Raw genomic sequence first — 57,671 nt, forward strand, 5'->3', positions numbered from 1 at the left:
CAACCGCGTGTACACCAACGCCTGGACCAAGCTGGATGTGGGCAAGGCCCGTTACGGCTTGATGTGCAAGGAAGACGGCATGGTCTTCGACGACGGCGTCACCGCCTGCGTCGGCGAGAACCACTTCATCATGACCACCACCACCGGCGGCGCCGCCCGCGTCCTGCAGTGGCTGGAGCTGTACCACCAGACCGAATGGCCTGACCTGAAGGTGTACTTCACCTCGGTCACCGACCACTGGGCCACCATGACCCTGTCCGGTCCGAACAGCCGCAAGCTGCTCAGCGAGCTGACCGACATCGACATGGACAAGGAAGCCTTCCCGTTCATGACCTGGAAGGAAGGCAACGTCGGCGGTGTACCGGCTCGGGTGTTCCGCATCTCCTTCACCGGTGAGCTGTCGTACGAAATCAACGTGCAGGCCAACTACGCCATGGGCGTGCTGGAACAGATCATCGAGGCAGGCAAGAAATACAACCTGACCCCGTACGGCACCGAGACCATGCACGTACTGCGCGCCGAGAAGGGCTTCATCATCGTCGGTCAGGACACCGACGGCTCGATGACCCCGGACGACCTGAACATGAGCTGGTGCGTGGGCCGCAACAAGCCGTACTCGTGGATCGGCCTGCGTGGCATGAACCGTGAAGACTGCGTGCGCGAGAACCGCAAGCAACTGGTCGGCCTCAAGCCGGTGGACCCGAATGTCTGGCTGCCCGAAGGCGCCCAGTTGGTGTTCGATCCCAAGCAGCCCATCCCGATGGACATGGTCGGCCACGTCACCTCCAGCTACAAAGCCAACTCCCTGGGCTATTCGTTCGCCATGGGTGTGGTCAAGGGCGGCCTCAAGCGCATGGGCGAGCGTGTCTACTCGCCGCAGGCCGATGGCAGCGTGATCGAGGCGGAGATTGTGTCTTCGGTGTTCTTCGATCCGAAGGGTGAGCGGCAGAACGTCTAAGGACTTTGGAAGACCGCACCGGACCCTGTGGGAGCGGGCTTGCCCCGCGATGCGAGGGTGGCCTCCCGGCCCCATCGCCCACAGGTTCGGTGTCGTTCCTGGCACAAGAATTCAAGGCAGGTAAGAAATGAGCGCTATCAACGTCTTCCAGCAAAATCCCGGCAGCGAGGCCAAGGCCCAGTCGCCGCTGCACCATGCCGATCTGGCCAGCCTGGTCGGCAAAGGCCGCAACAACGCAGGCGTGACCCTGCGCGAACGCAAGTTTCTCGGTCACCTGACCCTGCGTGGCGATGGTCACGACGCCGAATTCGCCGCCGGTGTGCACAAGGCCTTGGGCCTGGAACTGCCGGTGGCCCTGACCGTCGTCGCCAACGACGAGATGTCGCTGCAATGGGTCGGCCCGGACGAATGGTTGCTGATCGTCCCCGGCGGTCAGGAACTGGCCGTCGAGCAGAAACTGCGCGCGGCCCTCGAAGGCCAGCACATCCAGGTGGTCAACGTCAGCGGCGGGCAGAGCCTGCTGGAACTGCGCGGCCCGAACGTGCGCGACGTGCTGATGAAGTCCACCAGCTACGACGTACACCCCAACAATTTCCCGGTGGGCAAGGCGGTCGGCACGGTGTTCGCCAAGTCGCAACTGGTGATTCGCCGCACGGCTGAAGACACCTGGGAGCTGGTGATTCGCCGCAGCTTCTCCGATTACTGGTGGCTGTGGCTGCAGGACGCCTCGGCCGAGTACGGTCTGGCCATCGAGGCCTAAGGAGCGCAGCACATGAGTCGGGCACCGGATACCTGGATTCTCACCGCCGATTGCCCGAGCAAGCTGGGCACGGTGGATGTGGTGACGCGCCATCTGTTCGAGCAGAGCTGCTATGTCACCGAGCACCATTCCTTCGATGACCGGCTGTCGGGGCGCTTTTTCATCCGCGTCGAGTTCCGCGCGCCGGAGGGCTTCGATGAAGAGGCCTTCCGTGCCGGGCTCGGCGAGCGCAGCGCCAGCTTCGGCATGGCCTTCGAGCTGATCGCGCCGAATCATCGGCCCAAGGTGGTGATCATGGTGTCCAAGGCCGACCACTGCCTGAACGACCTGCTCTACCGTCAGCGCATCGGTCAGCTGGGCATGGAGGTGGTCGCGGTGATTTCCAATCATCCCGACCTGGAACCGCTGGCGCACTGGCACAAGATCCCCTACTACCATTTCGCCCTCGACCCGAAAGACAAGCCGGGTCAGGAGCGCAAGGTGATCAAGGTGATCGAGGAAACGGGCGCGGAGCTGGTGATCCTCGCCCGCTACATGCAAGTGCTGTCGCCGGAGTTGTGCCGTCGTCTCGACGGCTGGGCGATCAACATCCATCACTCGCTGTTGCCTGGATTCAAGGGTGCCAAGCCCTATCACCAGGCTTACAACAAAGGTGTGAAGATGGTCGGCGCCACGGCGCACTACATCAACAACGACCTGGACGAAGGCCCGATCATCGCCCAGGGCGTCGAGGTGGTGGACCACAGCCACTACCCCGAGGACTTGATCGCCAAGGGGCGTGACATCGAATGCCTGACCCTGGCGCGGGCGGTGGGGTATCACATCGAGCGGCGGGTGTTCCTCAACGCCAATCGCACTGTCGTGCTCTGATCGGTCTCATCGCGGGACAAGTCGCCGCGCTCACAGGAATGCCACGGGTTTCGAATCCGCTGAACGCCCTGTGGGGGCGGGCTTGCACCGCGATGGGCTGCACCGCTTTCGACCTGCCGTAAACAGGCATCCCTTTGTCGCATCCAGTCAGTGCAGCGACACCCATCAGGCCCACAATTCCCCCATTCCAGTAACGCATGCCGCCCATGGATGGCGGCGCTTCAACCACCGCTGCATAAGTACAAATCAAGCGAGGTAAGAGCATGTCTGGTAACCGTGGAGTGGTGTATCTCGGCGCAGGCAAGGTCGAGGTGCAGAAGATCGACTACCCCAAAATGCAGGACCCACGCGGCAAGAAGATCGAGCACGGCGTGATCCTCAAGGTGGTTTCCACCAACATCTGCGGCTCCGACCAGCACATGGTCCGTGGTCGCACCACCGCTCAGGTCGGCCTGGTCCTGGGTCACGAAATCACCGGTGAAATCGTCGAGAAAGGCCGCGACGTCGAGCGCATGCAGATCGGCGACCTGGTCTCGGTGCCGTTCAACGTAGCCTGCGGTCGCTGCCGTTCCTGCAAGGAAATGCACACGGGCGTGTGCCTGACCGTCAACCCGGCTCGCGCTGGCGGCGCCTACGGCTATGTCGACATGGGCGACTGGACCGGTGGCCAGGCCGAGTACGTGCTGGTGCCCTATGCCGACTTCAACCTGCTCAAACTGCCTGAGCGCGACAAGGCCATGGAGAAGATCCGTGACCTGACCTGCCTGTCCGACATCCTGCCCACCGGCTACCACGGCGCCGTCACCGCAGGCGTCGGCCCGGGCAGCACCGTCTATGTGGCCGGTGCCGGTCCGGTCGGTCTGGCAGCGGCCGCCTCGGCACGCCTGTTGGGTGCGGCCTGCGTGATCGTGGGTGACCTCAACCCGGCGCGTCTGGCCCATGCCAAGGCCCAGGGCTTCGAGGTGGTCGACCTGTCCAAGGACACCCCGCTGCACGAGCAGATCGTCGACATCCTCGGCGAGCCGGAAGTGGATTGCGCGGTCGATGCGGTGGGCTTCGAGGCCCGCGGCCACGGCCACGAGGGCGCCAAGCACGAGGCCCCGGCCACCGTGCTCAACTCGCTGATGCAAGTCACTCGCGTGGCCGGCAGCATCGGTATTCCGGGCCTGTACGTGACGGAAGACCCAGGTGCCGTGGACGCTGCGGCGAAGATCGGTGCGCTGAGCATCCGCTTCGGCCTGGGCTGGGCCAAGTCGCACAGCTTCCACACCGGCCAGACGCCGACCATGAAGTACAACCGCCAACTGATGCAGGCGATCATGTGGGACCGGATCAACATCGCCGAAGTGGTGGGTGTGCAGGTCATCAGCCTGGATCAGGCGCCGGAAGGCTACGGCGAGTTCGATGCCGGCGTACCGAAGAAATTCGTCATCGATCCGCACAAGACCTTTAGCGCTGCCTGACACTACAGGGGCCGCTCTGCGGCCCCACCGCCTTGCACAACCGCCGCAGCCCTGGGCGGTTGTGCACCCCGTTGGTCAACACCATTCATCCAAACTGATATTTTTATCAGTGTGCCTCTGTTCGTTTGTCTTCTAGTTTGGAAGTGCATGTCACTGAAGCCGTCTTGAGTACTTCAAGCGGCACAGCTCTTCCATCGACAACGAGGCTTGGCACATGAAAACTTCAATGGCTGTTAGCGCGGGCGTTCTGTTTCTGCTCATGAGCACTGCTCACGCGGCACCGTCCCCTACAAAACCGGCTGACGATGACAGTGGATGGGTGCCTACCCAGGTGCAGAAAACCATTCCGGTGGTGGCCTCGGCGCACGTCACGCTGTTGGCATCGGGATCTCTAAGCTAAGAGGTCTGTAGACTCAGGCCCCCTTTCCAAGGGGGCCGTCCCGTCAATGGTATCGCTGGAGATGCGCAGCAGTTCGAGCATGAAACATGCCCGCGCTTGTGGATCCCAGGTGCACTCAATTTTCCGCGCGGTACGTCCACTCACCGTGGCCACTGTGTCCTGCAACAGCCCCGCTCCCACCTGATATTTCTACCAGTTACGGTCGAGCAATCGACTTGCTAGCGTTCTTGCGCGGATAGACAAGTATCTCCCGCTCGTAAATGGCTGACGACTTGTGAATGTCGACCCTATTGCCAGCGCCTGGCAAGGACGGACCTATGTGGATGAAACGCTCGGTGGCACTCGGGATACTTGCGTTGGTGGCGGCTTGTGCACGAACGCCCGAGGTCGCGGTCGATGCAGGTATGGAAGCCCGCGGGGGCCAAACGCCGACAATGAGTTCGGTAAGTTCGGCACCGCTGGATGTCTCCGCCACGGGCGTGCAGGCGGCCGAACAGTTGACCCGCTGGTACGAACAGACGCGCCGGGATTGCGGGGGAGCCACAGCGCCAGCTTACTTGTGTTCAGGTGTCATGATGCGCGGTACGCAAAGCGGGCAAAGTTGGTTGCCTTGGGATCCGAGCCCGCCCTCGGTCGCCAGTGGAGGCGTATCCTTTGCGTGGATAAGGACAGACATGAGCTTCTCGACATTGCCGTTGGATTACAACAATGGGTACATATTCTATCCGGCGCAGGAAACACCAGCAGGCAAGAACTCAACGATCCAGGTGCTGTGCTCCTTTCCCTTCGACGCCTGGACAGACAGTCGTAATCAGCAAAGCTGCGGGATATCGCCCGAGTATCCGACCCAGAGCCGGGCGTGCAATGAACAGGGCATCGATACCGCCGCGAAGTGGATAACCCATTTCAACAGCGCGCCGAATAAATACAAGGCGCAGTGTGGTTGGAATCTGCGACAGGGGCAGCCCGCTACCGCAGATCGTTTTTTCCAGACAATAAGTGCGAAGCAACTGCTGAGCGGGTTTCACCGCACGGCCAACAACGAACTGCGTTTGGCGACGTGGGCCACGGGCAGCGGCGCACAACTGCCCATTCAATCATTCTTCTATATTGCCGGTAGCCAGGGCCTGGTCAGTGCACAGGATGACCAACGGCGCTATTTTCAAAGCTATCAGCAAATAGTTCCCGTTATTCAACTCACGTTGCCGGCGAGTGCGGGCGCAAAGGCGGCTTTTGTTTATCGTGAGAGCGATCAAGCCGTAGGTGGCGGTGAATCGTCGAGATTTATCGATTTTGAGAACGTTGCATTTCAGGAAGGAAGGACGGAAATTTCGCTTCCACAAGCGCGATTTTATTTTTCCGCCAACGGCGGTAACAGTAAGTTGGCAATACGTAGCGCCGGCACACCCTCAAATGGCATTACGGGGCGCTTCCTGCACATGACAAAAAATACGGCTAATTTCAGTGCGGAGCTGATCATCATGCCTGTTACCCCTGCTAGTCGTATAGTTTTGGATGTGGACAATCCTTCTGTGTATCGCCCCTATAATCACTCATCGGTACTGTACACGGATGGAACGGGGCATGGGATCAACTTCCCATTCCCTGGGTTTGATTTCAGTGCACCTGCTGGAAAGAAAATAAAATACATCGAATTCCAAGACTTTGAGCGACGTATCGATAACATCCGTTTCTACGACTGATTGTCCGGCTTGCCGAAAAACCAGTCTGCTTGGCTTTTCGGCAACTTCTTCATGTTGCCGGTGTTCGTTCGCCTCACGTCAATTCTGCGCGTATTGCTTGGATTCGGGTGTCCTTGTCGTGTCACAGTGGGTTCACCCACGCCTGAACTTTCTGCCAGAACTCTGAAGGTGTGTTTGCTGGCACGAATATGATTTACCAAATCGGCGTACTTGTTTCTGTCTTTTCCGGGGTTCTGTGAAGAACCTTTAAAAGGGGGGGCGTCCCGTCAATGGTATCGCTGGAGATGCGCAGCAGTTCGAGCATGAAACATGCCCGCGCTTGTGGATCCCTGGTGCACTCAATTTTCCGCGCGGTACGTCCACTCACCGTGGGTACCCTATCCTGCAACAGCCCCGCTCCCACCTGATATTTCTACCAGTTACGGTCGAGCAATCGACTTGCTAGCGTTCTTGCGCGGATAGACAAGTATCTCCCGCTCGTAAATGGCTGACGACTTGTGAATGTCGACCCTATTGCCAGCGCCTGGCAAGGACGGACCTATGTGGATGAAACGCTCGGTGGCACTCGGGATACTTGCGTTGGTGGCGGCTTGTGCACGAACGCCCGAGGTCGCGGTCGATGCAGGTATGGAAGCCCGCGGGGGCCAAACGCCGACAATGAGTTCGGTAAGTTCGGCACCGCTGGATGTCTCCGCCACGGGCGTGCAGGCGGCCGAACAGTTGACCCGCTGGTACGAACAGACGCGCCGGGATTGCGGGGGAGCCACAGCGCCAGCTTACTTGTGTTCAGGTGTCATGATGCGCGGTACGCAAAGCGGGCAAAGTTGGTTGCCTTGGGATCCGAGCCCGCCCTCGGTCGCCAGTGGAGGCGTATCCTTTGCGTGGATAAGGACAGACATGAGCTTCTCGACATTGCCGTTGGATTACAACAATGGGTACATATTCTATCCGGCGCAGGAAACACCAGCAGGCAAGAACTCAACGATCCAGGTGCTGTGCTCCTTTCCCTTCGACGCCTGGACAGACAGTCGTAATCAGCAAGGCTGCGGGATATCGCCCGAGTATCCGACCCAGAGCCGGGCGTGCAATGAACAGGGCATCGATACCGCCGCGAAGTGGATAACCCATTTCAACAGCGCGCCGAATAAATACAAGGCGCAGTGTGGTTGGAATCTGCGACAGGGGCAGCCCGCTACCGCAGATCGTTTTTTCCAGACAATAAGTGCGAAGCAACTGCTGAGCGGGTTCCACCGCACGGCCAACAACGAACTGCGTTTGGCGACGTGGGCCACGGGCAGCGGCGCACAACTGCCCATTCAATCATTCTTCTATATTGCCGGTAGCCAGGGCCTGGTTGGGGCTCAGGATGATCAGCGTCGGTATTATCAACATTACAACCAAGTGGTGCCTGTCATTCAATTGACCATGGCGGCTAATGCCAACGGCAAGGCCAACTTCGTCTATCGCCAAGCCGATCAGGTGATCGGGGATGAGGGACGTCCTGGCACGCTGATAGACTTCGAGTCCGTTGCAATGCAGGACGGCCTGGCTGAGCTTCGCCTTCCCCAGGCGCGGATTTGGGTTCATCCGATCGAGTGGACACGTGAAGTCAGCATGGCTGTGCGTGATGAGAAACGGCCCGGCAATGGTATTAGTGGACATTATCTATACGTGCGGAAAAATACCGGGAAAAATTTGATTCAAGTGATTATCGAACCGCCTCAATCAGTCAGTCGTGTCGTGATAGATATGGACAGCCCCGAGGGACAACCGATCAATACAGGTGTCGTGTACTACACCGATGGGACTTATAATCACTTCTACCCCCGATTCCCGGGTTTCGACTTGACAGCGCCCGCAGGAAAAAGGATCAAGTCGATCGCATTCGACGACTATGAACGACGGATAGATAACATCCGGTTCTACGATTGAACGTCGCTACGGCACAACCGAGCCAGTCTCGGTTATGCTCGGCGAGGGTAGACCCCTCGGCCTATCTTCCGCCCATTGGCAAGGCGTGGACGCTTTCATGAAACACGTCGCAGGCCTCGGAACAACCTCCTTATCGCCCAGTCAAATGCCGCGTTTCCCAGGCCATCCCGGCCGATGAGGTCCGCGCAATGAAAGCCATCACTCTGGCAACCCTGATGACCCTGGCCGCAAGCCCGGTGTTCGCCTTCAATCTCAATGACGCCGCCGATGTGGTCTCCGCGCTGCAAGGGCCGAATCAGAAGACCGAGGCGCCGGCGCCTCAAGCCAACTTGCTCAATACCTTGGGTCGCGATCTGAAGATCACCCCCGAACAGGCCGTCGGCGGCGCGGGTGCCATGCTGGGCCTGGCACGCAACAACCTGAGCAAAGCCGATTACGGCCAGTTGACCCAGGCCGTGCCGGGCCTTGACCAGTTGACTGGGGCCAATGCCTTGGGTGGATTGCAGGGACTGGACGCATTGCTTGGCAAGGGCAGTGGGCATCAGTCGGCGCTGAGCAGCGCGCTGGGCAATGTGGAAAACCGCAACGACCTGGACAGCGCGTTCAAGGCGCTGGGCATGGATACCGGGATGATCGGCCAGTTCGCGCCGCTGATCCTGCAGTACCTGGGTCAACAGGGCGTGGCTGGGTCGCTGCTGCAGAACCTGAGTAGCCTGTGGACGACACCTGCGCGCACGGTGCCGTCTGTCTGAGGGCGGTGCGATTCAGCGCAGTTCGGCGCGCAGTTGCTCGATGCGCTGGTCCTTGTCTTCCCACAGCTGGTTCACCCACGCCTGAACCTTCTGCCGGAACACTGGATCGCTCTCGTAGTCGCCTTCGCACAGTGCCGGGTCCAGCTCGCGCACGCGGATATCGATGATCACCCGCTCGATGCTGCCATTGAGCAGCGCCCAGAACCCCGGTGCCTTGTTCCCCGGATAGACGATGGTCACATCGAGCAGGGCATCGAGCTGCTGGCCCAGGGCCGCCAGCACGAAGGCCACGCCGCCGGCCTTGGGCTTGAGCAGGTGGCGATAGGGCGACTGCTGCTCAGCGCGCTTGGCCTCGGTGAAGCGGGTGCCTTCGAGGTAGTTGACCACGGTCACTGGCTGGCGCTTGAACAGCTCGCAGGCCGCCTTGGTGATTTCCAGGTCCTTGCCTTTGAGCTCGGGGTGCTTCTCCAGGAAGGCCTTGCTGTAGCGCTTCATGAACGGATAGTCCAACCCCCACCAGGCCAGCCCCAGCAGCGGCACCCAGATCAGTTCTTTCTTGAGGAAGAACTTGAAGAACGGCACCCGCCGGTTGAGGCTTTCGATCAGCGCCGGGATATCGACCCAGCTCTGGTGGTTGCTGATGCACAGGTAGGAGGTGTGCGGGTGCAGTTCGTCGACGCCGCGAATGTCCCATTGGGTGGGAATGCACAGGGCGAAGATGGCCTTGTCGATTTCCGACCAGGTCTCGGCGATCCACATCACCGCCATCGAGGCGTAATCGCGTCCACGTCCGGGCAGCACCAGCTTGAGCAGGGCAAAGACCAGCAAAGGGCAGATCAACACCACGGTGTTGAGCAGCAGCAGGGCGGTGGTGAGAATGCCGGTCAGCAGGCGACGCATAGATAAACTCTTGTTGTGTGAAATTTCTGGTTGGCAATGATAAGCAGGCCAACGCCTTACGCCAAACGCCCGTTGCTCGACGGCACGGACAAATGTTTCACATTATGTGGGGTAGGTTAGAGGCAGCGGCAAGTTGCGAGCGGCAAGCGGCAAGACAAAGCCGTCGCACCCTGTCCAGCTTGCAGCTTGCAGCTTGCAGCTTGCAGCTTGCAGCTGAAGCCCCCTCCGTTCGACCTCAAGGAAATGTGTTCTGTGAAATCCATGCTTGCTCTCCTTTCACTGCTCGCGCTGCCGGTCATGGCGGCCGAGCCGACCCTGTATGGCCGCTACGAGTACATCAAGCTCCCCGAGATCGGTCAGACCCTCAAGGCCAAGATGGACACCGGTGCATACACCGCCTCGCTGTCGGCCAAGGACATCGAGACCTTCACCCGTGATGGCGAGGACTGGGTGCGTTTCCGCCTCGCCACCAAGGATGCCGATGGCAAGGTCTACGAGCACAAGGTGGCGCGCATCAGCAAGATCAAGGCCCGTGTCGGCGATGACGAGGACGAGGACGAACCCTCCGAAGCCGCACGCCGCCCGGTGGTGGACCTGGAGCTGTGCCTGGGCGACGTCAAGCGCACGGTCGAGGTCAACCTCACCGACCGCAGCAACTTCAACTATCCGCTGCTGATCGGCGCCAAGGCCCTGCGCGAGTTCAAGGCCGCCGTGAACCCCGCCCGCCGCTACACCGCCGATAAGCCGGGCTGCTGATGCAGCAGTTGCAAGCTGCAAGCTGCAAGCGGCAAGCTGCAAGAAAAAGCGGATCGGTATAGGTTCGCACGCAGCGCTTTTTCTTGAAGCTTGAGGCTGCTGACGCAGCAGCTTTGAGCTGCAAGCTTCAAGCTGCAAGAAAGAGCGGATCGGTATAGGCTCGTGCGCAGCGCTTTTTCTTGCAGCTTGCAGCTTGCAGCTTGCAGCTTGCCGCTTGTGGCTTGCAACCCGAGGCTTTCCCGTGCCGCACATCCTCATCGTCGAAGACGAATCCGCCATTGCCGATACGCTCGTTTACGCCCTGCAGGCCGACGGGCACAGCACCACCTGGGTGAGCCTGGGTGGGCAGGCGCTGGAGCAGATGCGCCTGCGGCCGGCCGATCTGGTGATCCTCGACATCGGGCTGCCGGACATCAGCGGCTTCGAGACCTGTCGGCAACTGCGGCGCTTCAGCGAAGTGCCGGTGATGTTTCTCAGTGCTCGCGACGGCGAGATCGACCGCGTGGTGGGCCTGGAAATCGGCGCCGACGACTACGTGGTCAAGCCGTTCAGCCCGCGTGAGGTCAGTGCGCGGGTGCGGGCGATCCTCAAACGCATGGCCCCGCGCGTGGAGGCGAGCGCAGCGGTGGCTGCGTTCGAGGTCGATACCCTGGCCATGCGCATTCTTTACCAAGGCCAGGCGTTGACGCTCACGCGCCATGAGTTCCGCCTCCTGCAATGCCTGCTCGAGCAGCCACGGCGGGTGTTCAGCCGCGAGCAATTGCTCGACGGCCTGGGCGTGCCGTCCGATGTCGGCTATGAGCGCACCGTCGACAGCCACATCAAGAGCCTGCGCGCCAAGCTGCGTCAGGTGGCGCCCGAGGCAGAGCCGATCCAGACCCATCGCGGGCTGGGCTACAGCTACAGCCCGGACCACACCTGATGCGCCTGGGTATTCGCATCTTTCTGGTGTATTTCCTGTTCGTCGGGCTGTCGGGCTACTTTCTGCTCAACACCGTACGCGAGCAGATTCGCCCGGTGGTGCGCCAGTCCTCCGAGGAAACCCTGGTGGACACCGCCAACCTGCTGGCCGAGATCGTCCATGACGACGTCAAGGCTGGCACGCTTGGACAAAGTCACCTGCCGCAGGTGATGAAGTCCTACGGGCAGCGCCGCCCTGGCGCCGAGATCTGGGGCTTGGCGAAGAATCAGGTCAGCCACCGCATCTATGTCACTGACGCCCAAGGCATCGTCTTGCTCGATTCCAGCGGTCAGGCGCTGGGCCAGGACTACTCGCGCTGGAACGACGTCTACCTGACCTTGCGCGGCCAGTATGGCGCCCGCTCGACCCGCAGCGACCCAAACGACGAAAGCACTTCGGTGATGCATGTGGCGGCGCCGATCCTCGACGCCGGGCGCATCATCGGCGTGGTGACCGTGGCCAAGCCCAACAGCTCGCTGCAACCCTACATCGACCGTTCCGAGCGGCGCTTGCTGACGCTCGGCCTGGGCTTGATCGTGCTGGGCCTGCTGGTGGGCGCGGCGTTGTCCTGGTGGCTGGCGCGCTCGCTGCGCCGACTCACCCGCTATGCCCAGGCCGTCAGCGAGGGCCAGCGCGCGGCGCTGCCGCACTACAAAGGGGGCGAGTTGCTGCAGTTGGCCACGGCGGTCGAGCGCATGCGCACGCAACTGGAGGGCAAGGCGTATGTCGAGCGCTACGTGCATACCCTGACCCACGAGTTGAAGAGCCCGCTGGCGGCGATTCGCGGCGCATCGGAGCTGCTACAGGCGCCGATGGCCGACGAGCAGCGCGCCCGCTTCGCCGGCAATATCGAGCGCGAGAGCGAGCGTTTGCAGCAGATGATCGAACGCCTGCTGAATCTGGCGCGGGTCGAGCAGATGCAGACGCTGGAGGATGAGCAGCAGGTCTCGGTGGCGCTGCTGATCGAAGACATGCTGCACAGCTATGCGCCACGTATCGAGAGCGCCGCTGTGCAGGTCGCCCAGCAGGTGCCGCACGACCTGCGCTTGCTGGGCGACCCCTTCCTGTTGCGTCAGAGCCTGGCCAACCTGCTGGATAACGCCCTGGACTTCACGCCGCCGGGCGGTGCGCTGGTGTTCGCCTTGGAGCGTGCAGGCGAGCGCGTGGCCCTGAGTCTGTTCAATCAGGGCGAGCCCATTCCGGATTACGCCCTGGAGCGGGTCAGCGAGCGCTTCTATTCATTGCCGCGGCCGGGCACCGGGCGCAAGAGTACCGGCCTGGGGCTGAACTTCGTCGCCGAGGTGATGCACCTGCATGGCGGCACGCTGGCCGTCGACAACGTCGAAGGCGGTGTGCGGGTTCGCCTGTGGCTGCCGATGCGACGCATCAGCTGACACCCCAACTCCACACACTCTCCACAGAACCTCCCCATTGGCTCCACGTGCCGGGCGCAACCTGCGTCCATCACCCTCGGAGTCCAACCCCCATGAACAAGACCCTCGGTTTCAAGCTCGGCCTGATCGGCGTGCTGATGCTGTTGTTGCTCATTCCCCTGCTGATGATCGGCAACCTGATCGACGAGCGCCAGAACCTGCGCGACAGCGTGTTGCAGGACATCGCCCAGCGCTCGAGCTTCGACCAGCAGATCAGCGGCCCGCTGCTGGTGGTGCCCTATCGCAAGTTGCAGCGGCGCTGGATCGAGAAGGACGGCAAGCGCGTCGAGGAAACCAGCTCCATCGCCGGTCACCTGTATTTCCTGCCGGAAACCTTCGACGTGCAGAGCCAGGTGGATACCGAGCTGCGCGCTCGCGGGATCTATCAGGCGCGGCTGTTTCATGCCAAGAGCCAGATCGGCGGGCGCTTCAAGCTGCCCGCGCGCTGGGGGATCGAGAAAGACTTCGACGACTACCGTTTCGACACCCCGTTCGTGGCGGTGGGCGTCAGCGATATCCGCGGTATCGAGCATGCCACCGAGTTCAGCTTCGACGGCCAGCGCCTGCCGTTCGAGGCCGGGACCGGTCTGGACTGGATGAGCGGCGGCCTGCATGTCGCCCTGCCGCAGCTCGACGGTGAGCAGGCCCGCGCGTTCGACTATGGTTTCGACCTCGGCCTGCAGGGCACCGGGCAACTGCAGGTGCTGCCCGTGGGCCGCAGCAGCCGGGTGCAGATGCACGCCAACTGGCCGCACCCCAGCTTCATCGGCAGCTACCTGCCGGCCAGCCGCGACATCGACGCCAACGGCTTCACCGCGCACTGGCAGACCTCGATTTTCGCCACCAACCTGGAAGACGCCTTGCGCCAGTGTGCCGAGTCCGACAAATGCGCAGCGTTCAGCGAGCGCACCTTCGGCGTGAGCTTCGTCGACCCGGTGGACCAGTACCTCAAGAGCGAGCGGGCGATCAAGTACGCGCTGCTGTTCATCGCCCTGACCTTTGCCGGCTTCTTCCTGTTCGAGGTACTGAAGAACCTCAGCGTGCACCCGGTGCAATACGTGCTGGTGGGGGTGGCGCTGGCGCTGTTCTACCTGCTGCTGCTGTCGTTGTCGGAGCACCTGGGCTTTGCCTTGGCGTATGCGCTGTCGGCGGCGGCCTGCGTGCTGTTGATCGGTTTCTACCTGAGCCATGTGCTGCACAGCCTCGGCCGCGGGATCGGCTTCGCGGCCGGGCTGGCGGCGCTGTACGGACTGCTCTATGGCCTGCTCAGCGCTGAGGACTATGCGCTGCTGATGGGCTCGCTGCTGTGCTTCGGTCTGCTGGGCGTGTTCATGGTGCTGACCCGCCGGCTGGACTGGTCGCGGGTGGGGAGGGGCGCATGAGGGAGGACAAGGAGATCGGGCGCTGGTTGGCGCTGCAGGTGGGGTTGTTGTTTGCGCTCAGACCCAGGCCACTGCGGCTGAAACGCCCCTGATGGTGTTCACTCAAGCGATGTATGGCTGGGATTGGGGCTGCTGTGCAGCCCATCGCGACACAAGGCCGCTCCTACAGGGTCCGGACAGCCTCATGTTTCAGGGATTACGCGCACGTTGTGGGAGCGGCCTTGTGCCGCGAAAGGGCCGCTAAGCGGCCCCATCTTACTCCTGCTGTCAGGCCACCGGCACGGTAGCGAGCATCGAGGGTCGCTGGCTCACCTCGGCATACCAGGCCGCCAGCCCTGGCTGTTGCTCGCGCCAGCCGAACGCAGGCTGGCGCAGGTCCAGATAACCCAGTGCACAGGCCACGCCGATGGCGACGATGTCGAAGCCCGAGGCGATTTCCGCCAGGTGCTGCTGTTCCAGGTTCGCCAGGCTGCGACGGATCTTCTGCGATTGTGCCTGCAACCAGCCGTCCCAGCGTTTGTCTTCGGGACGCAGGACGCTTTCGTAGCGGCTCGACACCGCCGCGTCGAGGATCGCATCGGCCTGTGACGCCAGGGTCAGGCGCCGCCAGCGTGCCGAGCCCTCGCGCGGAATCAGTGGCTGGCCGACGTGCTGGGTGTCGAGGTATTCGCAGATCACCCGGCTGTCGTGCAGCACCGTGCCGTCGGCCAGGCGCAGGGCCGGGATCTTGCCGATCGGGTTGTCCTGGTCGAGTTGCGCATCGCCATTGACCGGGCTGATGTTGACCGCCTGCAAGGTCACGCGCGACAACTGCCCGGTTTCGTGCAGCACCAGCATGACCTTGCGCACGAACGGCGACAGCGGCGAATGAAACAGCACCATGCCCACGGTTCAGTTGCCTTGCAGGCTGGGTGGCAGGCAGACGCCCGTGCCGCCGATGCCGCAGTACCCTTCCGGATTCTTGGCCAGGTACTGCTGGTGATAGGCCTCGGCGAAGTAGACCGTCGGCGCCTGCTCGATCTCGGTGGTGATCTGGCCGAAACCGGCCTTGTCCAGCTCGGCCTGGAACGCTTCACGGCTGGCCTTGGCCTGCTCCAGTTGTTCGGGCGAGGTGCAGAAGATCGCCGAGCGGTACTGGGTGCCGACGTCGTTGCCCTGGCGCATGCCCTGGGTTGGGTTATGCAACTCCCAGAACATCGCCAGCAGTTCGCGGTAGCTGACCTTGTCCTTGTCGAACACCACCAGCACCACTTCGGTGTGGCCGGTCAGGCCCGAGCATACTTCTTCGTAGGTGGGGTTGGGGGTGAAACCGCCGGCATAGCCGACCACCGTGCTGACCACGCCGTCGCGCTGCCAGAAGCGCCGTTCCGCGCCCCAGAAACAGCCCAGGCCGAAGATCGCGAAGTCGACGTCCTGGAAGAACGGGCCGAGCAGCGGCGTGCCTTCGAACACGTAGTGGAACTCAGGCAGCGCCATCGGCGTTTCACGGCCGGGCAGGGCCTGTTCGGCGGTGGGCAGGACGTTTTTGTTCACCAGGATTTCCGAGCGCAGGACCATGGAAGGCTCCTCTGTTTGGCAGTGGGACAGTGCGGTGGGCTGATCGCCGACAATTGCGCGATCAACTGCGAATAGACCTATAGTGCCCGAGCTTTGAGCGGCTGTCAGGCCACCGGACCGCGTGGGTAGCGCTTGAGCTTGTCGACCAGCTCGCGGCCGGGGATCGGCCGGTCGAACAGGTAGCCCTGGCCGACATCGCACCGGTGGCGACGCAGGAAGGCCAGTTGCTCGGACGTCTCGATGCCTTCGGCGACCACCTTGAGCTTGAGATTGTGGGCCATGGCCACCACCGCCGAGGTGATCTCCATGTCGTCCTGGTTGGCCGGAATCTCGCTGATGAAGCTGCGATCGATCTTGATGATGTCGATGGGAAACTTCTTCAGGTAGCTCAGCGACGAGTAACCGGTGCCGAAGTCATCCATGGCCAGGGTCAGCCCCAACTGCTTGAGTTCGTCCAACTGGCGCCGCGTATCCTCGGTGGCCTCCAGCAGCAGCCCTTCGGTCAACTCCAGCTCCAGCAGATGCGAGGGCAGGGCTTCTTCCTTGAGGATGGTGCCAATCGAGCTGACCAGCTCGGGATCGGAGAACTGCTTGGGCGACAGGTTGATCGCCACGTGCAGGTTGCCCAACCCGGCCTCGCGCAGCTCCTGGCTCATGCGGCAGGACTGGCGCACCACCCACTTGCCGATGGGGATGATCAGCCCGGTTTCCTCGGCCACGCTGATGAACTGGTCCGGGCGGATCATGCCGCGTTCCGGGTGGTTCCAGCGCAGCAACGCTTCGAGCCCCAGTAGACGCCCGCTGCGCAGGCACAGCTTGGGCTGGTAGAACACCTCCAGCTCGTTCTGGGTCAGCGCGCGGCGCAGGTTGTTCTCCACGAACAGCTTGTAGCTGGCCTCGGCGTTCAGCACTTCGGTGAAGATCTGCACCTGATGCTTGCCGTTGGCCTTGGCCTTGTGCAGCGCCAGGCCGGCGTTCTTCATCAGGGTCTGCGGGTCGGCGCCGTGCAGCGGTGCGCAGGCCAGGCCCACGGAGGCGGTGACGTTGATCAACTGGTTGTCGACGAACATCGGTTTGTCGAGGGTGCGCAGCAGTTGCAGGGCCACGGCCTGACCGTCTTCCAGGCTGGTGTCGTCCAGCAGCACGGCGAACTCGTTGCTGGCGAAGCGCGCCAGGCTGCCACCACTGTTCAAACTGTTGCGCAGGCGTCGGGCGAGGCTGATCAGCAGCTTGTCGCCGGTCTGATGGCCGAGGCTGTCGTTGATGCGCTTGAAGTTGTCGATGTCCACCAGCAGCAGGCAGATGGGAATGCTGCCCTCGCGGGCGAAGCGTTCGTCGAGGCTGCGGATGAACGCTGGGCGGTTACCGAGGCTGGTGAGGTTGTCGGTATAGGCCAGCCGCTCGATGCGCTGCTGGGCGAGCTTGCTCTGGGTGACGTCCTCGTAGATGCCGATGTAGTGGGTCAGCTCGCGATTGTCGCCGTACACCCTGGAAATCGACAGTTGTCCCCAGTAGGGCTCCAGGCTCTTGCGCCGGCTCTTGAACTCACCCTGCCAACTGTTGCTGGCAGCCAGGCTGGAGGGTGGGTCGAAGATCAGGTGGCTGAGGTTCTCCAGCGCCGGCAGTTCGGCCAAGTGATGGCCTTGGACTTCCTCGGTGCTGTACTGGGTGATGGCGGTGAAGCTGGGGTTGACGTACTCCACCACGCCGTCGCGGTTGACCAGCAGGAAGGCACTGGCGCTCTGTTCCACCGCGCGCTGGAACAGGTGCAAGGCACTGGTGGCGGTGCGCCGGTTGTGGTTGGTGATGACCTGGGCAAACTGGTCGGCCAGCTCGCCGGCGAAGGCGATCTCGTCGGATTGCCAGGCGCGCGGCTGGCCGGTCTGCTCCAGGCACAGCACGCCGACCACCTGACCGTCGACACGGATGCTGGCATCGAGCATGGCGTTGTCGAGGGTGTTCGACAGGCCTTGCACCAGATCGCGGGTGCGCGGGTCGTGACTGGCATTGTGCGCGTCGATGGCGCGGCTGGCGTGCAGCGCCTCGAGGTAGTCGGGGTAATGGCTGGCGTCGATCGGCTGCGGCAGGCGGTGGGCCTGTTCGCCCTGATACCAGGCGGTGATTGGTTCCAGGCGCTGTTCGTTGAGGTACCAGATGCTCGCGCAGTCGAGTCGATAGATCTCGCAGGCACTGCGGGTGATCAGCTCGGCGGCTTCGAGCAGCGAGTTGCTGGCACTGTAGCGCTGGCGCGCCAGGCGCAGGATCAGGTCCTGCTGGGCGCGGACCCGCTCCAGGTGTTCGAGCTGTTCCTGCTGGGCGCGCTGGTTGAGCTGCAGGGCCAATTGCAGGTGGCTGTTACGCGACTCCAGGGCGTTGGCATCCTGGGTCGAGAGGTCTTCGACCTGATCGTCGAGCACCGTCAGGTAGCCGCGCAGCAATTGACGGTTGTGCTGGGCATAGGCTTCGCCGGCTTCGAGCACGCGCAGTGGACCGCGAGCGCCGTGCAAGGTGTAGCGCACCCGGTAGTGCTTGCGCCGGGCCAGTTGGCGCTGGATCTCGTCGTGCAACTGATAACGCGCCTCGGGTTCCATGAGGCTGGCGTAGGGCGAGCCGACCAGCGCGCAGAGCTCGGCGGCGGGCAGGCCAAACTGGCGGTCGCAGGCCGGATCCAGGTACAGCATCGCCCAGCTCGCTTCGTTCAGCCGCTCGTAACGCAGCATGCCGAGCCGCGAAGGCACGGGTAACTGCGTCACGACCTCGGCCGCCACACAGCTGGCGACATCGGGTTGGCTATTCATCGAGAACTCGCTTGAACAAGGCGGTTGGCGCGGACTGCCGCAGAGGTGCGACGACGCGTTGAGCAAGGGTGCATCATGTCCCCTGAGCTGGCAAGCGGCCATAACACGGGCTTTGTCGGGTTATCGGCGGGGGCGCAGGAATCTGAAGCACGGGGCCGCATGGACAGCCTGCAAAAAAAGCCCCGCCAGAACATGGCGGGGTTGAGGTACGAGCGTGGCAGCTCGAAATCGATGCCCGCCTCCCCAGCGAGGGGAGGCGGTTGCTGCGTTACAGCAGCAGGGTGCGGATGTCCGCCAGCAGGTCGCTCAGGCGCTTGGTGAAGCGCGCGGCGGCGGCACCGTTGATCACCCGGTGATCGTAGGACAGCGACAGCGGCAGCATCAGCTTGGGCTGGAAGGCCTTGCCGTCCCAGACCGGCTGGATGGTGGCCTTGGACACGCCGAGGATCGCCACTTCCGGTGCGTTGACGATCGGCGTGAAGCCGGTGCCGCCAATGTGACCGAGGCTGGAGATGGTGAAGCAGGCGCCCTGCATGTCGTCGGACGACAGCTTCTTGTTGCGCGCCTTCTCGGCCAGTGCGGCCGCTTCGCCAGCCAGTTGCAGCAGGCTCTTCTGGTCGACGTTCTTGATCACCGGGACCAGCAGGCCGTCCGGGGTGTCCACGGCGAAGCCGACGTTGACGTACTTCTTGCGGATGATGGCCTTGCCGCTCGGCGCCAGCGAACTGTTGAAGTCCGGCAGCTCCTTGAGCAAGTGGGCGCACGCCTTGAGCAGCAGCGGCAGCACGGTCAGCTTGACGCCGGCCTTTTCCGCCACGGCCTTCTGCGCAACGCGGAAGGCTTCCAGCTCGGTGATGTCGGCCGAATCGAACTGGGTCACGTGGGGCACGTTCAGCCAGCTGCGGTGCAGGTTGGCGGCGCCGACCTGCATCAGACGGGTCAGGGCGACTTCTTCGACTTCGCCGAACTTGCTGAAGTCCACGACCGGGATCGGCGGGATGCCAGCACCGCCGGTCGCGCCGCCTGCGGCAGGCGCTTCCTTGGCTTTCTGCATCATCGCCTTGACGTAGACCTGCACGTCTTCCTTGAGGATGCGGCCGTGCGGGCCGGTCGGGCTGACGGCGCCCAGATCGACACCGAATTCACGGGCCAACTGACGCACGGCCGGGCCGGCGTGGACCTTGGCGTTGCTGGCAGCGGCAGGTGCGCTGGCAGCCGGCGCAGGTGCCGCCGCTTGGGCAGCGGCCGGCGCGGGCGCTGCGGCTGGGGCGGCTTCGGTCTTGGCGGCAGCGGGTGCTTCGGCCGGGGCCGCAGCGGCTGCCGGCGCAGCACCGGCCACTTCCAGCTTGAGGATCAGGTCACCGGTGCCGACTTCGTCGTCCAGCTTGGCAATCACTTCCTTGACCACGCCAGCGGCGGGGGAAGGGATTTCCATGGACGCTTTGTCCGACTCCAGGGTGATCAGCGACTGGTCGGCTTCGACGGTGTCGCCCGCCTTGACCAGCACTTCGATGATCTTGGCCTTGCCCGACGAGCCGATGTCCGGCACGTGGATGTCCTGCACGCTGGCTGCCGCAGGGGCAGCCGCTGGCGCTGGAGCGGCCTGTTCGGCCGGCTTCTCGGCAGCTGCGGGGGCGGCTGCGGGTTTTTCCTCGGCGGCGGCCGCCTCAGGCGCCGCAGCGGCGCCCTCGGCTTCCAGCACCAGCAGTTCGTCGCCTTCTTTCAGACGGTCGCCCAGCTTGACCTTCAGTTCCTTGACCACGCCAGCCTTGGGAGCTGGAATTTCCATGGAGGCCTTGTCCGACTCCAGGGTCAGCAGGCTCTGGTCGGCCTCGATGCGGTCGCCGACCTTGACGAACAGCTCGATGATTTCACCTTCACCGCTGCCGATGTCAGGTACGCGAATGAGTTCGCTCACTTAAAAATACTCCTCAGCAGTCCAGTGGGTTGCGCTTGTCCGGATCGATGCCGAACTTGACGATGGCGTCAGCCACAACCTTGGGTTCGATCTCGCCGCGGTCAGCCAGGGCTTCCAGGGCAGCCAGCACCACGAAGTGGCGGTCGACTTCGAAGAAGTGACGCAGCTTCTTGCGGCTGTCGCTGCGACCGTAACCGTCGGTACCCAGGACCTTGAACTCTTTGCTCGGCACCCACTGGCGGATCTGCTCGGCGAACAGCTTCATGTAGTCGGTGGAGGCGATGACCGGCCCTTTGCGACCGCTCAGGCACTGCTCGACGTAGGTCTGCTGTGGCTTCTGGCCAGGCTTGAGGCGGTTGGCGCGTTCCACGGCCAGGCCGTCGCGACGCAGTTCGTTGAAGCTGGTGACGCTCCACACGTCGGCACCGACGTTGAACTCTTCACGCAGGATCTTCGCTGCCTCGCGCACTTCGCGCAGGATGGTGCCCGAGCCCATCAGCTGCACATGGTGTGCGGCGTCGCGGGTGTCTTCTTCGAGCAGGTACATGCCCTTGATGATGCCTTCCTCGGCACCGGCCGGAATGGCAGGCTGCTGGTAGGATTCGTTCATCACGGTGATGTAGTAGAAGATGTCCTGTTGCTCTTCGGTCATCTTCTTCATGCCGTCCTGGATGATCACCGCCAGCTCGTAGCCGTAGGTCGGATCGTAGGTGCGGCAGTTCGGGATGGTGCCCGCCATCATGTGGCTGTGACCGTCTTCGTGCTGCAGGCCTTCACCGTTGAGGGTGGTACGGCCGGCGGTACCGCCGATCAGGAAGCCACGGGTGCGGCTGTCGCCAGCGGCCCAGGCCAGGTCGCCGATACGCTGGAAGCCGAACATCGAGTAGAAGATGTAGAACGGCAGCATCGGCTGGTTGTGGCAGCTGTACGAGGTACCGGCCGCAATGAACGACGACATGGCGCCGGCTTCGTTGATGCCTTCCTCGAGGATCTGGCCCTTCTTGTCCTCGCGGTAGAACATCACCTGGTCTTTATCGACAGGCTCGTAGAGCTGACCGACCGAGGAGTAGATGCCCAGCTGACGGAACATGCCTTCCATACCGAAGGTACGGGCTTCGTCCGGGATGATCGGCACGATGCGCTGGCCGATTTCCTTGTCCTTGACCAGCTGCGCCAGAATACGCACGAAGGCCATGGTGGTGGAGATTTCGCGGTCGCCCGAGCCGTCCAGGATCGCTTTGAGCGTTTCCAGTGGCGGGGTCGGCACGCTGAAGCTCTTGGCGCGACGCTGCGGCACGAAGCCACCCAGGGCGGCGCGACGCTCGGCCAGGTACTTGGCTTCGGCGGAGCCTTCCTCAGGCTTGAAGAACGGCAGGTTCTCGAGCTCGGCGTCCTTGACCGGGATGTCGAAGCGGTCGCGGAATTTGCGCAGGCTGTCGACGTCGACCTTCTTGGTGTTGTGCGCGGTGTTCTTGGCTTCGCCAGCACCGGTGCCATAACCCTTGATGGTCTTGGCCAGGATGACGGTCGGCTGTTCCTTGTGGTTCACCGCCTGGTGGTAGGCCGCATACACCTTGTACGGGTCGTGGCCGCCACGGTTGAGCTTCCAGATCTCGTCGTCGGACAGGTCTTCGACCATGGCCTTGAGCTCTGGGGTGTTGAAGAAGTGCTCGCGCACGTAGGCGCCGTCTTTGGCCTTGTAGTTCTGGTATTCGCCGTCGATGACTTCGTCCATGCGGCGCTGCAGGGCACCGTTGGTGTCCTTGGCCAGCAGTGGGTCCCAGAAGCGACCCCAGACCACCTTGTTGACGTTCCAACCACCGCCACGGAACACGCCTTCGAGTTCCTGGATGATCTTGCCGTTGCCGCGCACAGGGCCGTCGAGGCGCTGCAGGTTGCAGTTGATGACGAAGATCAGGTTGTCCAGCTTCTCGCGGCCGGCCAGGGAGATCGCGCCCAGGGATTCCGGCTCGTCGCACTCGCCGTCGCCCATGAAGCACCAGACTTTCTGCTTGCCGGCCGGGATGAAGCCACGGGCCTCCAGGTACTTCATGAAGCGTGCCTGGTAGATGGCCTGGATCGGACCCAGACCCATGGATACGGTCGGGAACTGCCAGAAGTCAGGCATCAGCCAGGGGTGCGGGTAGGAGGACAGGCCATTGCCGTCCACTTCCTGGCGGAAGTTGTTCATCTGGTCTTCGTTGATGCGACCTTCGAGGAAGGCGCGGGCGTAGATGCCGGGGGAGGCATGGCCCTGGAAGAAGATCAGGTCGCCGCCGTGTTCTTCGGTCGGGGCCTGGAAGAAGTAGTTGAAGCCGATGTCGTACAGGGTGGCGCTGGAGGCGAAGCTCGAGATGTGTCCGCCCAGGTCCGAATCCTTCAGGTTGGTACGCATGACCATGGCCAGAGCGTTCCAACGCACCATCGAGCGAATGCGGCGTTCCATGAACAGGTCGCCAGGCATGCGTGCTTCGTGGGTGACAGGGATGGTGTTGCGGTATGGCGTGGTGATGGCATAGGGCAGCTGCGAACCACTGCGGGTGGCCAGCTCGCCCATACGGGTCATCAGGTAATGAGCGCGGTCTTCGCCTTCTTTGTCGAGGACCGACTCCAGGGCATCCAGCCATTCCTGGGTTTCGATAGGATCGAGGTCTTGCATGGCTTGCTCCAGGGCGGAAAGGCAACCAGAATCGGAAGCCTGAGTTTGCGACTGGCCTTTTGGGCAGACGTCGTGAATTCTTGGATTTGCCGGAGCGTCTTCCGGCGCCGTGTAGTTTTACTACAAATGCTTCGGCATTTCATGCTTTTGAGCAGACATGGGAGTAGTAACACTACAGGAATGCGGCATGTGGCCGCCTTCCGGGTTGTGGAGAAAATCGTTCCTCGTGGTTGGATTTGCACGCTAGTGCGAGGTTTGCTGATGAATCGTACCAATGATTCGTATTTTTCAGCTATTTACCACTTTTGTATGACAGTCCAACCTTGGCGCTTCTCCCCCTCCACCGCGACTACCCCTCCTTTCACGCCGATCAAGGATAGACCATGCGCCTGCCTTTGCCGTCCGATCTGCCCGCCGCCTTGCAACCGCTGGTCGCCCGTAACCGCCAATTCCTGCGCGAGGCCCTGGCGGCACACGCCGACCTCGACCCTGCCGTCTTGAGCGATGCCCACTGGGCTCAGTTCGACCAGGTCGCTGCCGCCAGCGAGTTCGTGCTCGAGCAGGTGCAGCGCGAGCCGGGCATGCTGCTGGAGCTGGTCGCACGCGGTGAGCTGGCGCAGGGCTATGCCCCCGGACAATTACGCAGCCATATAAAGGCAGCGGCCGACGCGGCGCAGAGCGAAGACGAGCTGGCGCGCAACCTGCGCCGTGCGCGCAACCGCCAGCAGGTGCGGATCATCTGGCGCGACCTCAGCCGTCAGGCCGACCTCGGCGAGACCTGCCGCGACCTCTCGGACCTGGCCGACGCCTCGATCGACGAAGCCTACCAGTGGCTGTACCCGCGTCACTGCCAGCAGTTCGGCACGCCCATCGGCAGCCGCAGCGGCCAGCCCCAGCACATGGTGGTGCTGGGCATGGGCAAGCTGGGCGCGGTGGAGCTGAACCTGTCCTCGGACATCGACCTGATCTTCGCTTTCCCGGAAGGCGGCGAGACCGAGGGCGTCAAGCGGGCACTGGACAACCAGGCGTTCTTCACCCGCCTGGGCCAGCGGCTGATCAAGGCGCTGGACCCGGTCACCGTCGACGGCTTCGTGTTCCGTGTCGACATGCGCTTGCGCCCCTACGGCTCGGCCGGCGCCTTGGTGCTGTCGTTCAATGCCCTGGAGCAGTACTACCAGGACCAGGGGCGGGACTGGGAGCGCTACGCGATGATCAAGGCGCGGGTGGTGGCGGGCGATCAGCAGGCCGGCGCGCAGTTGCAGGATATGCTGCGGCCCTTCGTCTACCGCCGCTACCTGGACTTCTCCGCCATCGAGGCGCTGCGCACCATGAAGCAGCTGATCCAGCAGGAGGTGCGGCGCAAGGGCATGGCCGACAACATCAAGCTCGGCGCAGGCGGCATCCGCGAGGTGGAGTTCATCGCCCAGGCGTTCCAGTTGATTCACGGCGGGCGTGACCTGAGCCTGCAGCAGCGCCCGTTGCTGAACGTTCTCGCCACCTTGGAAGGCCAGGGCTACCTGCCGCCGGCGGTGGTCAGCGAGCTGCGCGATGGCTACCGCTTCCTGCGCTATACCGAGCACGCCATCCAGGCCATCGCCGACCGGCAGACACAGATGCTGCCGGACGCCGAGCTGGACCGCGCGCGCATCGCCTATATGCTCGGCTTCGCCGACTGGGACGCCTTCCACGCGCAATTGATGCATTGGCGCGGTCGCGTCGACTGGCACTTCCGCCAGGTAATCGCCGACCCCGACGACGAGGAGGGTGAAGGCGAGCTGGTGGTCGGGGGCGAGTGGTCGCCGTTGTGGGAGCAGGCCCAGGACGAGGAGGCTGCCAGTCGGCAGCTCGAGGAGGCCGGTTTCAAGCAGGCCGGCGAAGCGTTGCGGCGGCTTTCGGTGCTGCGCACCAGTCCATCGTTGCGCTCGATGCAGCGCCTCGGTCGCGAGCGTCTGGATGCCTTCATCCCGCGCTTGCTGGCGCAGACCGTCGAGCACCAGGATCCGGACCTGGTGCTCGAGCGCGTGCTGCCGCTGGTCGAAGCGGTGGCGCGGCGTTCGGCCTACCTGGTGCTGCTCAGTGAGAACCCAGGGGCACTGCGCCGCCTGCTGACGCTGTGCGCGGCCAGTCCCTGGATCGCCGAGCAGATCGCCCGTTTCCCGCTGTTGCTCGACGAATTGCTCAACGAAGGGCGGCTGTTCAGTCCGCCGCTGGCGCCGGAGTTGGCCTCGGAGTTGCGTGAGCGTCTGACCCGCATTCCCGAGGACGACCTGGAGCAGCAGATGGAGGCGCTGCGGCATTTCAAGCTGGCCCACAGCCTGCGCGTAGCGGCCTCGGAAATCAGCGGCAACCTGCCGCTGATGAAGGTCAGCGACTACCTGACCTGGCTCGCCGAAGCCATTCTCGACCAAGTGCTGGCCCTGGCCTGGCGTCATACCGTGGCCCGCCACGGTCAACCCAAGCGCAGCGACGGCAGCCTGTGCGCGCCGAGCTTCATCATCGTCGGCTACGGCAAGGTCGGCGGTATCGAACTGGGGCACGGCTCGGACCTTGACCTGGTGTTCATCCACGACGGCGACGCCAATGCCGAGACCGACGGCGCCAAGCCCATCGACGGCGCGCAGTTCTTCACCCGCCTGGGCCAGCGCATCATTCACCTGCTGACCACCCAGACCAACTCCGGCCAGCTCTACGACGTCGACATGCGCCTGCGCCCCTCCGGCGCGTCGGGGCTGCTGGTCAGCTCGCTGGGGGCCTTCGAGCGCTACCAGCAGCAGGAAGCCTGGACCTGGGAGCACCAGGCCCTGGTGCGCGCCCGGGTGCTGGTGGGCTGCCCGCAGGTGGGCGCCGCCTTCGAACGCGTGCGCGCGGCGGTGCTGGGCAAGCCCCGCGAGCTGGACACGCTGCGCGCGCAGGTGAGCGAGATGCGCGCCAAGATGCGCGCCAGCCTGGGCAGCAAGGCGACGGTCGCCGGCACCGCCGACAACGCCTTCGAGCCGGGCCAGCCGTTCGATATCAAGCAGGATGCCGGTGGTATCGTGGACATCGAATTTATGGTGCAATACGCCGCTTTGGCCTGGTCCCACGAGCACCCGGCCCTGCTGCGCTGGACCGATAACATCCGCATTCTGGAAGAGCTCGAGCAGGCCGGGTTGATGTCCGCCGCAGACGCCGTGCTGCTGCGCGAGGTGTACAAGACCTTCCGCTCGGCCTCGCACCGCCAGGCCCTGCAGAAGCAGGCCGGGGTGATCGATGCCGGACAGTTCGTCGATGAGCGTCGCCAGGTGCGGCGGATCTGGAGCGAGCTGGGCCTGTAGCCGGGGCGCCCTGTCAGGCGCGAAGGTCCATGGCGCAGCACCGGTGATACACTGTCCGCCAAATAGCCTGAATATAAAGAGGGGAGGCCAGGTTGAAACGCAGCCTGCAGCCTCCCCGACTGTTTCTGGATAAAGCATGAGAATACTGATCATCGGACCCAGCTGGGTCGGCGACATGGTGATGGCACAGACCCTGTTCCAGTGCCTGCGCCAACGTCATCCCGAATGCGTGATCGACGTGCTGGCCCCCGAGTGGAGCCGGCCGATCCTCGAACGCATGCCTGAGGTGCGCCAGGCCTTGAGCTTCCCGCTCGGCCACGGTGCGCTCGAGCTGGCCACGCGGCGACGTATCGGCAAATCGCTGGCCGGCCAGTATGACCAGGCCATCCTGCTGCCCAATTCGCTGAAGTCGGCGCTGGTGCCGTGGTTCGCCGGCATCCCCAAGCGCACCGGCTGGCGTGGCGAGATGCGCTACCTGCTGCTCAACGACGTGCGCAAGCTCGACAAGGCGCGCTACCCGTTGATGATCGAGCGCTTCATGGCCCTGGCCTTCGAGCCGGGCGCCGAATTGCCGCAACCTTATCCACGCCCGAGCCTGCGCATCGAAGCCGCCAGCCGAGAGGCTGCGCTGGCCAAGTTCGGCCTGCAGCTCGACCGTCCAGTGCTGGCACTGTGTCCGGGCGCCGAATTCGGCGAGGCCAAGCGCTGGCCTGTGGAGCACTATGCCGCCGTGGCCGAGGCGATGATTCGCCAGGGCTGGCAAGTGTGGTTGTTCGGCTCGAAGAACGATCACCCGGTCGGCGAGCAGATCCGCGAGCGCCTGATCCCAGGGCTGCGCGAAGAGTCGTGCAACCTGGCCGGCGACACCTCGCTGGCCGAGGCCATCGACCTGATGTCCTGCGCCGATGCCGTGGTGTCCAACGACTCCGGCCTGATGCACGTCGCCGCCGCCCTGAATCGCCCGCTGGTGGCGGTCTACGGCTCCACCTCGCCGGGCTTCACGCCGCCGCTGGCCGATCAGGTCGAAGTGGTGCGCACCGGCATCGAATGCAGCCCTTGTTTCGACCGTACCTGCCGCTTCGGGCACTACAACTGCCTGCGCCTGCTCGAGCCGCAGAAGGTCATCGCCGCCCTGCACGGTCTGGCCGCGCCGGGCCTGATCGATACCCGTGTCGAGGTCGACTAAGTGCGGGTACTGATCATCAAGACCTCGTCGCTGGGCGACGTGATCCACACCTTGCCAGCCCTCACCGATGCGGCCCACGCCGTTCCCGGCATCCGCTTCGATTGGGTGGTGGAGGAGGGCTTCGCCGAGATTCCCAGCTGGCACCCGGCGGTGGATCAGGTTATCCCGGTGGCCATTCGGCGCTGGCGCAAGAACCTCTGGCAGACCTTCAAGAGCGGCGAATGGAAGGCTTTCAAGCAGCGCGTGCGCGAGCGCCGTTACGACCTGGTGATCGACGCCCAGGGGCTGGTCAAGTCGGCCTGGCTGACGCGTCTGATCAAGGCGCCGGTTGCCGGGCTCGACCGCTATTCGGCGCGCGAAGGCCTGGCCAGCCGGTTCTACGACCGGCGTCTGTCGGTGGCCGTGGGTCAGCATGCGGTGGAGCGTGTGCGCCAACTGTTCGCCCTGGCCCTGGCCTACGACCTGCCCGAGGGGCTCGGCCAGTACGGCCTGGACCTCAAACGCCTGCACCTGCCGCCCACCGCCCCCTATGTGGTGTTTCTGCATGGCACCACCTGGGCCACCAAACACTGGCCTGAGGCCTACTGGCGCGAGCTGGCCGAGCGCATGGGTCGGCGTCGCATGAAGGTGGTACTGCCCTGGGGCAATGCCGCCGAGCAGGCGCGCGCCGAGCGCATCGCCCAGGGCTTGGAACACTGCCAGGTATTGCCCAAGTTGAACCTGGCAGGCGTGGCCCGCATTCTGGCGGCGGCCAAGGCCTGCGTCGCGGTGGACACCGGCCTTGGCCACCTGGCCGCCGCGCTGGATGTGCCGACCATCTCCCTGTTCGGCCCGACCAACCCTGGCCTGACCGGCGCCTACGGACGCGCGCAGATCCACCAGGCCAGCGACTTCCCCTGCGCCCCCTGCCTGCAGAAGAAGTGCACCTACAAACCGAGCGCCGAGGACCTGCGCCGGTTCGATCTCAAACGCGAGTGGCCGTTGTGCTTCACTCGCCTGAATCCCGAGCATGTGGCGGGCCGCTTGAGCGCGCTGCTGCTGGCTGAGGATGTTCGTTGATGCAACTGGCGTTCGTGCTTTACAAATATTTCCCCTTCGGTGGCCTGCAGCGCGACTTCATGCGCATCGCCCTGGAGTGCCAGCAGCGTGGCCACCAGATCCGTGTCTACACGCTGATCTGGGAAGGTGATGTGCCACCGGGCTTCGACGTGCGGGTGGCGCCGGTCAAGGCGCTGTCCAATCACCGGCGCAACGAGAAGCTCAGTGCCTGGATGGCCGAGGATCTGGCCCGAGAGCCGGTCGACCGGCTGATCGGTTTCAACAAGATGCCGGGGCTGGATGTGTACTACGCCGCCGACGGCTGCTTCGAAGACAAGGCCCAGACCCTGCGCGGCGGCCTGTACCGGCGCTGGGGCCGCTACCGGCACTTCGCCGAGTACGAGCGCGCGGTGTTCGATGCACACGCCAGCACCGAAATCCTGATGATTTCCGAAGTGCAGCAGCCGCTGTTCATCAAGCACTACGGGACGCCCCTCGAGCGTTTCCATCTGCTGCCACCAGGTATTTCCCAGGACCGCCGGGCGCCGGCCAACGCGGCAGACATCCGCGCGGCGTTTCGCCAGGAATTCGGCCTGGGCGAGGGCGACCTGCTGCTGGTGCAGATCGGTTCGGGCTTCAAGACCAAGGGCGTGGACCGCAGCCTCAAGGCCCTGGCCGCGCTGCCGGCGAACCTGCGCAAGCGCGCTCGGCTGATGGTCATCGGCCAGGACGACCCCAAGGTGTTCCAGTTGCAGAGCGCCACCCTCGGCCTGGGCGATCAGGTGCAGTTCCTCAAGGGGCGCAGCGACATTCCGCGCTTCCTGCTTGGTGCCGACCTGCTGATCCATCCGGCCTACAACGAGAACACTGGCACGGTGCTGCTCGAAGCGCTGGTGGCTGGCCTGCCGGTGTTGGTCTCGCAGGTGTGCGGTTATGCCCATTACATCGCCGAGGCCGACAGCGGCCTGGTGCTCGAGGAGCCGTTCGAGCAGTCGCAGCTCGACGCCTACCTGCAGCGCATGCTCGACGACCCGCAGGCGCGTGCCGACTGGGCGCGCAATGGCCTGGCCTTTGCCGCCACGGCCGACCTGTACAGCATGCCTCAGCACGCCGCCGACGTGATTCTCCAGGAGCACGCATGAAACTGATGCTGGCCGAACCGTTCAAGCGCCTGTGGGCCGGGCGCGATCCCTTCGAGGCCGTCGAGGCCTTGCAGGGCGAGGTGTACCGCGAACTGGAAGGTCGTCGGACGCTGCGCACCGAGGTGGCCGGCGCCGGCTACTTCGTGAAGATTCACCGCGGCATCGGCTGGGGCGAGATCTTCAAGAACCTGTTCAGCGCCAAGCTGCCGGTGCTGGGTGCCGGCCAGGAATGGCGAGCCATCGAACGCCTGCATCAAGCCGGAGTGCCGACCATGACCGCGGTGGCCTACGGCGAGCGCGGCGTCAATCCTGCGACCCAGCACTCGTTCATCGTCACCGAGGAACTGGCGCCCACCGTCAGCCTGGAAGATTTCAGCCTCGATTGGCGCCTTCAGCCGCCACCACCGGCACTCAAGCATGCCCTCATCGCCGAAGTGGCGAAGATGACCGGCACCATGCACCGCGCCGGGGTCAACCACCGCGACTGCTACATCTGCCACTTCCTGCTGCACACCGACCGCCCGGTGACGGCGCAAGACCTCAAACTGTCGGTCATCGACCTGCATCGGGCGCAGACCCGCGCCACAATCACCCGCCGCTGGCGCAACAAGGACCTGGCCGCCCTGTACTTTTCGGCACTGGACATCGGCCTGACGCGTCGCGACAAACTGCGCTTTCTCAAAGGCTATTTCCAGCGACCGCTGCGCCAGGTGCTGGCCGAGGAAGCCGCGTTGCTCGCCTGGCTGGAGCGCAAGGCGCGCAAACTCTACGAACGCAAGCAACGCTATGGAGATGCGCTCTGATGGCGAGTTGGACACTGGCGCCGGACTACGCGTGGCTGGCCGCCGACTTCGGCAGCCTCGAGGCGGTGTTCGCCCTGGAAGGCGAACGCCTGACCCGCGACCCGCTCAGCGAGGTCATCCGCATCGAGCGCGAGGGCGTCAACTATTACGTCAAGCGCTACACCGGGGCCGGCAAGCACATGCGCCGCTTCTTCGGACGGCCTCGTATCAAGGCCGAATGGCAGAACCTCAAACAGTTCGCCAAGTGGGGCATTCCCACCGCTGAAGTGGTGGCCTGGGGGCTGGAGCGCAACGGCCTGTCATTCGGTCGTGGAGCGATGATTACCCGCGAGCTACCGCGCACCGAGGACCTGTCGGCACTGGCCGATCGCAATGATCCGCGCCTGGCCGATCGTGCCTGGGTCGATCACGTCAGTCGCCAACTGGCCCGTCACACCCGGGTGATGCATGACCATCACTTCGCTCACAACGACCTGAAGTGGCGCAATCTGCTGGTGGACGACCAGGCGACGGTGTTCTTCATCGACTGCCCGACCGGTGACTTCTGGCGCGGGTTCATGCTGCGTCATCGACTGATCAAGGACCTGGCCTGCCTGGATAAGGTGGCCAAATATCACCTGTCCGCGACCCAGCGTCTGCGTTTCTACCTGCAGTACCGCGGGCACACCCGACTCAACGCGCGCGACAAGCGGCGTGTCCGTCAGGTGGTGAGCTTCTTCGAGGGAAGGGAATGACCGATTACCTGGCCAACGCCGAGGCGGCGCTGCTGCAACGCCATGGCCTCGACGATTTCGAGGCGCTGTGGGCGCTACAACTGGAGGCCGTCGACGAGCCCAACACCGGGCGCGGCGGCTGGAGCAGCGTGTTCCGCCTGGAGCTCGAGGGCAAGGGCTATTACCTCAAGCGCCAGAGTGACTACCTCACCCATACCCTGCACCGACCGTTGGGCGAGCCCACCTTCGCACGCGAATTTCGCAATATCCAGCGCTATCAGGCGCTCGGCATTCCAGCGTTGCAGGCCGTGTTCTACGGTGAGCGCAAGCAAGGTGGCCAGCATCGGGCGATCCTGATGACCCGAGCGCTGGACGACTGGCGCGACCTGGACAGCCTGCTGCTGCAATGGCCACAGCTCGATCCCGCGCAACGCCAGGGCATTCTCGGTGCCTGTGGCGAACTGGCGCGCACCCTGCACGGCGCCCGTCAGGTGCATGGCTGTTTCTACCCCAAGCACATTTTCCTGCGCGAGCGCCGGGAAGGTTGGCAGGCGCAATTGATCGACCTGGAAAAGACCCGGCCGCTGCTGCTCGGTCGCCGTGACCGGCTCAAGGACCTGGAACCGCTGCTGCGTCGTGCGCCGGTATGGAGCGAGGCGGACTTGCGCCATCTGCTCGCCGTCTACCTGGCGCAGCCGGCCGCCAGCCCGTCGGTGGCCGGCTGGTTGCAGCGTCTGAGCAAACGCCGTCGTGAAAAAGAGGCCCGTTGATGCGCCTGTCCGAATTGAAGAACGCCGGGCGCAGCCCGAGCCTACCCTTGAACGTGGTCCTCGAGGATGCCGCTGGCAGTGCTGAACTGCAGCTGTTCAGCCTGCTGCGCGTGCTGCCCGGCCAGCGTTACGTTGGCGCCGGTCTGTGGCGCGGCACGCCGGTGCTGGCCAAGTTGCTGGTGGGCGGCAACGCCGCGCGACACTTCCAACGCGAACTGAACGGCGTGCGCCTACTGGCCGCCCAGGGCCTGGTCACACCGCGCCTGCTGGCTGATGGCCTGAAAGACGGCGAAGGCGGCTGGCTGCTGTTCGAGTTCCTGGAGCACGCCGAAAGCCTGGGCGCTGCCTGGGCCAAGGTCGAGCACCTGCCGATGCTTGCCGATGAGCAACATGCAGTGCTCGGCGAAGCGCTGACGGCGGTGGCGCAGATGCACGCCAAAGGCCTGTGGCAGGAAGACCTGCACCTGGACAACCTGCTGCGCCACGACGGTCGCCTGTACCTGATCGACGGCGCCGGGATCAAGGCCGAGACGCCGGGTCAGCAGTTGTCGCGTCAGCGCGTGCTGGAAAACCTCGGGGTGTTCTTCGCCCAGTTGCCCAAGCGCTTGCAGCCGTTCATCGAAGAAGCCCTGGTGCATTACCTGCTGGCCAACGCCGAGCATGCGCTGCCGCTGGAGTCACTGCAAAAGCAGATCGACAAAGTGCGCACCTGGCGCCTGAAGGATTACCTGGACAAGGCCGGGCGCGACTGCAGCCTGTTCAGCGTGCAGCGCAGCCTGTCAGGGCTACAGGCGATTCGCCGCGAGCAAGTCGCAGCCCTTGCCCCGGCGCTGGCGCAAGCCGATGCGCTGATCGACCAGGGTCACTTGTACAAGACCGGCGGCGCAGCCAGCGTCGCGCGCGTGGACGTCGGCGGCCGTACCCTGGTGCTCAAGCGCTACAACATCAAGAACACCGCCCACTGGTTCAAGCGTTTCTGGCGCCCGAGCCGGGCCTGGCATTCCTGGATCGAAGGCAATCGCCTGACCTTCCTCGACATCCCCACGCCGCGCCCGCTGGCGGTGCTCGAACGCCGCGTGATGGGGCTGCGCAGCTCGGCCTATCTGATAACCGAATACGCCGATGGCCCTGACTTGAGCGCCTGTTTCGCGCCCTTCGTCGAGAGCGGCGAGGCGCCCGAAGAACAGGTGCAGGCGCTGATCGAGCTGATGCAGCGGCTGATCGCCGAGCGCATCAGCCATGGCGATTTCAAAGGTCACAACCTGTTCTGGCAGGACGGCCAGTGGTCGCTGATCGACCTGGACGCCATGACCCAGCACGCCACCCAGCTCAGTTTCGCCCCGGCCTACGCCCGCGACCGCGCGCGGCTGCTGCGCAACTGGCCGACCCGCAGCGCGCTGTATCAGCGGCTGGATCAGCGTCTGCCCAGGCTTACCGAGTAGGCGGGCGGCAGCGCCAGCCAGTCGCTGCTGCGCCCGGCCTGGCGCACGCGAATGCGCCATTGCTGGTCTTGCCAGCGCAGGATCGTCCAGGGCTTCACCGCAGCACCCGACTCGCTGCGCATCAGCAGATGATAGTGGTTGCTCAGCAGGTGCGCCCTTAACGGCAAGGCATGCCCGCCGGCCAGCAGGTAAAGCCTGTCACCTGCGCGATACAGGCCGGCGGCCGACGCTTCGCGGATACCGCTGGGCGTTTCGGCGAGGCGACAGCCATCGAGCAGTACCTGCAGATCCGGCAAGCCGTCGTACCACAGTACCGGCGAGTCCACGACCCATTCACCATCCTCGCGGCGCTTGATGGGCACCTTGGTGTAGGCGTCGGGCTGACGGGGGTCGAGTACCCGCCAGCGGTAACCGTCGAAGGCGACCTGGTAGGTGCGGCCGGCCGAGTCCTTGACGAAATAGAAGGTCAACCCCGGATAGGGTGAGGCCTGTTCGTAGATCCCTTCCTTGTGGACCCCATCGACCCGATAACGCAGCTTGCTGGCGTCGACTTTCAGGGCCAGCGCGGGCGGCAGCGTCAGCGGTGGCGTCGGCGGCATGCCGCGGATCGCACGGCGAACCACGGTCGAGCCGCCGATGCTGTTGATGGCGTCGTTGACATGGGTGAAGGCTTCGACGAAGTGCTTCAGCGCGCCGACACGGTCGTCCTGGCGGTAGGCTTTGGCCATGTCGAACACCGAGAGTGCCGCGCGTGCGAACGACAGCGGGGTGAGGGCGCGGTTGGGCAGCACCAGGCTGACCAGGTCGAGCGTGACCCACAGCACATGCAAGCTGAACTCGCCCAACAGTTCCAGTTTGGTGTGAGTACTGGCATCCACCAATGCCAGGGCTGCATGCACTTCGGCCCGATAACGCGCCTGCTGGAAATCACCGACGATCTCCGGCGTGCTCACTCGCGGGCCGAGTCGCCCATTGAGTATTCCGCGTTCAAGTGCCGCAGGGTCGGTCAACGGGAGTCGCTCCTTCAGGTAATCGCGCAACGCCGGCTTTTCACGCAGCGTGCGCAGCAAATGCCGGGCATTGCGGTATTCGCGCCAGGCGCGGCGATCTGGGGCGTCGGGGGTGTACACCACGAAGCGTTGCTGGCCGGTGATCTCGGGTGTGATCAAAAGCACGCCCATCACCGTGTGCTTGTCGATCATCCACTGGCGCACTTTCATTCGGTGGCCCAGCGCGCTGCGTTGAGCGCTGACGGGGTGGTCGATGACGGCGCGACTCCAGGTGTAACCGCGCTCGAACGGGTCCTCCAGGTAGTGACCGGCATAGCGCGCCTTGGCCGCCTCGGCGTTCATGCGTGCCTTGCCGATGGCGACGAAGCGCTCTTGCCGCCAGTGGCCGGTCGGCGATTCCAGCAGGTGCAGACGCAGGTACTGGCTGTAGCTTTCGCCCACGTTCAACTCGCGCACCAGTTGCTTGACCTGCCCGGCAGTGATCTCGGGGATGGGGCTGCCGTCCTTGCGGTGAACGCGTGCCGTCAACCAATAGTCCACGTCGAGCCAGGCGACATTGAGCGCGGCCAGTTCGTCGAGGCGGTAGGTGCGTGGCACCAGTTCGATGGTATCGCCCACCTGCGGCCGGCTGGCGACGGGGATGTAGCCGCTGGTCAGGCCTGGGTGCATGACCGGGCCGCGTTGTCGCGCCAAGGTCACGCTCACATGAATCTCCAACGGATCGACATCGAATTGGTACTGATGGCGCAATCGGGCGCGCAGTTGCTGGCATGTCCAGGTGTTCAGGGCGTTCTGATCGAGGAATTGTTCGTGGCTGAGGATGCCGGGTGCCGCTGCACGGTCGATGGCGATCACCAGCTCCTGCATGGTCTGCATGATGTGGGTCAGGGCCTGGGGCGAGGCGTTCTTCAGCCAGGCGGGTGAGTTGCGCTCCAGCAGCAGGCCGTAGCGTGTCTGCAGTGCCGACTGGCTGCCGGCCCAGGGCAGCAGGTCGACGGCCTGTTGCAGTCGGCTCGCCAACTGCGCGTGGTCCAGCGGATCGCGCTGGGCGAGCGCTTCCCACACCTGGGTCAAGCGTGTGCGTTGCCCGTCGATCAGGACCTGTGCCTGGGCCAGTACCAGATCCTCGCTGAACCATTCGTAGCGCAGACGCTCGGCATTGAGTGTCAGATCGCGGTCGCGGTCGCTGGCCATATGCCGCAGCAGTGGCTGGCTCTGCTGCGGATCGTCCAGCCGCTCGCACAGCTCGGCATGCAGTTCTGCCAGGTCATCGAACGCCTCGATGCCATGGGACAGGCTGCACAGCAGTGCGTACTCGCTGGGTTGTTGCGGATCGGGCATGCGGCCCTCGGGGCCTCCCTCGACGATGACGAAAGCACCGGGCAGGTAGCTGCGCCAACTGGGCGTGCCAATGTCCAGCACGGGCCGGTACACCTGCGGGCGCGCCGCGCGGCCCAGGTGCTGACGCTGCCAGGGCAACGGCAGGCGTATGCAGGTTTCCATCAGTTCGGCGTGGTTCGAGCCCAAGGTGTGATCGCCGACGCGCAGGGTGATCTGCGCCTGCAACTGTTCACGTAGCACGGCCGTCATCCGCGCCTGGCGGGTCTGGCCGGTGACGTCCGTGTCGAGCCAGTACTGGGCCAAGTCCGCAAAGTAACGTTGGCGCGCACTCAGCCAGGGCAGTTGAGCGTCGGGGCTGGGTGGCGAGGCGAGCAGGTCGCTCAGTTGCTGATCGAAGGCGATGAACTGCTGAAGACTCATGAGCGGCGCTCCGTGGTGGGGGAGCGTGCGAGCCTGGCGCGCCTTGCTGCGGCGCGCGCGTTAGTCGATTACCTCACTTGGCGCACAACCCGCGCACAGCCAGGAAGACCGGTGCGCCCAGGCCCACCCAGGCGAGCGCGTCCCAGGCCCCGTCGCCCAGCAGCGCGGCGAACAGCCCGGCGCCGCCGAGCACGGCGATGACCAGCGGCCAGGCGAAAATGCGTCGCGTGCTTTGCGATCTGTGACTCATGCTGGCACCTCCCGCCGTTTGCGCTGCTTGCCCCACCACAGGTACAGGCCACTGAGCAGCACGACGATGGTCAGCAGGTCCAGCGCCGCCCAGAGGACCTGCATCGGTCGTCCGCCGTAGTCGCCGAAGTGCAGCGGTTGCGACAGGCCCATGGCGTCCATGTACCAGGGACGCTCGCCGACGGCTGTCACTTGCAGCGTGCGGGCATCGATCAGCACTGGGGTGAACAGGTGCGAGGTGAGGGGCGTGGCGCCGTTCATGAACACCGCGTAGTGGTGCTCGCTGGAGAAGCGTGTGCCGGGAAAGGCGATGAAGTCCGGGCGCATGCCCGGCGCGGCTTGCTGGGCGATGCTCAGTAGCTGCGTGGCCGGGGCGCGTTCGGTCAACGGCGCGGCCTCGCGATAGGGCGCGACCATCGCGGCCAGGCTGTCGTTGCGCCAGGCGGCGATGACCAGGTCGGACAGGGCGCTGATCACGCCGGTCACGCCCACCACCAGCGCCCAGGTCAGGGTGACGATGCCAATGAGGTTGTGCAAATCGATCCAGCGCACCCGCGACGACTTGTCGGTGCGCACCGAGGCAAAGCGCAGGCGGCGCATGAACGGCGCATAGAGCACGGTGCCGGAAACGAGGGCGACGATGAACAGCAGGCCCATGAAGGCCAACAGCAGCTTGCCGGGCAGGCCGGCGAACATATCCACATGCAGGCGCAGCAGCACCATCATCAGACCGCCATTGGCCGCCGGCATGGCCACCGCCTCGCCCGTGCGCGCGTCGAGCATGAAGGTGTGCGATGAGTTGGGATCGCTGCCCGCCGTGGCGGCAGTGATCGCCACCACGCCGTCGGGGGTGTCCTCATCGAAACCGAAGTACTGCATGACCTCGCCGGGTCGATGCTGCTCGGCCTTGAGCACCAGTTGTTGCAGGTCCAGGTGAGGCGTGCCGGACGGCAGCTCGCGCAGCACGGGCGCGTCACCGAGCAGGTGTTCGAGCTCGTGGTGGAAGATCAGCGGCAGGCCGGTCAGGGCCAGCAGCAGCAGGAACAGCGTGCAGACCAGGCTGCTCCAGGTATGGATCGCCGACCAGCGGCGCAGGGTTTGGCTTTTCATCTCAGGTCCCGCAGGGGTCTTGGGCCGCGCCCTCGCGCAGCGGGTTTGCGAGGGCGCAGTCGGTCAGAACTGGTACTTGGCGCTGACCACCACGCTGCGTGGGTCACCGTAGTAGCAGTAGTAGCTGTCGCAGGTGGACAAATAGTTCTTGTCCAGCAGGTTGGTGGCGTTGACCGCCACCGAGGCGCCCTTGAGGCTGTTGTCCAGGCGGCCGAGGTCGTAGTGCACGGCGGCATCGAACACGGTGTAGGCCTTGGCCTTGCCCAGGTAGGTGTTGGCCTGGTCGCCGTAGGTGTTGCCGGTGTAGCGCGCCCCGGCGCCGACGCCGAAGCCGTCGAGCACACCGCTGTGCCAGGTGTAGTCGGTCCACAACGAGGCTTGCTGATTGGGCATCAGTTGCAGGCGGTTGCCTTTGTAGAGGCCGTTCTGCACCTCGGATTTGGCCAGGGTGTAGGCGGCGATCACCTTGAGGTTCTCGGTCACCTCGGAGGTGGCTTCCAGTTCCAGGCCGCGGACTTTTACTTCGCCGGTCTGGCTGGTGTAGGTGATGCCGCCGATGTTGTTGGTGACTGCGACGTTTTTCTGGGTCAGGTCATACACGGCTGCGCTGAGCAACGTGTTGGAGCCTGGTGGCTGATACTTGATGCCCAGTTCCCATTGCTGACCTTCGGTGGGCTTGAGCGACTCGGTGGCCGATGCACTGGCATTGATGGCCGGCTGGAACGACTCGGCGTAGGACAGATACGGAACCAATCCCGAGTCGAAGACATAACTGATCGCCGCATTACCGCTGAACTGCTTGTCTCGTCGGGTACTGGTGGCATCGCCCCGGTTAAAGAACTTGGTGCCGGTATGGACCCAGTCCTCCCTTGCGCCAAGGGTCAGACGCCAGTTGTCCAAGGCCATCTGGTCCTGAACGTACAAACCGGTCTGGCGCGACTTCTGGTCGTAGTCATAGAACGCCGTTGAACGATCCGGACGGGTGATCGGTAAGCCGTAGATCGGTCGGAGCACGTTGCTGTCCGGTACGTTGAAGCCGAAGATCGACAAGTAATTGGTGTTGACGCGCTGATGGTCCAGGCCGAGCAGCAACGTATGGGTGATGTCTCCGGTCGCGAAGTCGCCCTGAAGGTTGTTGTCCACCGCGAATTGGCTGATGTCCTCATCGGTATTGGTGGACATGCGGCTGACGGTGCCGTCGTCCTTCACCGGACCACCGGGCTGGTAGTAGCTGCCAGGTGTGATGGTCTGGAAGGCGAGGTCCGACTTGGTGTAACGCAGGTTCTGACGGAACTGCCAGACATCGTTGATGCGATGCTCGAAGGCATAGCCCAATGCGTAGTAGGTGCGGTCGTAAAACTCGTAGTCCGGATCGCCGAGATTCTTGTGACGGGAGATCTTGCCGAAAGGCATGTCGATCTTGGTGCCCTGAATGGGCCGGAATTGACTGGTCGCGCCGGTATCGTCCCGCGTGAACTGGCTCAACAAGGTCAGCGAGGTATCTTCGTCGATATGCCAGGTCAGGCTCGGGGCGATGTTGTAGCGTTTGTCGTCGATATGGTCGATGGCCGTGCCGCCATCGCGCACCACGCCGCTGACGCCGTAGAGCAGGCGGCCGTCGTCGTCGATCTTGCCGGTGCTGGCGAAGTTGATCTGGCGATGGTTGTCGCTGCCGTACTGCACTTCGATTTCGTGCAGGCTTTCGGCTTGCGGGCGACGACTGACGATGTCCAGCAGCCCGCCTGGCGGGGTCTGGCCGTACACCGACGACGCCGGACCGCGTAGCAGGGCCAGGCGGTCAAGGTTCCAGGTTTCCGGTTTCGGGTTGGCATACACCCCGCGCGGCAGCGGCAGGCCGTCGAGGAACTGGGTCGGCTCGAAGCCGCGCACGCGCATCCAGTCGTAGCGGGTGTCGCTGCCGAAGCTGGAGGAGACGATGCCGGGCATGTACTTCACCGCGTCATCCAGACTGTGAACGCCGCGGTCGCTCATCTGTTGCCGGGTGGCCACCGAGATCGAGCGGGGGGCTTCCACCAGCGCGGTGTCGGTTTTGCTGCCGGCTGCGGTGCGCTTGGCCAGGTAACCGTCGACCGGGCCCCACGCGCTCTCGCTGTCGCCGCTGGCATTCACGGTGGTTTCCGCTAGCGCCACGCTGCCCTGCGGCACACTCACCAGGCTGTAGCTGCCGGCGCTGCCCAGTTGCAGTTGCAGGCCGGTACCGCGCAGGGCGGCCTGCAAGGCCCCGACACCGTTGAAGCTGCCTTTGACCGGCGCCGAGGTGCGGCCGCTGGCCAGGCTCGGGTCCAGGGCCAGGGCGATGCCGGCTTCGCTGGCGATGCGGTTGAGCGTCGCGGCCAAGGGGCCGCTGGGCACATCATAGGTGCGTACGGCGGCCTGTTCGGCGGCGAACGCAACCGGACCGAACACAGGGGTGGCAAGGCCGATGGCCAGGGCCATGAGGCTGGGACGCAGGTAAGACTCGACAGCGCGGGACATGCAGGGGCTCCTCGACGGATAAGTGCTGACTGCTTCCTTGCCGAGCGAACGATGAAAAGTGACAGGGCTGTCTGAAAATTTTTGGGTGGCTACAGAAGGCGGGTGGTCGAAGGTTCACTTGGCCTCGACCGTCACCCACCACGGCGTGCGCCGTTCGATCTTCACCGGCAACGCCGGTACCAGCGAGGCCAGCGCCAGGTCGGTGTCGGTCAAGGGGAAGCTGCCGCTGACCCGCAGTTGCGCGACCTTGCCGGACACGCCCAGGTGGCCGCTGCGGTAGCGGCTCAATTCGGCCACCAGGTCGCCCAGGCGCACGTTGTCCACCACCAGCATGCCGCGCGTCCAGGCATCGGCGCCGGGCTGGACCGGGCCGATCAACCCCAGCCCCTGGGCATTCATCAGCACCTGCTGGCCTTCGTCCAGCACCTGTTCGTTGCCTTGATCACGCGGTTGCGCCGCGACCCGGGCCTGCAGCACTTCCAGCCGCGTCCCGGCGGTCTCGCGCTTGACCAAAAAGCGCGTGCCCAGCGGACGCAGGCGGCCGTCGTCGGTGCGCACCCAGAGCGGGCGCGGGTCGTCGTGACCGGTTTCGACCGAAATTTCGCCCTGGTGCAGCACGATCACCCGCTGTTCGCCGGCAAAGTCGATGTCCACCGCCGTGTGGGTGTCCAGGCTGAGCAACGTGCCGTCTTCCAGGCGCAGGGTGCGCAGTTCCCCGGTGCCGGTGCGCTGGTCGGCCAGCCAGTAACTGGGCGCCAACGAGGGTGCTGCGCTCCAGGCCAGCAGCCCGCCGAGCAGCAACATGCCGGCCAGCCCGCCGCCAAGCTTGCCGACCCGTTGGCGCAGGCCCGCACGCGATTGCAGCAGGGCATGGCGCGCCGGACCGGTCGCCGCGCCGACGCGCTGATCGAGCAGGCTCAGTTGAAACCAGGCACGGGCATGTTCCTCGCTGGCGGCCTGCCAGCGCTTGAAGGCATCGCGCTCATCGGCCGTGCCATCGCCGCCTTCCAGGCACAGCTTCCAGGCGATGGCGGCTTCCAGCACCTTGGCCGAGACCGGCAGGTTGTTCACGTCGGCGCTCCGTACAGCGCCACGTAGCATTGGCGCAGGCCTTGGGCGATGTACTGGCGCACCCGCGAGACCGAGACGCCCAGGCGCTCGGCGATCTCGGCGTGGCCCAGGCCGTCCAGGCGGTTGTACAGAAACGCCGCGCGCGCCTTGCTCGACAGTTTGCCCAGCAGCCGGTCGATGGCCTTGAGGTCTTCGACGATCAGGTGCTGCATTTCCGGGGAGGGGTGTTCGGCGCTGGGCAGCAGCGCCAGTTCGGCGAGGTAGGCCTGCTCCAGCGCGGCGCGGCGGAAGTGGTCGAACAGCAAACCCTTGGCAACGGCGACGAGGAACGCGCGCGGCTCGCGTGGCGCGCTCAACTGCTCGCGCCCCAGCAGGCGCACGAAGGTGTCCTGGCTCAGGTCTTCGGCGCGCTGGCGGCAGGCGGTGCTGCGCTGCAGCCAGGCCATCAGCCAGCCGCGATGGTCGCGGTACAGGCTGCCGACCAGCTCGGCATGTGGGCTGTGCACGGACGACAAGGGCGGTCCCCGAAAAGAATGCGTTAAATAACGATAATGATTCGCGATTGTGGCAGAGCTGCACCGGGGGATGCAATTGACGCTTGTCAGAATGCTCGACGTCGCCCGGCGGCTTTTACAGACCGTGAGGCTGCAGCGCGCGCCGCCGCCATTGGCGCAGCCGCTGCTCCAGTTGCAGCGGGCTGTCCAGTTGCTGGCGCCGCGCCTGGCTGAACAGGATCAGCGCCAGCTCGGCGGTCACTTGGGCGTCGGCGCTGGCGTGGTGACGCGCCTGCACCTCGAGGCCGAAGCGTGCCACCCAGTCGTCCAGCCCCGCCTCGCGCAGCACCGTGTCGGGGTTGAGCATGGGCGCCAGTTCGGCGACATCGATGAACACCTGTTGCAGGCGGTAACCGAGGGTGTCCTTGAGTGCCCGGCCGAGCATGCCTTGGTCGAATGGGGCATGGAAGGCCAGCACCGGGCTGTCGCCGATGAACTCCAGCAACTCGACCAGCGCCTGGGCAGGATCGCTGCCGGCAGCCAGGGCGCTGGGGCCCAGGCCGTGGATCAGCACGCTGGCGTTGGTCTTCTGCTCTGGCCGACGCAGGGTGCGCTCGAATTGCCCACCCAGGGCGATGGCGCCGTCCTCGATGGCCACCGCGCCGATCGACAGCACCTGGTCGCGTTGCAGGTTCAGGCCGCTGGTCTCCAGGTCCAGCACCACCCAGCGCTGCTCGCGCAGCGAGCACACACCGAGCGCGGCCGGACGTGGCAGGCTGGCCAGGCGCTGTTGCAGATCGACGTCGAGCGTCGGCGTGCGCGGGCGCAGCCAGGCGAACAGTTTCACAGTTGATACCGCTGGGCCAGACTGCTTTGCAGGCGCTGAGCCTGGCGCAGCGATTCGCGCAGGATGCGCCGGTCCAGGTGATTGAGGCTGTCCGGGTCGAGGCGATTGGAGTAGGGCTGGTTGTCGCGGCTCTGGCGCTGGTGCTGCTGCATGCGAGTCTGCTGGATGAAGTGATAGGCCTCCTCGAAGGCGGCGCCGTCGAGGGCGTCGATGACCCCCTTGGCCACCAGTTGGCGCAGGCGTTCCAAGGTGTTGTTGGCGGCGACGCCGTTGGCCAGGGCCAGCAGCCGCGCACCGTCGACGAAGGGGGTGAGGCCCTGGACCTTGAGGTCGAGGGTGGCGGTCTTGTCGTTGCCCTGCCGGGTCAGCACGAAGTCGCGCAGGCGCCCCACGGGCGGGCGCTGGCGCAGGGCGTTGTCGGCCATCATGCGCTGGAAGATGCGGTTGTCCGCGACCTGCGCCAGGATGCTCTGGCGCAACTGTTCGCAACCCTGCTCGTCGCCCCACACCACGCGCAGGTCGAAATAGATGCTCGAACCCAGCAGATTCTCCGGGCTGGCCTCGCGGATGAAACCGGCGAAACGTTGTGCCCATTCGGCGCGCGACAGGCACAGCTCGGGATTGCCGGCCATGACGTTGCCTTTGCACAGGCTGAAGCCACACTGGGCCAGATCCTGATTGATGCTGTTCGCCAACGGCAGCAGGCGCGCGCGCAACGCTTCGGCCTCGGCGGCGTCTGCGGCATCGAAGAGGATGCCGTTGTCCTGGTCGGTGTGCAGGGTCTGTTCGCGGCGGCCTTCGCTGCCGAAGCACAACCAACAGAAGGCGATCCCCGGATCGCCGTATTCGGCCAGGGCCAGTTCGATCACCCGGCACACGGTGTGGTCGTTGAGCAGGGTGATGATCTGGGTGATCTGCGTCGAGGACGCGCCGTGGGCGAGCATGCGCTCGACCAGTTGGCCGATTTCCCCACGCAGGGCCACCAGCGCTTCCAGCCGTGGCGCGTGGCGGATAGTGCGCGCCAGGTGCACCAAGTCGACGCGCTGCAGGGAAAACAGGTCGCGCTCGGAGACCACGCCGCACAGCCGCCCGTTATCCACCAGGCAGATGTGGGCGATGTGCCGCTCGGTCATCGCCAGGGCGCCATCGAAGGCGCTGGCCTGTGGCGCGAGGGAGAAGGGCGCGGCGGTCATGTGGCGCTGGATCGGCGCATCCAGCTCTGCGCTGGCGTCGGCGATCACCTGGCGCAGGTCGCGCAGGGTGAAGATGCCGATGGGGAAACGCTGCGTATCGACGATCACGATGCTGCCCACCTGCTGCTCGTGCATCAGGCGCACGGCATCGCGCAGCGGCATGTCCGGCGGGCACACCACCGGGTGACGCATGGCCAGTTCGCCCAGTGGCGTATTCAGCGAGTACTGGGTGCCGAGGGTATGCACCGCGCGCTGGCGCACCTGCTGGTTGACCTGGTCGAGCAGGCTGCTGACCCCGCGCAGGGCGAAGTCGCGGAACACGTCGGACAGCGAGAACACGCGGATGAACGCGGCTTTGTTCAGTTGCAGGCAGAAGGTGTCTTCGCCGGCCAGGTGCTCGGTGCGCGTGGCCCGTTCGCCGAGCAACGCGGCCAGGGGGAAGCACTCGCCGGTGGCGATCTCGAAGGTGGTTTCCACGCCGGGGCCGGTGACGTGCTGGCGCTCGCCCATCACCCGGCCCTGCTTGACGATGTAGAAGTGCTCCACGGGGCCGTCGGCGGGCTTGATGATGCTCTCGCCGCTGGCATAGAAGCGCAGTTGGCACTGCTCTACCAAGTACGACAGGTGACCCTGTTCCATCTGGTTGAAGGGGGGAAAGCGCTGCAGGAATTGCAACGTGCCTTGAACGTTCTGCAGGACGGCTGTCCTGCCGGCCTGGGTGAAGGCGTCCTTTTTGCTCATGGGGCTGACCGTCTGCCTTATGCCGAACTATATATATCTATCTATAGGGGCGGCTTTGTTGTTGTCGAACCCCATGGTCGGCCGAGCGTCGGGGGATGCCCATTGGACGTAAGTCTAGCGGGCGAGGGCTCCGTCAAGGTTCCGACGAAAGGAAGGCCGTTACGACGGTTTCGACGGTCTTAACAACACTGCGGGATTTTTTTGACGAGATGGCCATGGCTGAGCATGACGACATATTGAGTGACGCCGAGCGCGAGGCCCTGGCCGTGGTGAGTGCGCCGACGCCACCCAGGCCGGTGGTGCTGGTGGTGGACGACAATCCGGTGAACAGCGAGGCGTTGAGCCTGTACCTGAAAAGCCGCGGTATCGACTGCATGACGGCCGACGGTGCCGAAGAAGCGCTGTTCAAGCTGCATTACGAGCCGCGCATCGCGCTGATGATCACCGACCTGCGCATGCTGCCGGTGGACGGACTGGAGCTGATCCGCAAGGTGCGCGAGTCGGACCGCGCGGAAGTGTCGATCATCGTGGTGTCGGGCGACACCGACGTGAAGGAAGCGGTGGATGTGATGCACCTGGGCGTGCTGGACTTCCTGCTCAAGCCGGTCGACCTGGGCAAGCTGCTGGAATTGGTGAAGACGGAGTTGCGGCTTGATTAGTCCGGCCCCGCGCGCGCAGTGAGCGCGGCGGGGCCGGAACGGCTTACAGCCCGTTGCGGGCCTTGAATTCGCGACGACGACGATGCAGCACCGGCTCGGTGTAGCCGTTGGGCTGCTTGGCCCCTTCGATCACCAGTTCCACGGCGGCCTGGAACGCGATGTTGTCATCGAAGTTCGGCGCCATCGGGCGATACTGCGCATCGCCGGCGTTCTGCCGGTCGACCACCGCTGCCATACGCTTGAGGCTTTCCAGCACCTGCTCCTGGGTCACCACGCCATGGCGCAGCCAGTTGGCCAGCAACTGCGCGGAGATGCGCAGCGTGGCGCGGTCTTCCATCAAGCCGACGTTGTTGATGTCCGGCACCTTGGAGCAGCCCACGCCGTGGTCGATCCAGCGCACCACATAGCCGAGGATGCCCTGGGCGTTGTTGTCCAGTTCGTTGCGGATCTCGTCGTCCGACCAGTTGCGGTCGGTCGCCAGCGGGATGCTCAGGATGTCGTCCACCGACGCCGGGGTACGGCTGGCCAGCTCGCGCTGACGTGCCTGCACATCGACCTTGTGGTAGTGCAGGGCATGCAGCGTAGCAGCGGTCGGCGACGGCACCCAGGCAGTGTTGGCGCCGGACATCGGGTGCGCGATCTTCTGTTCGAGCATCGCCGCCATCAGGTCCGGCATGGCCCACATGCCCTTGCCAATCTGCGCACGGCCCTGCAGGCCGGTGGCCAGGCCCACGTCGACGTTGTTGTTCTCGTAGGCACCGATCCATTTCTCGCTCTTCATGGCACCTTTGCGCACCATGGCGCCGGCCTCCATCGAGGTGTGGATCTCGTCGCCGGTGCGGTCGAGGAAGCCGGTGTTGATGAACGCCACGCGTTCGGCGGCAGCCTGGATACAGGCCTTGAGGTTGACCGTGGTACGGCGCTCCTCGTCCATGATGCCGACCTTCACGGTGTTGCGTGGCATGCCCAGCAGGTCTTCGACGCGGCTGAAGATTTCAGCGGCGAACGCCACTTCTTCGGGGCCGTGCATCTTCGGCTTGACGATGTACACACTGCCCGAACGGGTGTTGCGGCGGCTGGTGTTGCCGTTGAGGTTGTGCAGCGCGATCAGGTTGGTGAACAGGCCGTCCTGGATGCCTTCGGGCACCTCGTGGCCTTGGGCGTCGAGTATCGCCGGGTTGGTCATCAGGTGACCGACGTTACGCACGAACAGCAGCGAGCGGCCGTGCAGGGTGACCGTGCCGCCGTTCGGCGCGCTGTATTCGCGGTCAGGGTTCATGGTGCGGGTGAAGGTCTTGCCGCCTTTGCTCACGCTTTCGGCCAGGTCGCCCTTCATCAGGCCCAGCCAGTTGCGGTAGACGATGACCTTGTCGTCGGCGTCCACCGCCGCGACCGAGTCTTCGCAGTCCATGATGGTGGTCAGCGCCGACTCCATGAGGATGTCCTTGACCCCGGCGGCATCGGTGCTGCCGACCGGCGTGTTGGCGTCGACCTGGATCTCGAAATGCAGGCCGTTGTGCTTGAGCAGCACGGCTGTCGGCGCGCTGGCCTGGCCCTGGAAGCCGATCAGTTGCGCGTCGTCGCGCAGGCCGCTGTTGCTGCCGCCTTTCAGCGCCACGACCAGCTTGCCGGCGTCGATGCGGTAGGCGGTGGCGTCGACGTGCGAGCCGGCTGCCAGGGGCGCGGCCTCGTCGAGGAAGGCGCGGCCGAAGGCGATGACCTTGTCGCCGCGCACCTTGTTGTAGCCCTGGCCCTTTTCGGCGCCGCCGTCTTCGCTGATGGCGTCGGTGCCGTACAGCGCGTCATACAGCGAGCCCCAGCGGGCGTTGGCGGCGTTCAGGGCGAAGCGGGCATTCATCACCGGCACCACCAACTGCGGACCGGCCATATGGGCGATCTCTTCGTCGACGTTTTGCGTGGTGGCCTGGAAGTCGTCTGCTGCGGGGAGCAGATAACCGATTTCCTCGAGGAATGCCTTGTAGGCCGCGGCGTCGTGGGCCTGACCCTGGCGTGCCTGGTGCCAGGCATCGATCTTGGCTTGCAGCGCGTCGCGCTTGGCGAGCAGGGCTTTGTTCTTTGGAGCGAGGTCGTTGATGATCTTCTCTGCACCGCTCCAGAACTGCTCGGCGACGATGCCGGTCCCCGCCAGGGCTTCGTCGTTGACGAAGTCGTAGAGAACCTTGGCGACCTGAAGGCCACCGACTTGAACGTATCCAGTCATTGCTTGCCTCACTCTGCTCAGCTGTTTCGCTCTTCTGTATTGAGCCTGTAGCGCTTCTCCCAACACGCGAAGTGTCCGGCCTGCCAGCGGGCTGGAGGACGGGTCGCATGGTGTCACAGGCGCCTCGGCAGACCCCCGGACGACGTTTTGTAGTCTGCGCTGGCGAATACTACATGATGCGCCAGACGCGTGAACATCAGACTAAAAGCGTCGTCCCGCGACCGCTCGGTCGCTTGGGGTCACGCTAGGAAAAGGCATGTTCGCAAAAAACAGACAGATTGTTCCAGATAAATCTAAAAACGGTACACGATTCTTGGGCCGTTTCGTTTTGCTGGGGCGTTCCTGTCTGCGGCGCGTCGATTATCTGCGCTTGCGCAGGGTCAGCCAGGCATCGACGCTATAGATCGCCAGCCCTGCCCAGATAAAGAAGAAGGCCGCCAGAGTGCTCGACGACAGGTGCTCGTCGAACAGCAGCACCGCCTGCAGCAGCACCAGCGTCGGTGCGAGGTACTGCAGAAAACCCAGCGTGGTGTAAGGCAGGTGGCGCGCCGCCGCGTTGAAGCACAGCAGCGGCACCAGGGTCACCGGGCCCGCGGCCATCAGCCACAGCGCTTCGCTGCTGCCGAAGAACGCCACATGCGCGCTATTGGCCTCTGGATGCAGCAGCAGCCAACCCAGGGCCAACGGCACCAGCATCCAGGTCTCCACCACCAGACCCGGCAGCGCCGCCACCGGTGCCTGCTTGCGGATCAGGCCATAGAAACCGAACGACAAGGCCAGGCCCAGCGACACCCACGGTAAGCCGCCGACCTGCCAGACCTGCTGCGCCACCCCGGCAGCCGCCAGCCCCACCGCCAGCCATTGCAGGCGGCGCAGGCGCTCGCCGAGCAGCAGCAGGCCCAGCAGCACATTGATCAGCGGGTTGATGTAGTAGCCCAGGCTGGCCTCCAGCATGCGTCCGTTGTTCACCGCCCACACGTAGGTCAGCCAGTTGGCGGCGATCAGCGTCCCGCTCAGCGCCAGGATGCCCAGGCGGCGCGGGTTGTCACGCAGTTCGCGCCACCACTGCGGATGCTTCCAGACCGCCAGCAGCAGCGCGCCGAACAGTGCCGACCACAGCACCCGGTGGACGATGATCTCCACCGCCGGCACGCTCTGGATGGCTTTGAAATACAGGGGGAACAGGCCCCAGATGATGTAGGCGCTCAGGCCCAGGATGTACCCGCGTTGCGGGTTGGCGGCTTGCATGCAGAGTCCTTGCTTGAACGACTGGGTGGGACTTTGGGGTCAGAACACTTTAAGTGGCTCTTCGTCCAGCGCGGCGATCTGTTCGCGCAGCGCCAGGATCTGATCGCCCCAGTAACGGGGCTGGCCGAACCAGGGGAAGCTGCGCGGGAACGCCGGATCGTCCCAGCGCCGCGCCAGCCAGGCGCTGTGGTGCAGTTGGCGCAGGGCGCGCAGCGGCTCGATCAGGGCCAACTGGCGCGGGTCGAAGTCATGGAACTCGTTGTAGCCGTCCACCAGTTCGGCCAGTTGCCCCAATCGTTCTTCGCGGCTGCCGGCGAGCATCATCCACAGGTCCTGGACCGCTGGGCCCATGCGGCAGTCGTCCAGGTCGACGACATGGTAGACGTCGTCACGGTGCATCAGGTTACCGGCATGGCAGTCGCCGTGCAGGCGGATGGTCTGGCACGGGGTGCGTGCGTAGATCGCCTCGACCCGCGCCAGCAGATCGCGCGCTACGGACTCGAAGGCCGGTAGCAGTTCGCGGGGCACGAAGTGGCCGTCGAGCAGGGTCTTGAGCGAGGCATGGCCGAAGTTGTCCACCGCCAGGGTCTCGCGGTGCTCGAACGGTCGCGTCGCCCCCACGGCATGCAAGCGCCCGAGCAATTGACCCAGGCGGTACAACTGATCGAGGTTGCCGGGCTCCGGCGCATGTCCGCCGCGGCGCGGGAACAGGGCGAAGCGAAAACCCTGGTGGGCGAACAGGCTGCGCCCCTCATGTTGCAAGGGGGCGACGATCGGCACTTCGTGCTCGGCCAGCTCGAAGCTGAACGCATGCTCCTCGAGGATCGCCGCATCGCTCCAGCGGTCCGGGCGATAGAACTTGGCGATCAGTGGCTGCTGGCCTTCGATGCCCACCTGATAGACACGATTCTCGTAGCTGTTGAGCGCCAGGACCCGCGCGTCGCTGAGAAAGCCCAGGCTTTCGACGGCGTCCAGGACCAGGTCGGGGGTGAGGGTGTCGAAGGGGTGGGACATGAAAGCTCCGGCAAGGGAAGGCAGGCCGATCATGGTAACCCATTGCGCTGCGGCCAACCCTGGCGCCTGTGCTCAGACCGGCACGCCCAGCAGCACGAACGAGGGGTGGAACTGCGCCCGCACGGTGCTGCCCGCTGCCAGCCCTTCCTGTTGCAGCCAAGCGGCTTCGGCGAACGCGCACAGGGTCTGGCCGTTGCCCAGGGCCAGGCGCAGTTCGCGGGTGTCGGCCTGATCGGCGAGGATCTCTTCGACTCGCACCTGTACGCAGTTGCTGTGCGGGTCGGCCTGCGCCGTGGCGCCGAGCAGCGTGACCCAGCCGGCCTTGAGCAGCGCCACCACCGTGCTGCCCGGCGCCAGCTCCAGGCGCTCGGTACTGTCCGGGGTGATCAGCGCATCGATTTCCAGGCCGCCGCCGAGGGTCAGGGTCACGCGGTCATGGCGCCCGTCGCGCACTAGCCGGCCGACCTGTCCGCGCAACTGGTTGCGGGCACTGGTACGCAGCATCAACCGCCCCAGCAGGTCCAAGTCGCCTGGCTCATCGCTGGACTCGAGGATTTCGCTGTGCAGGGCCTGCAACCGCTGATACAGGCGCAGCACGCGCTCGCCTTCTGCCGACAGCCGGGCACCGCCACCGCCCCGGCCACCGGCGTTGCGCTCGACCAGCGGCTGCGCGGCCAGGTTGTTGAGCTCGTCGATGGCGTCCCAGGCGCTCTTGTAGCTGATGCCCGCCGCCTTGGCGGCCGCGGTGATCGAGCCTTGTTCGGCGATGTGCTGCAGCAGGCCGATGCGCTGGGGGCGGCGCAGGATGTGTTGAGCGAGCAGGGCGGGCAGTGACATGGGTGCGATGACCAGGAAGGCGATGGGGCAGAAACTTGCCTCTGCCGACCAGGCACGTCAAGCCTGCTCGGGCCTGGCCGTGCGGGCCAGGCAGTAGACATCGACGCGGCGCGCGCCGCCTTGGCGCAGCAGGCTGGCCAGCGCGCGGGCCGTGGCACCGGTGGTCAGCACGTCGTCCACCAGCGCGACATGTCGCCCTTGCAGCACCGCCTGTGGGGCAATCGCAAAGGCCTGGCGCAAGTTCTGCCAGCGCGCCTTGGCGTCGAGGCTCTGTTGCGCCACGGTGTCGCGTGGTCTCAGCAGCCAGCGCTCTTCGCAGGGGATCTGCAACGGGCCGGACAACCAGCGCGCGAGCATGCCGGCCTGGTTGAAACCGCGCTGGCGCAGCCGTCGCCTGGACAGGGGCACCGGCAGCAGGAGGTCGGGTCGGGGCAGGTCCTGGTCATAGCGGTGCTGCAAGGCGTGTCCCAGCAACTGCGCCAGCAGCCGCCCCAGCGGCCACTGCGCACGGTGCTTGAAGCGACTGATGGCGGTATCCAGCGGGAAACCGAAGTGCCATGGCGCCACCACCTGCTCGAACGGCGGCGGCCGGCGTTTGCACGGGCCACAGGTGAGGCCGCGCATCGGCAGTTGCAGGGCGCAGCGCGAGCACTGCTCATCGAGCCAGGGCAGGTCGTGCTCGCAGGCCGGACAGAGTGGATAAGGCTGTTCGGCCCGTGCGTCGCACAGCAAACAGATATGGTTACTATTTAACCAGTTGTTGACCAGTTGTTTTAAGCGTGGTTGACAGTGCATGGGCCTTCCCTGACTATGCGCGCTATCCGTGATGCGCTGGCGGGCTCTACCTGTCCCGGCGCCTGTCAGAGCCTAGATAAGGAAACGCCGATGAGCGCCAGCGCAACTGCAACAACACGTCACGACTGGTCCCTGGACGAGGTCAAAGCGCTGTTTCAGCAACCCTTCAATGACCTGTTGTTCCAAGCCCAGAGCGTCCACCGCGCGCACTTCGACCCCAACCGCGTGCAGGTCTCCACGCTGCTGTCGATCAAGACCGGCGCCTGCCCGGAAGATTGCAAGTACTGCCCGCAGTCCGGTCACTACAACACTGGGTTGGAAAAGCAGAAGCTGATGGAAGTGCAGAAAGTGCTGGAGGAAGCCGCGCGGGCCAAAGCCATCGGCTCGACCCGCTTCTGCATGGGCGCTGCCTGGAAACACCCCTCGGCCAAAGACATGCCCTACGTGCTGGAAATGGTCAAAGGCGTCAAGGCCATGGGTCTGGAAACCTGCATGACCCTCGGCAAGCTCGACCAGGAGCAGACCCAGGCGCTGGCCCAGGCCGGCCTGGACTACTACAACCACAACCTGGACACCTCGCCGGAGTTCTACGGCAGCATCATCACCACCCGCACCTACAGCGAGCGCCTGCAGACCCTGGCCTATGTGCGTGACGCCGGCATGAAGATCTGCTCCGGCGGCATCCTCGGCATGGGCGAGTCGCTGGACGACCGCGCGGGCCTGCTGATCCAGTTGGCCAACCTGCCCGAGCACCCGGAGTCGGTGCCGATCAACATGCTGGTCAAGGTCGCCGGCACGCCGCTGGCCGACGAGGCCGATGTCGATCCGTTCGACTTCATCCGCATGCTGGCCGTGGCGCGCATCCTGATGCCCAAGTCGCACGTGCGCCTGTCCGCCGGTCGCGAGCAGATGAATGAGCAGATGCAGGCGCTGGCGTTCATGGCCGGGGCCAATTCCATCTTCTACGGCGAGAAACTGCTGACTACCGCCAACCCGCAGGCCGATAAGGACATGCAACTGTTCGCCCGTCTGGGCATCAAGCCCGAAGCGCGCGAAGAGCACGCCGATGAGGTGCACCAGGCGGCCATCGAGCAGGCACTGGTCGAGCAGCGCAGCAGCGAACTGTTCTACGACGCCGCATCGGCCTGAACATGGCGTTCGATCTGGCGGCGCGTCTGGCCGAACGCCGCGCCGCGGACCTGTACCGGCAACGGCCGCTGCTGCAAAGCCCGCAAGGCCCGGAGGTCATCGTCGATGGCCAGCGCCTGCTGGCTTTCTGCAGCAACGATTACCTGGGCCTGGCCAATCACCCCGACGTGATCGCGGCTTGGCGCGACGGCGCCGAGCGCTGGGGCGTCGGCGGCGGAGCCTCGCATTTGGTGATCGGTCACAGCACGCCGCACCATGCGGTCGAAGAAGCCCTGGCCGAACTCACCGGACGCCCGCGTGCGCTGCTGTTCAGCACCGGCTACATGGCCAACCTGGGCGCCATCACGGCGCTGGTGGGCCAGGGCGATACGGTGCTACAGGACCGCCTCAACCACGCCTCACTGCTCGATGGCGGGCTGCTCAGCGGCGCGCGTTTCAGCCGTTACCTGCACAACGATGCGGCCAGCTTGGCGAACCGCTTGGGCAAGGCCAGTGGCGACACGCTGGTGATCACCGACGGCGTGTTCAGCATGGACGGCGACCTGGCCGACTTGCCCGCGCTGTCGGCCGTGGCCAGGCCCAAGGGCGCCTGGCTGATGGTCGACGACGCCCATGGCTTCGGCACGTTGGGCGCCCGGGGCGGCGGCATCGTCGAGCACTTCGGCCTGGGCGTGGACGAGGTGCCGGTGCTGATCGGCACCTTGGGCAAGGCCTGCGGCACGGCAGGCGCCTTCGTGGCCGGCAGCGACGACCTGATCGAGGCGCTGGTGCAGTTCGCCAGGCCCTACATCTACACCACCAGCCAGCCCCCGGCGCTGGCCTGCGCCACCTTGAAAAGCCTGCAACTGCTGCGTGACGAAACCTGGCGGCGGGAAAAGTTGGCGGCGCTGATAGGCCAGTTCCGCGCGGGCGCGCAGCAGATCGGCCTGGTGTTGATGGACAGTCCCACGGCCATCCAGCCGATCCTGGTGGGCGATGCGGCGCGGGCGTTGAAGTTGTCGGCGATGCTGCGCCAGCGCGGGCTACTGGTGACCGCGATTCGTCCGCCCACGGTTCCGGCTGGCGGCGCTCGCCTGCGCGTGACCCTCAGTGCGGCCCACAGCGAGGCGCAGGTCCAGCTATTGTTGAATGCATTGGCCGAGTGTCATGCACAGCTGGAGTCCGCCCATGCGTAATCGACTGATCCTCCTGCCCGGCTGGGGGCTGGGCACCGCTTCACTGCAACCCCTGGCCGCCAGCCTGCGCGCCCAGGACCCGCGCCTGCACGTCGAACTGGCGCGCTTGCCCGAGCTGGCCGAGGCCAGTGCGCAGGTCTGGATCGACTACCTGGACCGCAAGCTGCCCACCGATGTCTGGCTGGGCGGCTGGTCGCTGGGCGGCATGCTCGCCAGCGCCCTGGCGCATAAACGCGGCGATCATTGCTGCGGCCTGCTGACTCTGGCCAGCAACCCCAGTTTCGTGGCGCGCCCCGACTGGCCCCATGGCATGGCCGAGGACACCTTCGGCACCTTCCTCGACGGCTGTCGCAGCCATCCGCAGGTGACCCTCAAGCGCTTTCGCAGCCTGTGCAGCGAGGGTGCACAGCAGCCGCGCACGCTGCTGCGTCAACTCGGCGTGGGCGTGCCGGACACCGACCCGCTGTACCTGGCCAATGGCCTGGAGGTGCTGGCGCAACTGGACACCCGACCGGCCCTGGAGCACTACGCCGGGCCGCAGTTGCACCTGTACGCCGGCAGCGACGCGCTGGTGCCGGCCGATGCGGCCAAGGCCCTCAGCGAATTGCTGCCAGACGTCGAAGTGGGTCTGGTCGAAGACAGCTCCCACGCGTTCCTGCTGGAGTACCCGCAGGAGCTGGCGTCGGGCATCAAGAGTTTTTTGCATGAGAGTGGCGATGACTGACCTTTCCCATCCGCCGTTGCCCGGCGCCTTGCCCGACAAGCGCCAGGTGGCGGCCTCGTTTTCCCGCGCAGCGGCCAGCTACGACAGCGTCGCTGCGCTGCAACGCGCAGTGGGCGAGGCGCTGCTCGAACGCCTGCCGGCATCGCTGGCCCCCGCGCGCTGGCTCGACCTGGGCAGCGGAACCGGCCATTTCAGCCGAGCCCTGGCCACACGCTTCACGGGCGCCCACGGCCTGGCGCTGGACATCGCCGAAGGCATGCTGGCGCACGCGCGTCAGCACGGCGGGGCGCATCATCATGCAGCGGGCGATGCCGAGCGCCTGCCGGTGCGCGACCAGGTCTTCGACCTGATTTTCAGTAGCCTGGCAGTGCAATGGTGCGACGCCTTTGCCAGCGTGCTGGCCGAGGCGCAGCGGGCGTTGCGCCCGGGCGGGGTGCTGGCGTTCAGCAGCCTGTGCGTCGGCACGCTGGAGGAGCTGCGCGCCAGTTGGCAGGCGGTGGACGGGCAGGTGCACGTCAACCGCTTCCGCCGTTTCGACGACTACCAACGCCTGTGCGTCGACAGTGGCCTGACCGTGCTTGGCCTGGAGCGTCGCGCCCATGTGCTGCATTACCCGGACGTGCGCAGCCTGACCCACGAACTCAAGGCCCTCGGTGCGCACAACCTCAACCCCGGACGCCCTTCGGGCCTGACAGGGCGGGCGCGGGTCCAGGGCATGCTCCAGGCCTACGAACAGTTCCGCGACGCCCAAGGGCTGCCCGCCACGTACCAAGTGGTCTATGGCGTCCTGCGCAACGATCAAGAGCACTGACATGAACCACGCGTACTTCATCGCCGGCACCGACACCGATGTCGGCAAGACCACCATCGCCGCCGGCCTGCTCAATGCCGCGCAACGAAAGGGCTGGAGCACCTTGGCCGCCAAACCGGTAGCCTCCGGTTGCGTGCTCGGCGCCCAGGGCTTGCGCAACAGCGATGCGCTGGCGCTGATCGAACAGAGCTCGATCAAGCTGCCGTACGAGCAGGTCAATCCCTATACCTTCGAGCCCGCCATCGCGCCGCACGTGGCCGCCCGCGAGGCGGGTGTGGCGCTGGCCGTGCCAGCCCTGCGCAACGCCATGCGACAGGTGCTGGCACAGGGCGCCGACTTCACCCTGATCGAAGGCGCCGGTGGCTGGCGGGTGCCGTTGTCCGACCAGGCCAACCTGTCCGATCTGGCAGTGGCGCTGAAGTTGCCGGTGATCCTGGTGGTGGGTGTGCGCCTGGGCTGTATCAACCATGCCCTGCTCAGCGCCGAGGCTATCGCCCGGGACGGTCTGCAATTGGCCGGCTGGGTGGCCAATGTGGTGGATCCGCGAACGGCACGGCTGGAAGACAATCTCGCCAGCCTCGCTGAGCGCTTGCCCGCGCCGTGTCTGGGACGCGTGCCCTGGCTGAAAACGGCCCAGGCGCAGACGGTGGCCGAGTACCTGCATCTGGACGTGCTGCAATAGCGGTCGCGGGCGGGCGAATGCCCTCTCTCTATCGGATGGCACTGGGCTATTAGGGATTTAAACGGGCCTTTTTGCCGCCAGGCTGGTTTAATCAGGGCTCGTTTCTCAATCCGTCATGTGGAGTCCTGACATGGAAATCAACGGCAGCTCTGCTTTCTACGCAGGTCTGGGCGCCATCCAGAACGGTCAGAACCGCCTCGACCAGGCCGCCAATCAGATCGCCAGCAATGGCGTCGAACGCGCGACCAGCAACCAGTCCACCGATTTCCAGGCCGAGCGCCTGCGTGGCGTGGACCGCAGCCAGCAGCAAGACCTGGCCACCAGTACCGTGCAGCTCGCCCTGGGCAAGCACGAGGTCGAGCTGGGCGTGAAAGTCGCCAAGGCATCCGACGAAATGCTCGGCAAGTTCATCGATACCTACGCCTGATCCCGCTTTCCCAGCGCGCCCGCTCTTCGGGCGTTGCTGTCGCCTTGCCATGACCGAAACGCCCTCTTGCGCGACCGAATTGGCACCATGGTCCCTCCTTGACATTGTTCCGGGCTAAACGTAAGTTTCAAACAACTGTTTGACCGAAAGCCGCCAAGAGCTGGTCGGTGCCTGCGGTCCCCAACGAACTAGCCAGAGGTTCATCGCCATGCCCGAATACAAAGCCCCCTTGCGTGATATTCGCTTCGTCCGTGACGAGCTGCTCGGGTATGAAGCGCACTATCAGAGCCTGCCGGGTTGCCAGGACGCCACCCCGGACATGGTCGATGCCATCCTTGAAGAAGGCGCGAAGTTCTGCGAGCAGGTCCTGTCGCCGCTGAACCGCGTCGGCGATCTGGAAGGCTGCACCTGGAGCGAGTCGGGCGTGAAGACGCCGACCGGCTTCAAGGAAGCCTACAAGCAGTTCGTCGAAGGTGGCTGGCCGAGCCTGGCCCACGATGTCGAGCACGGCGGCCAGGGCCTGCCTGAATCGCTGGGCTTGACCCTGAGCGAGATGGTCGGCGAGTCCAACTGGTCCTGGGGCATGTACCCAGGCCTGTCCCACGGCGCGATGAACACCATTTCCGAGCACGGCACGCCTGAGCAGCAGCAGGTCTACCTGACCAAGCTGGTGTCTGGCGAATGGACTGGCACCATGTGCCTGACCGAGCCGCATTGCGGCACCGACCTGGGCATGCTGCGCACCAAGGCCGAGCCTCAGGCTGACGGCAGCTACAAAGTGTCCGGCACCAAGATCTTCATTTCGGCCGGTGAACACGACATGGCCGACAATATCGTGCACATCGTCCTGGCTCGCCTGCCCGATGCGCCGGCGGGTACCAAGGGCATTTCGCTGTTCATCGTGCCGAAGTTCCTGCCCAACGCCGAGGGCGGCGTGGGCGAGCGCAACGGGGTGAGCTGTGGCTCGCTGGAACACAAGATGGGCATCCACGGTAACGCCACCTGCGTGATGAACTTCGACGCGGCCACCGGCTACCTGATCGGCCCTGCCAACAAGGGCCTGAACTGCATGTTCACCTTCATGAACACCGCACGCCTGGGCACCGCGCTGCAAGGCCTGGCCCACGCCGAAGTGGCCTTCCAGGGTGGCCTGAAGTATGCCCGCGAGCGTCTGCAGATGCGTTCGCTGACCGGCCCCAAGGCCCCGGAAAAAGCCGCAGACCCGATCATCGTGCACCCCGACGTGCGCCGCATGCTGCTGACCATGAAGGCCTTCGCCGAGGGTAACCGGGCGATGGTGTACTTCACCGCCCAGCAGGTGGACATCGTCAAGTACAGCCAGGACGA

At 64.7% G+C, this 57,671-nt stretch carries 46 protein-coding genes (2 of these 46 running past the window's edge); 27 read left to right on the forward strand and 19 right to left on the reverse strand.

The features are described 5' to 3' along the window. From ACK2SD_RS02055 to ACK2SD_RS02085, 7 genes are all read left to right on the forward strand, one after another. Positions 1-958, forward strand: the 3' end of a protein-coding gene (locus ACK2SD_RS02055; RefSeq protein WP_412461236.1) for a sarcosine oxidase subunit alpha. Its footprint begins 2,060 nt before the window's first position; only the last 958 of its 3,018 coding nucleotides appear in the window; its start codon lies beyond the left edge, outside the window; its stop codon occupies positions 956-958. Between the two features lie 127 nt (positions 959-1,085). Next, entirely contained in the window at positions 1,086-1,718 is a 633-nt protein-coding gene (locus tag ACK2SD_RS02060) for a sarcosine oxidase subunit gamma (protein ID WP_029615231.1), read from the forward strand. A 12-nt stretch (positions 1,719-1,730) separates the two neighbouring features. After that, positions 1,731-2,588: a formyltetrahydrofolate deformylase gene (gene purU / locus ACK2SD_RS02065; RefSeq protein ID WP_029615232.1), complete on the forward strand. Its 858-nt coding sequence runs from the start codon at positions 1,731-1,733 to the stop codon at positions 2,586-2,588. Between the two features lie 263 nt (positions 2,589-2,851). Continuing rightward, the gene (fdhA, locus tag ACK2SD_RS02070; RefSeq protein WP_039581282.1) at positions 2,852-4,051 is read left to right on the forward strand and encodes a formaldehyde dehydrogenase, glutathione-independent; all 1,200 of its coding nucleotides are present in this window, start codon (positions 2,852-2,854) and stop codon (positions 4,049-4,051) included. 717 nt (positions 4,052-4,768) lie between these two features. After that, complete coding sequence (locus ACK2SD_RS02075; RefSeq protein ID WP_412461237.1) at positions 4,769-6,154, forward strand: hypothetical protein; 1,386 nt, start codon at positions 4,769-4,771, stop codon at positions 6,152-6,154. A gap of 540 nt (positions 6,155-6,694) precedes the next feature. Next, positions 6,695-8,086, forward strand: coding sequence for a hypothetical protein (locus tag ACK2SD_RS02080; RefSeq protein ID WP_412461238.1), 1,392 nt, complete (start codon positions 6,695-6,697; stop codon positions 8,084-8,086). A gap of 188 nt (positions 8,087-8,274) precedes the next feature. Next, positions 8,275-8,838: a DUF2780 domain-containing protein gene (locus tag ACK2SD_RS02085; RefSeq protein WP_029615271.1), complete on the forward strand. Its 564-nt coding sequence runs from the start codon at positions 8,275-8,277 to the stop codon at positions 8,836-8,838. A 12-nt stretch (positions 8,839-8,850) separates the two neighbouring features. Here the strand turns inward: ACK2SD_RS02085 and ACK2SD_RS02090 are convergent, their stop codons facing one another. Then, on the reverse strand, positions 8,851-9,738 hold the full coding sequence (locus tag ACK2SD_RS02090; RefSeq protein ID WP_116889629.1) for an acyltransferase: 888 nt from the start codon (positions 9,736-9,738) through the stop codon (positions 8,851-8,853). 252 nt (positions 9,739-9,990) lie between these two features. Between ACK2SD_RS02090 and ACK2SD_RS02095 the strand changes: the two genes are divergently transcribed. The 4 genes from ACK2SD_RS02095 to creD all read left to right on the forward strand — a co-directional run bounded on the left by ACK2SD_RS02095 (position 9,991) and on the right by creD (position 14,270). Next, positions 9,991-10,494 carry an ATP-dependent zinc protease gene (locus ACK2SD_RS02095; protein WP_029615273.1) on the forward strand — a complete coding sequence of 168 codons (504 nt, stop codon included), beginning with the start codon at positions 9,991-9,993 and terminating at the stop codon, positions 10,492-10,494. 241 nt (positions 10,495-10,735) lie between these two features. Further along, a complete protein-coding gene (gene creB, locus ACK2SD_RS02100) occupies positions 10,736-11,416 on the forward strand; it encodes a two-component system response regulator CreB (protein WP_412461239.1) in 681 nt (226 codons plus the stop codon). Further along, positions 11,416-12,849, forward strand: a complete 1,434-nt coding sequence (gene creC, locus ACK2SD_RS02105) for a two-component system sensor histidine kinase CreC (protein WP_412461240.1) — start codon at positions 11,416-11,418, stop codon at positions 12,847-12,849. Before creB ends, creC begins: the two co-directional genes overlap by 1 nt. A gap of 92 nt (positions 12,850-12,941) precedes the next feature. Next, positions 12,942-14,270 (forward strand): cell envelope integrity protein CreD, encoded by a 1,329-nt coding sequence (gene creD, locus ACK2SD_RS02110; protein ID WP_412461241.1) that lies wholly within the window; start codon positions 12,942-12,944, stop codon positions 14,268-14,270. 267 nt (positions 14,271-14,537) lie between these two features. Here the strand turns inward: creD and ACK2SD_RS02115 are convergent, their stop codons facing one another. The 5 genes from ACK2SD_RS02115 to aceE form a co-directional block, all read right to left on the reverse strand. Further along, positions 14,538-15,152: a glutathione S-transferase gene (locus ACK2SD_RS02115; RefSeq protein WP_412461242.1), complete on the reverse strand. Its 615-nt coding sequence runs from the start codon at positions 15,150-15,152 to the stop codon at positions 14,538-14,540. 9 nt (positions 15,153-15,161) lie between these two features. After that, complete coding sequence (gene msrA / locus ACK2SD_RS02120; RefSeq protein WP_039581267.1) at positions 15,162-15,827, reverse strand: peptide-methionine (S)-S-oxide reductase MsrA; 666 nt, start codon at positions 15,825-15,827, stop codon at positions 15,162-15,164. Positions 15,828-15,931: 104 nt separating this feature from the next. Continuing rightward, on the reverse strand, positions 15,932-18,625 hold the full coding sequence (locus ACK2SD_RS02125) for an EAL domain-containing protein (protein ID WP_412461243.1): 2,694 nt from the start codon (positions 18,623-18,625) through the stop codon (positions 15,932-15,934). A gap of 268 nt (positions 18,626-18,893) precedes the next feature. Beyond that, on the reverse strand, positions 18,894-20,543 hold the full coding sequence (aceF, locus tag ACK2SD_RS02130; protein ID WP_412461244.1) for a dihydrolipoyllysine-residue acetyltransferase: 1,650 nt from the start codon (positions 20,541-20,543) through the stop codon (positions 18,894-18,896). Between the two features lie 13 nt (positions 20,544-20,556). Next, positions 20,557-23,202: a pyruvate dehydrogenase (acetyl-transferring), homodimeric type gene (gene aceE, locus ACK2SD_RS02135; RefSeq protein ID WP_304485319.1), complete on the reverse strand. Its 2,646-nt coding sequence runs from the start codon at positions 23,200-23,202 to the stop codon at positions 20,557-20,559. Between the two features lie 383 nt (positions 23,203-23,585). On the opposite strand from aceE, the gene glnE reads away from it, so the two are divergent. From glnE to ACK2SD_RS02175, 8 genes are all read left to right on the forward strand, one after another. After that, complete coding sequence (gene glnE / locus ACK2SD_RS02140) at positions 23,586-26,516, forward strand: bifunctional [glutamate--ammonia ligase]-adenylyl-L-tyrosine phosphorylase/[glutamate--ammonia-ligase] adenylyltransferase (RefSeq protein WP_412461245.1); 2,931 nt, start codon at positions 23,586-23,588, stop codon at positions 26,514-26,516. A gap of 136 nt (positions 26,517-26,652) precedes the next feature. Further along, the gene (gene waaF / locus ACK2SD_RS02145; protein WP_116889619.1) at positions 26,653-27,702 is read left to right on the forward strand and encodes a lipopolysaccharide heptosyltransferase II; all 1,050 of its coding nucleotides are present in this window, start codon (positions 26,653-26,655) and stop codon (positions 27,700-27,702) included. Further along, positions 27,703-28,761, forward strand: coding sequence for a lipopolysaccharide heptosyltransferase I (gene waaC / locus ACK2SD_RS02150; protein WP_412461246.1), 1,059 nt, complete (start codon positions 27,703-27,705; stop codon positions 28,759-28,761). After that, positions 28,761-29,882 (forward strand): glycosyltransferase family 4 protein, encoded by a 1,122-nt coding sequence (locus ACK2SD_RS02155; protein WP_412461247.1) that lies wholly within the window; start codon positions 28,761-28,763, stop codon positions 29,880-29,882. The genes waaC and ACK2SD_RS02155 overlap by 1 nt, the downstream gene beginning before the upstream one ends. After that, positions 29,879-30,685, forward strand: a complete 807-nt coding sequence (gene rfaP, locus ACK2SD_RS02160) for a lipopolysaccharide core heptose(I) kinase RfaP (protein ID WP_412461248.1) — start codon at positions 29,879-29,881, stop codon at positions 30,683-30,685. Before ACK2SD_RS02155 ends, rfaP begins: the two co-directional genes overlap by 4 nt. Beyond that, positions 30,685-31,419: a lipopolysaccharide kinase InaA family protein gene (locus ACK2SD_RS02165; RefSeq protein WP_412461249.1), complete on the forward strand. Its 735-nt coding sequence runs from the start codon at positions 30,685-30,687 to the stop codon at positions 31,417-31,419. The genes rfaP and ACK2SD_RS02165 overlap by 1 nt, the downstream gene beginning before the upstream one ends. Beyond that, complete coding sequence (locus ACK2SD_RS02170) at positions 31,416-32,168, forward strand: lipopolysaccharide kinase InaA family protein (RefSeq protein WP_412461250.1); 753 nt, start codon at positions 31,416-31,418, stop codon at positions 32,166-32,168. The genes ACK2SD_RS02165 and ACK2SD_RS02170 overlap by 4 nt, the downstream gene beginning before the upstream one ends. Next, positions 32,168-33,610, forward strand: coding sequence for a lipopolysaccharide kinase InaA family protein (locus ACK2SD_RS02175; protein WP_412461251.1), 1,443 nt, complete (start codon positions 32,168-32,170; stop codon positions 33,608-33,610). The genes ACK2SD_RS02170 and ACK2SD_RS02175 overlap by 1 nt, the downstream gene beginning before the upstream one ends. Here ACK2SD_RS02175 and ACK2SD_RS02180 read toward each other — a convergent pair. The 8 genes from ACK2SD_RS02180 to ACK2SD_RS02215 form a co-directional block, all read right to left on the reverse strand. Continuing rightward, positions 33,583-36,381, reverse strand: a complete 2,799-nt coding sequence (locus tag ACK2SD_RS02180; protein WP_412461252.1) for a dermonecrotic toxin domain-containing protein — start codon at positions 36,379-36,381, stop codon at positions 33,583-33,585. The two genes, ACK2SD_RS02175 and ACK2SD_RS02180, sit on opposite strands and share 28 nt — an antisense overlap. Before the next feature lie 73 nt (positions 36,382-36,454). After that, positions 36,455-36,631, reverse strand: coding sequence for a hypothetical protein (locus ACK2SD_RS02185; RefSeq protein ID WP_412461253.1), 177 nt, complete (start codon positions 36,629-36,631; stop codon positions 36,455-36,457). Continuing rightward, positions 36,628-37,740 carry a PepSY-associated TM helix domain-containing protein gene (locus ACK2SD_RS02190; protein ID WP_412461254.1) on the reverse strand — a complete coding sequence of 371 codons (1,113 nt, stop codon included), beginning with the start codon at positions 37,738-37,740 and terminating at the stop codon, positions 36,628-36,630. The genes ACK2SD_RS02185 and ACK2SD_RS02190 overlap by 4 nt, the downstream gene beginning before the upstream one ends. 63 nt (positions 37,741-37,803) lie before the next feature. Then, on the reverse strand, positions 37,804-40,236 hold the full coding sequence (locus ACK2SD_RS02195; protein ID WP_412461255.1) for a TonB-dependent siderophore receptor: 2,433 nt from the start codon (positions 40,234-40,236) through the stop codon (positions 37,804-37,806). A gap of 114 nt (positions 40,237-40,350) precedes the next feature. Continuing rightward, a complete protein-coding gene (locus tag ACK2SD_RS02200) occupies positions 40,351-41,307 on the reverse strand; it encodes a FecR domain-containing protein (RefSeq protein ID WP_412461256.1) in 957 nt (318 codons plus the stop codon). Further along, entirely contained in the window at positions 41,304-41,822 is a 519-nt protein-coding gene (locus ACK2SD_RS02205; RefSeq protein WP_295488359.1) for an RNA polymerase sigma factor, read from the reverse strand. Before ACK2SD_RS02205 ends, ACK2SD_RS02200 begins: the two co-directional genes overlap by 4 nt. A gap of 115 nt (positions 41,823-41,937) precedes the next feature. Next, positions 41,938-42,648, reverse strand: a complete 711-nt coding sequence (locus ACK2SD_RS02210; protein ID WP_342650308.1) for a 3'-5' exonuclease — start codon at positions 42,646-42,648, stop codon at positions 41,938-41,940. Then, positions 42,645-44,582 carry a putative nucleotidyltransferase substrate binding domain-containing protein gene (locus ACK2SD_RS02215; protein ID WP_412461257.1) on the reverse strand — a complete coding sequence of 646 codons (1,938 nt, stop codon included), beginning with the start codon at positions 44,580-44,582 and terminating at the stop codon, positions 42,645-42,647. Before ACK2SD_RS02215 ends, ACK2SD_RS02210 begins: the two co-directional genes overlap by 4 nt. Positions 44,583-44,797: 215 nt before the next feature. Here ACK2SD_RS02215 and ACK2SD_RS02220 point away from each other — a divergent pair, with 215 nt between their 5' ends. Next, complete coding sequence (locus ACK2SD_RS02220) at positions 44,798-45,241, forward strand: response regulator (protein ID WP_029614012.1); 444 nt, start codon at positions 44,798-44,800, stop codon at positions 45,239-45,241. Positions 45,242-45,284: 43 nt separating this feature from the next. On the opposite strand, the gene ACK2SD_RS02225 is transcribed toward ACK2SD_RS02220, so the two are convergent. The 5 genes from ACK2SD_RS02225 to ACK2SD_RS02245 form a co-directional block, all read right to left on the reverse strand. Then, complete coding sequence (locus ACK2SD_RS02225) at positions 45,285-47,462, reverse strand: malate synthase G (protein ID WP_412461258.1); 2,178 nt, start codon at positions 47,460-47,462, stop codon at positions 45,285-45,287. A gap of 360 nt (positions 47,463-47,822) precedes the next feature. Continuing rightward, complete coding sequence (gene rarD, locus ACK2SD_RS02230; protein ID WP_412461259.1) at positions 47,823-48,710, reverse strand: EamA family transporter RarD; 888 nt, start codon at positions 48,708-48,710, stop codon at positions 47,823-47,825. A 39-nt stretch (positions 48,711-48,749) separates the two neighbouring features. After that, entirely contained in the window at positions 48,750-49,724 is a 975-nt protein-coding gene (locus ACK2SD_RS02235) for a serine/threonine protein kinase (protein WP_412461260.1), read from the reverse strand. Positions 49,725-49,796: 72 nt separating this feature from the next. Continuing rightward, entirely contained in the window at positions 49,797-50,561 is a 765-nt protein-coding gene (locus tag ACK2SD_RS02240; RefSeq protein WP_295488343.1) for a TOBE domain-containing protein, read from the reverse strand. 57 nt (positions 50,562-50,618) lie between these two features. After that, positions 50,619-51,356: a double zinc ribbon domain-containing protein gene (locus ACK2SD_RS02245; protein WP_412461261.1), complete on the reverse strand. Its 738-nt coding sequence runs from the start codon at positions 51,354-51,356 to the stop codon at positions 50,619-50,621. A gap of 90 nt (positions 51,357-51,446) precedes the next feature. Here ACK2SD_RS02245 and bioB point away from each other — a divergent pair, with 90 nt between their 5' ends. The 7 genes from bioB to ACK2SD_RS02280 form a co-directional block, all read left to right on the forward strand. After that, positions 51,447-52,505 carry a biotin synthase BioB gene (gene bioB / locus ACK2SD_RS02250; protein WP_412461262.1) on the forward strand — a complete coding sequence of 353 codons (1,059 nt, stop codon included), beginning with the start codon at positions 51,447-51,449 and terminating at the stop codon, positions 52,503-52,505. Positions 52,506-52,507: 2 nt separating this feature from the next. Continuing rightward, positions 52,508-53,680, forward strand: coding sequence for an 8-amino-7-oxononanoate synthase (gene bioF, locus ACK2SD_RS02255; protein ID WP_304485306.1), 1,173 nt, complete (start codon positions 52,508-52,510; stop codon positions 53,678-53,680). Next, on the forward strand, positions 53,673-54,404 hold the full coding sequence (locus ACK2SD_RS02260) for an alpha/beta fold hydrolase (RefSeq protein ID WP_412461263.1): 732 nt from the start codon (positions 53,673-53,675) through the stop codon (positions 54,402-54,404). The genes bioF and ACK2SD_RS02260 overlap by 8 nt, the downstream gene beginning before the upstream one ends. Beyond that, positions 54,397-55,215: a malonyl-ACP O-methyltransferase BioC gene (gene bioC / locus ACK2SD_RS02265; RefSeq protein WP_412461264.1), complete on the forward strand. Its 819-nt coding sequence runs from the start codon at positions 54,397-54,399 to the stop codon at positions 55,213-55,215. Before ACK2SD_RS02260 ends, bioC begins: the two co-directional genes overlap by 8 nt. Position 55,216: 1 nt before the next feature. Further along, positions 55,217-55,897, forward strand: coding sequence for a dethiobiotin synthase (gene bioD / locus ACK2SD_RS02270; RefSeq protein WP_412461265.1), 681 nt, complete (start codon positions 55,217-55,219; stop codon positions 55,895-55,897). 130 nt (positions 55,898-56,027) lie between these two features. Beyond that, positions 56,028-56,324: a hypothetical protein gene (locus tag ACK2SD_RS02275; protein WP_029614020.1), complete on the forward strand. Its 297-nt coding sequence runs from the start codon at positions 56,028-56,030 to the stop codon at positions 56,322-56,324. Between the two features lie 208 nt (positions 56,325-56,532). Then, positions 56,533-57,671, forward strand: partial view of a phenylacyl-CoA dehydrogenase gene (locus ACK2SD_RS02280; protein ID WP_412461266.1) — the 5' portion only. Its footprint extends 667 nt past the window's final position; the window shows 1,139 of its 1,806 coding nt (coding positions 1-1,139); it begins with the start codon at positions 56,533-56,535; its stop codon lies off the right edge, out of view.

Origin of the sequence: Pseudomonas sp. SC11, assembly GCF_047039205.1 — a bacterium.
GTDB lineage: Bacteria > Pseudomonadota > Gammaproteobacteria > Pseudomonadales > Pseudomonadaceae > Aquipseudomonas > Aquipseudomonas boreofloridensis.

Coding starts and splice junctions, on each gene's coding strand:
- ACK2SD_RS02220 (WP_029614012.1), top strand. CDS start 44,798: ATGGCTGAGCATGACGACATATTGAGTGACGCCGAGCGCGAGGCCCTG.
- msrA (WP_039581267.1), bottom strand. CDS start 15,827: ATGGTCCTGCGCTCGGAAATCCTGGTGAACAAAAACGTCCTGCCCACC.
- bioC (WP_412461264.1), top strand. CDS start 54,397: ATGACTGACCTTTCCCATCCGCCGTTGCCCGGCGCCTTGCCCGACAAG.
- ACK2SD_RS02170 (WP_412461250.1), top strand. CDS start 31,416: ATGACCGATTACCTGGCCAACGCCGAGGCGGCGCTGCTGCAACGCCAT.
- ACK2SD_RS02195 (WP_412461255.1), bottom strand. CDS start 40,236: ATGTCCCGCGCTGTCGAGTCTTACCTGCGTCCCAGCCTCATGGCCCTG.
- fdhA (WP_039581282.1), top strand. CDS start 2,852: ATGTCTGGTAACCGTGGAGTGGTGTATCTCGGCGCAGGCAAGGTCGAG.
- ACK2SD_RS02060 (WP_029615231.1), top strand. CDS start 1,086: ATGAGCGCTATCAACGTCTTCCAGCAAAATCCCGGCAGCGAGGCCAAG.
- aceE (WP_304485319.1), bottom strand. CDS start 23,202: ATGCAAGACCTCGATCCTATCGAAACCCAGGAATGGCTGGATGCCCTG.
- ACK2SD_RS02075 (WP_412461237.1), top strand. CDS start 4,769: ATGTGGATGAAACGCTCGGTGGCACTCGGGATACTTGCGTTGGTGGCG.
- purU (WP_029615232.1), top strand. CDS start 1,731: ATGAGTCGGGCACCGGATACCTGGATTCTCACCGCCGATTGCCCGAGC.
- ACK2SD_RS02235 (WP_412461260.1), bottom strand. CDS start 49,724: ATGTCCCACCCCTTCGACACCCTCACCCCCGACCTGGTCCTGGACGCC.
- ACK2SD_RS02115 (WP_412461242.1), bottom strand. CDS start 15,152: ATGGTGCTGTTTCATTCGCCGCTGTCGCCGTTCGTGCGCAAGGTCATG.
- ACK2SD_RS02275 (WP_029614020.1), top strand. CDS start 56,028: ATGGAAATCAACGGCAGCTCTGCTTTCTACGCAGGTCTGGGCGCCATC.
- ACK2SD_RS02155 (WP_412461247.1), top strand. CDS start 28,761: ATGCAACTGGCGTTCGTGCTTTACAAATATTTCCCCTTCGGTGGCCTG.
- ACK2SD_RS02240 (WP_295488343.1), bottom strand. CDS start 50,561: ATGTCACTGCCCGCCCTGCTCGCTCAACACATCCTGCGCCGCCCCCAG.
- bioF (WP_304485306.1), top strand. CDS start 52,508: ATGGCGTTCGATCTGGCGGCGCGTCTGGCCGAACGCCGCGCCGCGGAC.
- rfaP (WP_412461248.1), top strand. CDS start 29,879: ATGAAACTGATGCTGGCCGAACCGTTCAAGCGCCTGTGGGCCGGGCGC.
- ACK2SD_RS02225 (WP_412461258.1), bottom strand. CDS start 47,462: ATGACTGGATACGTTCAAGTCGGTGGCCTTCAGGTCGCCAAGGTTCTC.
- ACK2SD_RS02245 (WP_412461261.1), bottom strand. CDS start 51,356: ATGCACTGTCAACCACGCTTAAAACAACTGGTCAACAACTGGTTAAAT.
- creD (WP_412461241.1), top strand. CDS start 12,942: ATGAACAAGACCCTCGGTTTCAAGCTCGGCCTGATCGGCGTGCTGATG.
- glnE (WP_412461245.1), top strand. CDS start 23,586: ATGCGCCTGCCTTTGCCGTCCGATCTGCCCGCCGCCTTGCAACCGCTG.
- ACK2SD_RS02125 (WP_412461243.1), bottom strand. CDS start 18,625: ATGAATAGCCAACCCGATGTCGCCAGCTGTGTGGCGGCCGAGGTCGTG.
- ACK2SD_RS02080 (WP_412461238.1), top strand. CDS start 6,695: ATGTGGATGAAACGCTCGGTGGCACTCGGGATACTTGCGTTGGTGGCG.
- ACK2SD_RS02185 (WP_412461253.1), bottom strand. CDS start 36,631: ATGAGTCACAGATCGCAAAGCACGCGACGCATTTTCGCCTGGCCGCTG.
- waaF (WP_116889619.1), top strand. CDS start 26,653: ATGAGAATACTGATCATCGGACCCAGCTGGGTCGGCGACATGGTGATG.
- ACK2SD_RS02215 (WP_412461257.1), bottom strand. CDS start 44,582: ATGAGCAAAAAGGACGCCTTCACCCAGGCCGGCAGGACAGCCGTCCTG.
- creC (WP_412461240.1), top strand. CDS start 11,416: ATGCGCCTGGGTATTCGCATCTTTCTGGTGTATTTCCTGTTCGTCGGG.
- ACK2SD_RS02165 (WP_412461249.1), top strand. CDS start 30,685: ATGGCGAGTTGGACACTGGCGCCGGACTACGCGTGGCTGGCCGCCGAC.
- ACK2SD_RS02175 (WP_412461251.1), top strand. CDS start 32,168: ATGCGCCTGTCCGAATTGAAGAACGCCGGGCGCAGCCCGAGCCTACCC.
- ACK2SD_RS02085 (WP_029615271.1), top strand. CDS start 8,275: ATGAAAGCCATCACTCTGGCAACCCTGATGACCCTGGCCGCAAGCCCG.
- ACK2SD_RS02190 (WP_412461254.1), bottom strand. CDS start 37,740: ATGAAAAGCCAAACCCTGCGCCGCTGGTCGGCGATCCATACCTGGAGC.
- ACK2SD_RS02180 (WP_412461252.1), bottom strand. CDS start 36,381: ATGAGTCTTCAGCAGTTCATCGCCTTCGATCAGCAACTGAGCGACCTG.
- bioD (WP_412461265.1), top strand. CDS start 55,217: ATGAACCACGCGTACTTCATCGCCGGCACCGACACCGATGTCGGCAAG.
- ACK2SD_RS02090 (WP_116889629.1), bottom strand. CDS start 9,738: ATGCGTCGCCTGCTGACCGGCATTCTCACCACCGCCCTGCTGCTGCTC.
- bioB (WP_412461262.1), top strand. CDS start 51,447: ATGAGCGCCAGCGCAACTGCAACAACACGTCACGACTGGTCCCTGGAC.
- rarD (WP_412461259.1), bottom strand. CDS start 48,710: ATGCAAGCCGCCAACCCGCAACGCGGGTACATCCTGGGCCTGAGCGCC.
- ACK2SD_RS02260 (WP_412461263.1), top strand. CDS start 53,673: ATGCGTAATCGACTGATCCTCCTGCCCGGCTGGGGGCTGGGCACCGCT.